Origin of the sequence: Lawsonibacter hominis (genome assembly GCF_014287895.1) — a bacterium.
Lineage (GTDB): Bacteria > Bacillota > Clostridia > Oscillospirales > Oscillospiraceae > Lawsonibacter_A > Lawsonibacter_A hominis.
Genome location: NZ_JACOPP010000012.1, coordinates 1 through 57,066 on the forward strand (window position 1 = coordinate 1; position 57,066 = coordinate 57,066).

48 protein-coding genes, 1 tRNA gene, 3 pseudogenes and 1 riboswitch (1 of these 53 only partly in view) are annotated in these 57,066 nt (G+C 63.1%); of the genes and pseudogenes, 28 read left to right on the top strand and 24 right to left on the bottom strand.

From position 1 onward, the window contains the following. The first annotated feature begins 311 nt into the window (after positions 1-311). Positions 312-1,157, top strand: a complete 846-nt coding sequence (locus tag H8S57_RS09735) for an NYN domain-containing protein (protein ID WP_186907895.1) — start codon at positions 312-314, stop codon at positions 1,155-1,157. A gap of 114 nt (positions 1,158-1,271) precedes the next feature. Here the strand turns inward: H8S57_RS09735 and H8S57_RS09740 are convergent, their stop codons facing one another. Further along, complete coding sequence (locus H8S57_RS09740) at positions 1,272-2,099, bottom strand: C40 family peptidase (protein ID WP_186907896.1); 828 nt, start codon at positions 2,097-2,099, stop codon at positions 1,272-1,274. Between the two features lie 296 nt (positions 2,100-2,395). Here H8S57_RS09740 and H8S57_RS09745 point away from each other — a divergent pair, with 296 nt between their 5' ends. Next, positions 2,396-3,397 (top strand): helix-turn-helix transcriptional regulator, encoded by a 1,002-nt coding sequence (locus H8S57_RS09745; RefSeq protein ID WP_186907897.1) that lies wholly within the window; start codon positions 2,396-2,398, stop codon positions 3,395-3,397. Beyond that, positions 3,394-3,801 carry a GNAT family N-acetyltransferase gene (locus tag H8S57_RS09750; protein WP_186907898.1) on the top strand — a complete coding sequence of 136 codons (408 nt, stop codon included), beginning with the start codon at positions 3,394-3,396 and terminating at the stop codon, positions 3,799-3,801. The genes H8S57_RS09745 and H8S57_RS09750 overlap by 4 nt, the downstream gene beginning before the upstream one ends. Positions 3,802-3,819: 18 nt before the next feature. Here H8S57_RS09750 and H8S57_RS09755 read toward each other — a convergent pair whose 3' ends face one another. The 4 genes from H8S57_RS09755 to H8S57_RS09770 all read right to left on the bottom strand — a co-directional run bounded on the left by H8S57_RS09755 (position 3,820) and on the right by H8S57_RS09770 (position 5,907). Beyond that, positions 3,820-4,677: a GNAT family N-acetyltransferase gene (locus H8S57_RS09755; protein ID WP_186907899.1), complete on the bottom strand. Its 858-nt coding sequence runs from the start codon at positions 4,675-4,677 to the stop codon at positions 3,820-3,822. Positions 4,678-4,689: 12 nt separating this feature from the next. Beyond that, positions 4,690-5,124 carry a GNAT family N-acetyltransferase gene (locus tag H8S57_RS09760; protein WP_186907900.1) on the bottom strand — a complete coding sequence of 145 codons (435 nt, stop codon included), beginning with the start codon at positions 5,122-5,124 and terminating at the stop codon, positions 4,690-4,692. 230 nt (positions 5,125-5,354) lie between these two features. Further along, positions 5,355-5,687 (bottom strand): arsenate reductase family protein, encoded by a 333-nt coding sequence (locus tag H8S57_RS09765; RefSeq protein WP_186907901.1) that lies wholly within the window; start codon positions 5,685-5,687, stop codon positions 5,355-5,357. Positions 5,688-5,691: 4 nt separating this feature from the next. Further along, the gene (locus H8S57_RS09770; protein ID WP_186907902.1) at positions 5,692-5,907 is read right to left on the bottom strand and encodes a DUF1653 domain-containing protein; all 216 of its coding nucleotides are present in this window, start codon (positions 5,905-5,907) and stop codon (positions 5,692-5,694) included. Between the two features lie 133 nt (positions 5,908-6,040). On the opposite strand from H8S57_RS09770, the gene H8S57_RS09775 reads away from it, so the two are divergent. After that, positions 6,041-8,371, top strand: coding sequence for a sugar phosphate nucleotidyltransferase (locus H8S57_RS09775; protein WP_369807611.1), 2,331 nt, complete (start codon positions 6,041-6,043; stop codon positions 8,369-8,371). Positions 8,372-8,629: 258 nt separating this feature from the next. Then, positions 8,630-10,288 (top strand): ribonuclease J, encoded by a 1,659-nt coding sequence (locus H8S57_RS09780; RefSeq protein WP_186907904.1) that lies wholly within the window; start codon positions 8,630-8,632, stop codon positions 10,286-10,288. Between the two features lie 75 nt (positions 10,289-10,363). Here the strand turns inward: H8S57_RS09780 and H8S57_RS09785 are convergent, their stop codons facing one another. After that, on the bottom strand, positions 10,364-10,525 hold the full coding sequence (locus H8S57_RS09785; protein ID WP_186907905.1) for an N-acetyltransferase: 162 nt from the start codon (positions 10,523-10,525) through the stop codon (positions 10,364-10,366). Between the two features lie 76 nt (positions 10,526-10,601). On the opposite strand from H8S57_RS09785, the gene H8S57_RS09790 reads away from it, so the two are divergent. Together H8S57_RS09790 and H8S57_RS09795 are read left to right on the top strand one after the other, a co-directional pair. Beyond that, positions 10,602-11,726 (top strand): cysteine desulfurase family protein, encoded by a 1,125-nt coding sequence (locus tag H8S57_RS09790; protein WP_186907906.1) that lies wholly within the window; start codon positions 10,602-10,604, stop codon positions 11,724-11,726. A gap of 4 nt (positions 11,727-11,730) precedes the next feature. After that, positions 11,731-13,131, top strand: coding sequence for an MATE family efflux transporter (locus tag H8S57_RS09795; RefSeq protein ID WP_186907907.1), 1,401 nt, complete (start codon positions 11,731-11,733; stop codon positions 13,129-13,131). Positions 13,132-13,246: 115 nt separating this feature from the next. Here the strand turns inward: H8S57_RS09795 and H8S57_RS09800 are convergent, their stop codons facing one another. Then, positions 13,247-14,287, bottom strand: a complete 1,041-nt coding sequence (locus H8S57_RS09800) for a S66 family peptidase (protein WP_207723759.1) — start codon at positions 14,285-14,287, stop codon at positions 13,247-13,249. Further along, on the bottom strand, positions 14,284-14,742 hold the full coding sequence (locus H8S57_RS17360; RefSeq protein WP_287879013.1) for a GNAT family N-acetyltransferase: 459 nt from the start codon (positions 14,740-14,742) through the stop codon (positions 14,284-14,286). Before H8S57_RS17360 ends, H8S57_RS09800 begins: the two co-directional genes overlap by 4 nt. Before the next feature lie 225 nt (positions 14,743-14,967). Here H8S57_RS17360 and hrcA point away from each other — a divergent pair, with 225 nt between their 5' ends. The 9 genes from hrcA to H8S57_RS09850 all read left to right on the top strand — a co-directional run bounded on the left by hrcA (position 14,968) and on the right by H8S57_RS09850 (position 23,857). Continuing rightward, the gene (hrcA, locus tag H8S57_RS09810; protein ID WP_186907908.1) at positions 14,968-16,020 is read left to right on the top strand and encodes a heat-inducible transcriptional repressor HrcA; all 1,053 of its coding nucleotides are present in this window, start codon (positions 14,968-14,970) and stop codon (positions 16,018-16,020) included. A gap of 13 nt (positions 16,021-16,033) precedes the next feature. Beyond that, positions 16,034-16,585 carry a nucleotide exchange factor GrpE gene (grpE, locus tag H8S57_RS09815; protein ID WP_186907909.1) on the top strand — a complete coding sequence of 184 codons (552 nt, stop codon included), beginning with the start codon at positions 16,034-16,036 and terminating at the stop codon, positions 16,583-16,585. Positions 16,586-16,707: 122 nt separating this feature from the next. Further along, positions 16,708-18,570: a molecular chaperone DnaK gene (dnaK, locus tag H8S57_RS09820; protein ID WP_186907910.1), complete on the top strand. Its 1,863-nt coding sequence runs from the start codon at positions 16,708-16,710 to the stop codon at positions 18,568-18,570. A gap of 96 nt (positions 18,571-18,666) precedes the next feature. Beyond that, on the top strand, positions 18,667-19,833 hold the full coding sequence (gene dnaJ, locus H8S57_RS09825; RefSeq protein WP_186907911.1) for a molecular chaperone DnaJ: 1,167 nt from the start codon (positions 18,667-18,669) through the stop codon (positions 19,831-19,833). A gap of 56 nt (positions 19,834-19,889) precedes the next feature. Further along, a complete protein-coding gene (locus H8S57_RS09830) occupies positions 19,890-21,815 on the top strand; it encodes a glycosyltransferase family 39 protein (protein WP_186907912.1) in 1,926 nt (641 codons plus the stop codon). A gap of 42 nt (positions 21,816-21,857) precedes the next feature. Then, positions 21,858-22,649, top strand: coding sequence for a histidinol-phosphatase HisJ family protein (locus tag H8S57_RS09835; protein WP_186907913.1), 792 nt, complete (start codon positions 21,858-21,860; stop codon positions 22,647-22,649). Between the two features lie 14 nt (positions 22,650-22,663). Continuing rightward, positions 22,664-23,101 carry a ribose 5-phosphate isomerase B gene (rpiB, locus tag H8S57_RS09840; protein WP_186907914.1) on the top strand — a complete coding sequence of 146 codons (438 nt, stop codon included), beginning with the start codon at positions 22,664-22,666 and terminating at the stop codon, positions 23,099-23,101. A 67-nt stretch (positions 23,102-23,168) separates the two neighbouring features. Beyond that, the gene (locus H8S57_RS09845) at positions 23,169-23,684 is read left to right on the top strand and encodes a DUF6512 family protein (RefSeq protein WP_186907915.1); all 516 of its coding nucleotides are present in this window, start codon (positions 23,169-23,171) and stop codon (positions 23,682-23,684) included. 96 nt (positions 23,685-23,780) lie between these two features. Then, positions 23,781-23,857 (top strand) — tRNA-Arg (locus tag H8S57_RS09850). Positions 23,858-24,159: 302 nt separating this feature from the next. Here the strand turns inward: H8S57_RS09850 and H8S57_RS09855 are convergent. Both H8S57_RS09855 and H8S57_RS09860 read right to left on the bottom strand, forming a co-directional pair. Continuing rightward, positions 24,160-25,044, bottom strand: coding sequence for an IS1595 family transposase (locus H8S57_RS09855; protein WP_186907916.1), 885 nt, complete (start codon positions 25,042-25,044; stop codon positions 24,160-24,162). Positions 25,045-25,204: 160 nt separating this feature from the next. Next, positions 25,205-25,504 (bottom strand): annotated as a pseudogene (locus H8S57_RS09860) (transposase); the annotation flags it as partial. Between the two features lie 26 nt (positions 25,505-25,530). Between H8S57_RS09860 and H8S57_RS17365 the strand changes: the two are divergent. After that, positions 25,531-25,698 (top strand): annotated as a pseudogene (locus H8S57_RS17365) (relaxase/mobilization nuclease domain-containing protein); the annotation flags it as partial. Positions 25,699-25,893: 195 nt separating this feature from the next. On the opposite strand, the gene feoB reads toward H8S57_RS17365, so the two are convergent. Both feoB and H8S57_RS09870 read right to left on the bottom strand, forming a co-directional pair. After that, the gene (gene feoB / locus H8S57_RS09865) at positions 25,894-28,044 is read right to left on the bottom strand and encodes a ferrous iron transport protein B (RefSeq protein WP_186907917.1); all 2,151 of its coding nucleotides are present in this window, start codon (positions 28,042-28,044) and stop codon (positions 25,894-25,896) included. Between the two features lie 26 nt (positions 28,045-28,070). Further along, a complete protein-coding gene (locus H8S57_RS09870) occupies positions 28,071-28,343 on the bottom strand; it encodes a FeoA family protein (RefSeq protein WP_186907918.1) in 273 nt (90 codons plus the stop codon). A gap of 107 nt (positions 28,344-28,450) precedes the next feature. Here H8S57_RS09870 and H8S57_RS09875 point away from each other — a divergent pair, with 107 nt between their 5' ends. Both H8S57_RS09875 and H8S57_RS09880 read left to right on the top strand, forming a co-directional pair. Continuing rightward, entirely contained in the window at positions 28,451-28,894 is a 444-nt protein-coding gene (locus H8S57_RS09875) for a metal-dependent transcriptional regulator (RefSeq protein ID WP_186907919.1), read from the top strand. A 172-nt stretch (positions 28,895-29,066) separates the two neighbouring features. Next, positions 29,067-30,434 carry an MATE family efflux transporter gene (locus tag H8S57_RS09880; protein WP_186907920.1) on the top strand — a complete coding sequence of 456 codons (1,368 nt, stop codon included), beginning with the start codon at positions 29,067-29,069 and terminating at the stop codon, positions 30,432-30,434. Positions 30,435-30,488: 54 nt separating this feature from the next. On the opposite strand, the gene H8S57_RS09885 is transcribed toward H8S57_RS09880, so the two are convergent. From H8S57_RS09885 to H8S57_RS09905, 5 genes are all read right to left on the bottom strand, one after another. After that, entirely contained in the window at positions 30,489-32,030 is a 1,542-nt protein-coding gene (locus H8S57_RS09885) for an O-antigen ligase family protein (RefSeq protein WP_186907921.1), read from the bottom strand. Positions 32,031-32,036: 6 nt separating this feature from the next. Next, the gene (locus H8S57_RS09890; protein ID WP_186907922.1) at positions 32,037-33,158 is read right to left on the bottom strand and encodes a glycosyltransferase family 4 protein; all 1,122 of its coding nucleotides are present in this window, start codon (positions 33,156-33,158) and stop codon (positions 32,037-32,039) included. A gap of 486 nt (positions 33,159-33,644) precedes the next feature. Next, complete coding sequence (gene metK, locus H8S57_RS09895; RefSeq protein ID WP_186907923.1) at positions 33,645-34,826, bottom strand: methionine adenosyltransferase; 1,182 nt, start codon at positions 34,824-34,826, stop codon at positions 33,645-33,647. Positions 34,827-34,916: 90 nt separating this feature from the next. After that, positions 34,917-35,013: riboswitch (SAM riboswitch) on the bottom strand. Positions 35,014-35,114: 101 nt separating this feature from the next. Next, positions 35,115-36,362: an adenosylhomocysteinase gene (locus H8S57_RS09900; protein WP_186907924.1), complete on the bottom strand. Its 1,248-nt coding sequence runs from the start codon at positions 36,360-36,362 to the stop codon at positions 35,115-35,117. After that, on the bottom strand, positions 36,359-37,336 hold the full coding sequence (locus H8S57_RS09905; RefSeq protein WP_186907925.1) for a radical SAM protein: 978 nt from the start codon (positions 37,334-37,336) through the stop codon (positions 36,359-36,361). The genes H8S57_RS09900 and H8S57_RS09905 overlap by 4 nt, the downstream gene beginning before the upstream one ends. Before the next feature lie 353 nt (positions 37,337-37,689). Between H8S57_RS09905 and H8S57_RS09910 the strand changes: the two genes are divergently transcribed. Together H8S57_RS09910 and H8S57_RS09915 are read left to right on the top strand one after the other, a co-directional pair. After that, positions 37,690-40,014 carry a polysaccharide pyruvyl transferase family protein gene (locus tag H8S57_RS09910; protein ID WP_186907926.1) on the top strand — a complete coding sequence of 775 codons (2,325 nt, stop codon included), beginning with the start codon at positions 37,690-37,692 and terminating at the stop codon, positions 40,012-40,014. A 90-nt stretch (positions 40,015-40,104) separates the two neighbouring features. Further along, positions 40,105-40,953 (top strand): rhomboid family intramembrane serine protease, encoded by an 849-nt coding sequence (locus H8S57_RS09915; RefSeq protein ID WP_243204772.1) that lies wholly within the window; start codon positions 40,105-40,107, stop codon positions 40,951-40,953. Between the two features lie 296 nt (positions 40,954-41,249). On the opposite strand, the gene H8S57_RS09920 is transcribed toward H8S57_RS09915, so the two are convergent. Continuing rightward, on the bottom strand, positions 41,250-42,497 hold the full coding sequence (locus tag H8S57_RS09920; RefSeq protein ID WP_186907927.1) for a tRNA(Met) cytidine acetate ligase: 1,248 nt from the start codon (positions 42,495-42,497) through the stop codon (positions 41,250-41,252). A 171-nt stretch (positions 42,498-42,668) separates the two neighbouring features. Here H8S57_RS09920 and H8S57_RS09925 point away from each other — a divergent pair, with 171 nt between their 5' ends. Further along, positions 42,669-43,865 carry an acetate/propionate family kinase gene (locus tag H8S57_RS09925; RefSeq protein WP_186907928.1) on the top strand — a complete coding sequence of 399 codons (1,197 nt, stop codon included), beginning with the start codon at positions 42,669-42,671 and terminating at the stop codon, positions 43,863-43,865. A 201-nt stretch (positions 43,866-44,066) separates the two neighbouring features. Here H8S57_RS09925 and H8S57_RS17370 read toward each other — a convergent pair. Both H8S57_RS17370 and H8S57_RS09930 read right to left on the bottom strand, forming a co-directional pair. Continuing rightward, positions 44,067-44,807: pseudogene (locus tag H8S57_RS17370) on the bottom strand (anti sigma factor C-terminal domain-containing protein); the annotation flags it as partial. Between the two features lie 386 nt (positions 44,808-45,193). Continuing rightward, a complete protein-coding gene (locus H8S57_RS09930; protein ID WP_186907929.1) occupies positions 45,194-45,676 on the bottom strand; it encodes an RNA polymerase sigma factor in 483 nt (160 codons plus the stop codon). Between the two features lie 292 nt (positions 45,677-45,968). Here H8S57_RS09930 and gdhA point away from each other — a divergent pair, with 292 nt between their 5' ends. The 6 genes from gdhA (at position 45,969) to H8S57_RS09960 (ending at position 53,452) form a co-directional block, all read left to right on the top strand. Next, the gene (gene gdhA / locus H8S57_RS09935; protein ID WP_186907930.1) at positions 45,969-47,324 is read left to right on the top strand and encodes an NADP-specific glutamate dehydrogenase; all 1,356 of its coding nucleotides are present in this window, start codon (positions 45,969-45,971) and stop codon (positions 47,322-47,324) included. Positions 47,325-48,063: 739 nt separating this feature from the next. Continuing rightward, the gene (locus H8S57_RS09940) at positions 48,064-48,291 is read left to right on the top strand and encodes a helix-turn-helix domain-containing protein (protein ID WP_186907931.1); all 228 of its coding nucleotides are present in this window, start codon (positions 48,064-48,066) and stop codon (positions 48,289-48,291) included. A 114-nt stretch (positions 48,292-48,405) separates the two neighbouring features. After that, the gene (locus H8S57_RS09945) at positions 48,406-50,025 is read left to right on the top strand and encodes an NAD(P)/FAD-dependent oxidoreductase (protein WP_186907932.1); all 1,620 of its coding nucleotides are present in this window, start codon (positions 48,406-48,408) and stop codon (positions 50,023-50,025) included. Between the two features lie 105 nt (positions 50,026-50,130). After that, entirely contained in the window at positions 50,131-51,264 is a 1,134-nt protein-coding gene (locus tag H8S57_RS09950) for a tyrosine-type recombinase/integrase (RefSeq protein WP_186907933.1), read from the top strand. Between the two features lie 75 nt (positions 51,265-51,339). Next, complete coding sequence (locus tag H8S57_RS09955; RefSeq protein ID WP_186907934.1) at positions 51,340-51,825, top strand: RNA polymerase sigma factor; 486 nt, start codon at positions 51,340-51,342, stop codon at positions 51,823-51,825. Then, on the top strand, positions 51,818-53,452 hold the full coding sequence (locus H8S57_RS09960) for a hypothetical protein (RefSeq protein WP_186907935.1): 1,635 nt from the start codon (positions 51,818-51,820) through the stop codon (positions 53,450-53,452). Before H8S57_RS09955 ends, H8S57_RS09960 begins: the two co-directional genes overlap by 8 nt. A gap of 77 nt (positions 53,453-53,529) precedes the next feature. On the opposite strand, the gene H8S57_RS09965 is transcribed toward H8S57_RS09960, so the two are convergent. The 4 genes from H8S57_RS09965 to ispE all read right to left on the bottom strand — a co-directional run. Further along, complete coding sequence (locus H8S57_RS09965) at positions 53,530-54,894, bottom strand: citrate/2-methylcitrate synthase (RefSeq protein WP_186907936.1); 1,365 nt, start codon at positions 54,892-54,894, stop codon at positions 53,530-53,532. A 178-nt stretch (positions 54,895-55,072) separates the two neighbouring features. After that, positions 55,073-55,996, bottom strand: coding sequence for a magnesium transporter CorA family protein (locus H8S57_RS09970; RefSeq protein ID WP_243204773.1), 924 nt, complete (start codon positions 55,994-55,996; stop codon positions 55,073-55,075). A gap of 304 nt (positions 55,997-56,300) precedes the next feature. After that, complete coding sequence (spoIIR, locus tag H8S57_RS09975; protein ID WP_186907937.1) at positions 56,301-56,948, bottom strand: stage II sporulation protein R; 648 nt, start codon at positions 56,946-56,948, stop codon at positions 56,301-56,303. 71 nt (positions 56,949-57,019) lie between these two features. Then, positions 57,020-57,066 carry the end of a 4-(cytidine 5'-diphospho)-2-C-methyl-D-erythritol kinase gene (ispE, locus tag H8S57_RS09980; protein ID WP_186907938.1) on the bottom strand. Its footprint extends 826 nt past the window's final position, so 47 of the gene's 873 nt are visible here — the last part of the coding sequence; the start codon falls outside the window, past its right edge; its stop codon occupies positions 57,020-57,022.

The following is a 57,066-nucleotide window of genomic DNA, read 5'->3' on the forward strand; positions in this document are numbered from 1 at the left end:
TCCAGCTCAGTGTGCCGGTCTTAAACTGTCCAAAAAGCGCAAACGGGAGCTTTTGCTCGTTGCGTAGAGATATTGGCTGATTTTTGGGTCCTAACTTTTCATGTTTACTTTACAGTGCCAAAGATAGGGCGGCATGCCGGCTTCTTCTTCGAAGCCTCCCTGCCCCCTTTGGCGACTACATTATAGTTCTCGCCCCGAAAAAGTCAAGTTGCTTTTTAAAGTTTTTTCGCGTTTTACGGCTTTTGACTGGATTTGATTGCCAATTGCAGCTGTTTTGTGCTATACTACTTTTGAAACAAGGAGGGACCGACATGCCCGACAATCCCAACGACCTGCGTCTGGCGGTGCTCATCGACGCGGACAACGCCTCCCGCACCGCCATGCGGGACGTGATGGCGGAGATCGCCGTTTACGGCACCCCTACCATCAAGCGCATTTACGGGGACTGGACCACCCCCAACATGGCCTCCTGGAAACCGATCCTGCTGGAGAACGCCATCACCCCCATCCAGCAGTACGGCTACACCACCGGCAAGAATTCCACCGATTCGGCCATGATCATCGACGCCATGGATATCCTTTACACCGGGGAGGTGGACGGCTTCGTGCTGGTCAGCAGCGATTCCGACTTCACCCGCCTGGCCGTGCGCCTGCGGGAGGCAGGCAAAAAGGTCTACGGCATGGGAGAGCGGAAGACCCCCTCTCCCTTCATCGTGGCCTGCGACAAATTCGTCTATATCGAGGTCATCCGTTCCGCCGCGGACCAGGCGCGGGCGGAGGAACAGGCCCGGACGGAGCCTCCCAGAGAAGAAAAGACCGCAAAAACCAAGAAAAGCTCCAAGAAAAAGCCGGAAGATCCCTCCCCGGCCCCCGAACCGGAGCCGTCCGCTCCCGGGCCCGCCGACGGCGTGCCGCCGGAGATCATTACGCTCATCGCGGACTCCCTGGATATGCTGGCCGACGAGGACGGGTACACCTTTATGGGGGATCTGGGCAATCTGCTGGTGAAAAAGCAGCCCGATTTCGATCCCCGGAACTTCGGCTTTTCCAAGCTCACCAATCTGGTACGCGCGCTGGACCGCTTCGAGGTGGACGTGCGCCAGACCAGTCTGCCCCACGTGAAGCACATCTTTGTCCGGGACAGGCAGCGCAAATAAAAAAGAACGGCGTTTCCCGGCAGGTCTGCCGGGAAACGCCGTTCCGCTTGCCAGAAAGCCCTTCGGAGTCTTTCCATCAGGGAGAGGACGGCCGTAAAGCCGCCGTTTTCCGCCTCATTCTTCCAGCGGAAACACGCTCCCCACCGCCGTGAGGGACTGGGCCAGATCGGACCGGTAATCGGGCGCCAGCGGGTCCAGGCTGTTGATCACCACGCCGCTGCTCCCCGCCCGGGCGGTGGAGTGGAGATACCGCCCCCCGCCCAGATACAGCGCCACATGTCCGGGGAAAAAGAGCAGGTCGGCCACGTCCATCGTTTCCCGGGGAATCTCCCGCACGGGGAAGCCGGGGACGATCTGCGCGTCCCGATACAGGAGCACGCCGTTTGCAAACCAGGCCATAAAGGTCAGGCCCGAGCAGTCCAGCCCCAGAGAGGACTTGCCGCCCCAACGGTACTGGACGCCCAAGTAGGCCAAGGCCGCGTCGGCCACCCGGCGGCGCAGGGCCGCCGGGTCGATTTGAGGCGCCGTTTCGTAGTATTCTTCCAAAAAATCACGTTTTGTATAGCCCGTCCGGCCATCGGGAAGGGCCAGCTCCTGCCAGCCTTCCTCCGCCTCTCCCAGAGGGGCCGCCAGGCTGCCCCGCAGCAGCGTGGTCATGACGCATCCCTGGACGGCGGGGCGGTCCAGCACATCGGCGGCCGCCTTCCAGACGAGCCGCTTTTCCCGCTCCGCCCAGCGCGCCGCTCCCCCCTCCCCCACCGTCAGGGCCCAGGCGGGGGCAAACCCCTCATAGCGGTACCGGGTACGCACCCGGAACCACCCGGGGCAGGGCTGCTCCAGCAGTTCCAGGGGCCAGCCGCACAGCGCCTCGTCGGCCAGGGGCGCATCGGCCTGGGGACGGACATGGAGGGGGCAGATGGGAACGCAGACCACAGCTCTCATACAAAAATCCTCGCTTTCTCAGGCAGCATACGGTATACTATACCTGCCTGCTGAAGAAGCCGCTTTGCGGTTTCTTCGCGCGGCAGCAGCCTTTTTTACACCCTTCAGGCCTTGCTGCAAAGCGGTGCCCGGCGGGGCTCGGACGATCCCGTCCGCTCCCCGTACTCGAACAGGGGCAAAGCGCCTGAAACGCCCCGCCCCTCAAGGGCCGCGGCTTTGTTTCGTGCCCGCCTCGGAAAAGTCCGATCTATCGGACCTCTTCTCCGTTAGGATAAGCATAGGAAGGAGGAATGGATATGGCGAGAAGCCCCAACCAAAAACGCAAACTGCTCTGCCTGTGCCAGCTTCTCTGGGAGCGCACCGACGAGGAGCATCCCCTGACCGTACAGGAGCTCATCGACGCATTGGAGGGCATGGATATCCATGCCGAGCGCAAGAGCATCTACGATGATATGGAGACGCTGCGCACCTTCGGCCTGGACGTGCAGAGCCGCAAGGGGAAGGCTCCGGGCTGGTTTCTGGGCGAGCGTCCCTTTGAGCTGCCCGAACTCAAGCTGCTGGTGGACGCGGTGCAGGCCTGCCGTTTTATCACCCGCAGGAAGAGCGACGCGCTCATCCGCAAGCTGGAGTCCCTCTCCAGCGTCCATCAGGCCCGCCAGCTCCAGCGGCAGGTCTATGTGGCCGGGCGTGTGAAGGCGATGAACGAGAGCGTCTATTACACCATCGACAAGCTCCATACGGCCCTCAACGCCCGCCGGGCGGTGACCTTCAAATACTTCGAGTACAACATGCGCAAGGAGAAGGTCTTCCGCCGGGACGGGAAGCGCTACGCCGTGTCCCCCTACGGACTGATCTGGGACAACGAGAATTATTACCTGGCCGGATTTGACCACGCCAGGCGCGAGATGCGCCACTACCGGGTGGACAAGATGGCGGAACTGGCCGTGACCTGCCTGCCCCTTCAGGGGGACGAGGCGTGCCGGAACTTCGATATTGCATCCTATTCCCAAAAACACTTCGGTATGTTTTCCGGCCGGGAGGGACAGGTGCGCCTGCGCTGCCGCAGCCACCTGGTGGGGGTGGTGCTGGACCGCTTCGGCCAGGAGGCCATTCTCATCCCCGATGGGGAGGATCGGTTCACCGTCACCGTCTCCGCCGTGGTCAGCCCCCAGTTTTTGGGCTGGATCTTCGGCCTGGGCGACGGGGTGGAGGTCTGTTCCCCGGCCTGGGCGGTGGACGAGCTGAACGCACAGCTGCAGGCCGTACAGCGCCTGTACCGGAAGGAGGAATCTCTGTGAACGGCATTCCGATCGACCCCTGCGGCACGGACACGGCAGACTGGGTCCACGACCGCATCCGGGCGTATAACGCCCAATATATCACCGACTGCGGCGAACTGAATTTCTGCGTCCGGGGGCCGGACGCAGCGCCGCTGGGCGGCATTGCCGCCTCCCGGGACCTGGACTGCGTGACGGTGGACTTTTTGTATGTGGAGCCCTCCGCCCGCGGGGACGGCCTGGGCGCCGCCCTGCTCCGCCGGGTGGAGGAAGAGGGACGGCGCCAGGGCGCCCGGCGCGTTCTGCTGAACACCTTTTCGTTTCAGGCGCCGGGCTTTTATGAAAAGCAGGGCTACCGCTGTTTCGGCGCTCTGGAGCCCTGCTTCGGGACACATGGACAATATTTTTTCTGCAAAGAGCTGTAGCGTCCCGCTGCGCCGCCGTCACAGCGCCATGCGCCAGTAATCGCACCGTGCGGTCTCCCGGAAGCCGCAGGCGGTATACAGTCCCAGCGCACGGTCGTTGACCGCGTCCACCTCCAGCCGGATGGGCAGCTCGGTCTCCCGCCGGACGCGCGCCAGGACCAGCGCCAGGATCGACCGGCCGATCCCCCGCCCCTGGAGGGCGGGCTCCACACAAAAGTCGCAGAGGTAGGCCTCCCCGCCCTCGGTGTTGCAGAACAGGTGCCCCGCCACGCGTCCATCCAGCCGCGCGGCATAGCCGCTCACAGCAGGCGCGGTAAAAAAGCGCTCCACCTTCTCTCTGGAATCGGCCGCCGCGTCCCCGAAGGCGGCGGCCGAGAGCTCCGCCAGCCGGGGCAGCAGTTCCCGCGTCGCCGGCTCCAGCTCCAGAGGCAGGACCGGAACGGCCGGCGCAGCCGTCCGGTCATATTCCATCAGATATTCCGTATGGTGGCGCTCCACTGGAAAGCGCTTGAGCACTTCTCCCCCGCTGGCGCACACCGGCTCGTGGAAGAACAGCACCGAAGAGACGCCGAAGCGTTCCAGCTCTGCCCGGGCGGCGGCAAAGAGCGCGGTAAAGCGCCCCTGCCGCCGCAGGTCGGGGCGGACGAAGGCGGTTACCTCCGCCTCCCGCGCATCCGGCTGGAACAGCGTCAGAACGGCCGCCAGCGCCTGCCCCTCATAGCCCAGGAAAAAGCAGTCCATCTCCCCAAAGTGGTTGAGCTCCCCCGAAAGGAACACGCTGTGTCCAAAGGGCTCCGCCCGGCGGCAGGTCTCCTGCAGGGACCGGATCTGCTCCTGCTGCCGCGCCGTCAGGGCGTGGGTCTGGATCCATTTCATAGCGCTTCCTCCTTACCAATCCAGGCGCATGATATGCTCTGCGCCGAATACCTGACCGGTGAAACGAAAGCCGGCGCGCTCATAGAGCGCCACCGCCGCCGCGGCCTGCCGATGCACGCCCAGAAAGACCCGGCTGCGGGTGGCGTCGGCACGCATCCGCTCCAACACAAGCGCAAGCGCCGCCGTACCGCAGCCTCTCCCCTGGAAGCGCGCGTCCACCATCAACCGGTAGATCCACCACTCCCCGTCGTCCCGGTCCACGCAGTACATAAGAAAGCCCACCGGCGTTTCCCCGTCATAGATGGCCAGGGGAATACACTCGCTCTGCACTTTGGACTGGGCGATGGAAACGGCGTTGGAGGTACAAAACTCCGCCTGCTCCGGCCGGACGGACAGGTCGATGACGTCCCAGAATTGTTCCATATGAATTTCCTGTAGTGTGATCATTTGCAGTTCTCCTTTCCAATTTGGGCGCAAAAAGGCCCGGGGCGGATCGCTACCGCTCCGGGCCCTTTTTCACTGCAGCTGCGAAATGCGCAGAACATCACACGGCAGAACGGGCAGGGAGCGGCACGGTTTTGACGGTCTTTTTCATATGCCCACTCCCTTTCATTTCCTTTGTCGGCAGAACCTGCCGCCCGTTCACTATACCACGGCATCGCGCACCCGTCAAGCCCTCATTCCCAGTTTTTCCAGACCTCAGGCCGATAGCCCACGGTGGCCTGCCTGCCGTTGCGGACGATCGGGGTCTTGAGCAGGCGCGGATCGGCCAGCAGCTTCTCCAGCTTGTCCGCGTCGCAGGCTAGATAATTCAGCAGGGCCGCATCCGGGTGCTTGGGGTCAATGAGCGCCTGCAGCCCCACGGCGTTCTTCACGCTGCTGAGCTCCCCGGGGCTGATGCCGTACTTCACCAGGTCGATGGATTGGAACTTGACCCGCCGCTCCTTGAAATACCGCTCAGCCTTCTTGGTATCAAAGCATTTGGATTTGCCGAAGATCTGAAGGTTCATGTCCCTATTCCTCCACAAACACAAAACGGGGGCCGGAATAGCCGTCCCGCTCCACAAGTTCGCCCCACATGGCCGCCGGACGCACCCACACGCCCCCCTCGCCGTAAAGGGCCTGGTAGACCACCATGCGTTCCAGCGTCTCCGAATGGCAGGCGGTCGTGAGCACACGGTATTCCTTTCCCTTGAAATGCCGGTATTTCCCCGGACGAATCTCTTCCATATCGGCCTCCGAACCAACTTTTTGCTCATTTTAGCACAGTCTTTCCAGAAAGACAAGTTTGACGGGCTAAATCCCCTGCAGACGGGCAATACTAGCGGAAAACGCCTGAAAGGATGGTTTCCGTTTGAAAGCCGTGATTTTGGCCGGGGGAGAGGGGACGCGTCTGCGCCCTCTGAGTCTGGGACTGCCCAAGCCCATGACCCCCCTGTTCGACAAGCCCGTGATGGAACACATCATCTCCCTGCTGCGCCGCAGCGGCATTACTGAGATCGCCGTCACGCTCCACTACATGCCCCGGGCGGTCACCGATCATTTTGGGGACGGGGCCGTCCAGGGCGTGCACCTGCGCTACTTTACCGAGACGGAGCCCCTTGGTACCGCGGGCGGCGTAAAAAACTGCATGCCCTTTTTGGGGGACGAGGACTTTCTGGTCATCAGCGGCGACGCGGTGTGCGACCTGGACCTGAAGCAGGCCATGGACTTCCACGCCACCCGCCGCCCGGCGGCCACCCTGGTGCTCCACCGGCACCCCACGCCTCTGGAATACGGCCTGGTGCTCACCGACCCGGAGGGCCGGGTGGAGCGTTTTGTGGAAAAACCGGCCTGGGGACAGGTCGTCACCAATCAGGTCAACACCGGCATCTATCTGCTCACCCGGCGCGCCATGGATCTGGTGCCCGAGGGCAAGCCCTTCGACTTTGCCCGGGACCTGTTTCCAGCGCTGATGGAGCGCGGCGAGGCCCTGTACGGCTGTGTGAGCGAGGGCTACTGGTGCGATATGGGAGACTGCAGGGCCTATCTGGACTGCGTGGCCGACGCGCTTTCAGGCAAGGTGAAGCTGGATCTGGGCGCGGCCCGGGTGGCGCCCGGCATCTGGTCGGCCAGTCCTCTGCCTGCCGACGTGGAACTGGTGCCCCCCTGCTATCTCGGCGCCAACGTGACCGTAGGCCCCGGCTCCCTCATCGGCCCCCACGTAGCGTTGGGCGCGGGAAGCACCGTGGGCAAGCGCGCGCTGATCCAGCGCAGCGTGTTCCACGGCGCATCGGCGGGCGACCGCACCACACTTTACGGCGCCATTCTGTGCAAGGATGCCCGTGTCCATACCGGAGCCGTCCTCAACGAAGGCGCGGTGCTGGGCGAAGGGGCCGCAGCCGGCCGGGACGCGATCCTGCTGGAGGGGGCCAGGGTCTGGCCCCGCCGGGTGGTGGGCGACGGGGTGCGGCTGGGCGCCTGCCTGACCTCCGGTTCCCTTTCGGGGCCCCCCTCCTTTTCCGACGGTGGGATCCTCCGGGGCTCCATTGGGGAAGAGCTGACGGCAGAGGTGCTGCTCCTGCTGGGCGGCGCCCTGGGCGCCGAAGGCACGGTAGGCGTCGGCCACTGCGGCGGCGAGGGCGCCCGGATGCTGGCCCAGGCGGCCTGCTGCGGCGTCTGCGCCGCCGGGGCCAAGGTATTGGAGCACGACGCCGCCGGTCCCTCCGCGGCGGCCTGGCTGGCGGAAAACTGGTCCCTGCCGGTCTCCCTGTTTGTGGAACAGGTGGAGGATATGGCCTACCTGCGCCTCTTCGACCGGCAGGGCCTGCCCCTTGGCCGGGCCAAGGAGCGCAAGCTGGAGGGCGCCCTTCTTCGGGGCGAGCAATCCCGCGTCCCGGCCTGCCGGGTAGGGCGGCGGGAGATCGTCTCCGGCGTGGGGGCGGCCTATTCCGCCGACGCCGCCCGCCGCGCCCGTCTCAGCCGCGCCCCCCTGCGGCACACGGAGGTATCGGTGCTCGGCCGGACGGCGGCTGACCGGTACCTGGCAGAGGCGCTGTCCGCCCTGGGCTGCTGCGTAGGCCGGCAGGCCCGGCCCGGCGTGCCCGCATTTCGCACCCAGCGGGGCGGCCTGCGGCTGCTGGCCTGGGACGAGGAGGGCGAACCGCTCTCTCCCGAGGTTCTGCTGACCATCGTGGCGCTTATCGAGTACGAGGCGGGCGAAGGGAACGTGGCCGTCCCCCCCGACGCCCCCGCCGCCATCGACGCCGTGGCCGAAGCCTTCCACGGCAGCGCTTTGCGCCTGAACCGGGACGGCGAGCGCGCCCGGGCGCGCTATGCCCAGCTGCCCTGGCTGCGGGACGCCCTGTTCGCCGCCTGCCGTATCTGCGCCCATATGGGCGTGACGGGCGAGCGGCTGCACGCGCTGGCCGGAAGGGTCCCCCATTTTTCCCTCTGCCGCCGGGAGGTGGCGCTCCGGGGCGACCGGGGCGCGGTGATGCAGGCCCTGGCGGAGGGCCTGCCCGGACTGGAGGATACCGGAGCGGGACTGCGCCTGCGGCAGGGGGAGAGCTGGGTGTATCTGGCCCCGCTCACCCGGCGCGCGGCCCTGCGGGTGGTCGGCGAGGCCGTCAGCGCGGAGCTGGCCCGGGAGCTGTGCGATTTTTACGCCGGAACGGTCCGGGCGCTGGACCCTGATCCGTCCGGCCAAAAATAAAGGTATACTTTTCCTGCAAATTGTGGTATACTGATATTGATTGATTTGGCTTTATGCGCGGCAATCGCGCTTTGATAAGGCAGGACACAGCGGGCATACCTTGCGCCAGGCGGTCTGGTGCAGCCCTTTTTCCCGGCGAGGCAGGGCCGGGAAGAACGGGTCGGCGACCGCCTTTCTTTTGGTGCGCCCAAAGCCGCCGCTGTGTCCTTACATACCGTTTGATAACGTTCAATTTGAAAAGGAGTGTTCCATACTTTTATGGCAGAAAAACTGAAAATTATTTCCCTAGGCGGCCTCAACGAGATTGGCAAGAACCTGACCGTATACGAATACGGCGGGGATATGATCCTCGTAGACGTGGGCATGGGATTTCCGGACGACGACATGTACGGCATCGATGTGGTCATCCCGGACTTTACCTATCTCATCAAAAACCGCGAGCGCATTCGGGGTATCTTCCTGACCCACGGACACGAGGACCACATCGGCTCCATCCCCTACTTGCTGCGGGACGTGAACGCCCCCATCTACGCCACCCGCATGACGGCGGGCCTGGTAAAGCTGAAGCTGGAGGAGCACCGCCTGCTGGACAAGACCAAGCTCATTACCTGCGAGGCGGGCGAGGTCGTCCGCGCGGGCAAATTCTCCGTGGAATTCATCCACGCCAACCACTCCATCGCCGACGCGGTGAGCTTCGCCATCAAGACCCCCGTGGGCACGGTGGTCCATACCGGCGACTTCAAGATCGACCCCACACCCATCCAGGGCGGCATGATGGACCTGGGCCGCCTGGGACAGCTGGGCAAGGAGGGCGTGTTGGCCCTGCTGGCCGACTCCACCAACGTGGAGCGCCCCGGCTTCACCAAAAGCGAACGCAGCGTGGGCGCGTCCTTTGACGCACTGTTCCGGGGCTGTGAGCAGCGGATCATTGTCACCACCTTCGCCTCCAATGTGGACCGCATCCAGCAGATCATCGACGTGGCCGCGCGGTACGGACGGAAGGTGGCCGTCACCGGCCGCAGCATGGAGAACGCCATGCGGGTGTCCACTGAGTTGGGCTATATGAAAATACCGGACGGCGTGCTGGTGGACCTCAACCACATCAAGAGCCTGCCCAAACACAAGATCTGCATCATCACCACCGGCAGCCAGGGCGAGACCATGTCCGCCCTGACCCGCATGGCCTTCAACACCCACCGTCAGGTGGATATTCAGGCCGGCGACCGGGTCGTCATCTCCGCCTCCGCCATCCCCGGCAACGAAAACTCCATTGGAAGCGTCATCAATGAGCTCTACCGCAAGGACGCCGAGGTGGTCAATGAGCGGCTGGGCGCGCTCCACGTTTCCGGCCATGCCTGCCAGGAGGAGCTGAAGATCATCCATGCGCTGGTCAAGCCCAAGTTCTTCATCCCCCTCCACGGCGAGCAGCGGCATCTGAAGACCCACGCCAAACTGGCCCAGGAGATGGGGATGGACCCCCGGCACATCATCATCAGCGACATCGGCAAGGTCATCGAGCTGACGCCCAACTCCGCCAAGATCAACGGCACCGTGCCCGCCGGCCGGGTATTCGTGGACGGCTACGGCGTGGGCGATGTAGGCAGCGTGGTGCTGCGGGACCGCAAGCATCTGGCCGAGGACGGCATGATCGTGGTGGTGGTCTCCATGTCCGGCGAGGACGGAAGCGTCATCTCCGGCCCCGATATCATCACCCGCGGCTTTGTCTACGTGAAGGAGTCCGAGGGACTGATGGAGGAGCTGCGCCGGGTGGCTGTCAACTCCTTGGAAAACTGCCGGCGGGATTCCCGCTCCGACTGGGCCGCCATCAAGACCGAGGTCAAAAACGCCCTGTCCAATTTCCTCTACAAGAAGACCAAACGCAATCCCATGATCCTGCCTGTTATCATGGAGGTATAAGCGTTCCAGGAATCGGAAAGCGGGGTCCGGCCTTTGGCCGGACCTCCGCTTTCCGATTCTTCTGCCGGGGGAACATCACAGGACCAGCTCGTAGAGCAGATAGTCCGTGGTACCAGTATCCTCATAGAACAGTTTCAGGGTGGTCCTGTACTGAAAGCCCATCGCGGTATACAGCTTCTGCGCGGGCAGGTTGGTGCCCAATACGTCCAGCCGCAGCGCCTGGCAACCGGCGGCCAAGCTTGACTTTCCTCCTCCCGGGCGATACAATAAGCGAACGCTGTATCGTACGAACTCTGCTGAGAGGTGACTGTTTATGCCCGCCTATCTGGACAACGCCGCGACCACCCGTGTCTGCCCCGAGGCCGCCCGGGCCGCGCTGGAAGTGATGACCGAGGGGTTTGGAAACCCCTCCTCCGGTCATGCTGCGGGCCGCGCGGCCGCCGCGCGGCTGGCGGAAGACCGGGCCGTTGTGGCCCAGCGGCTGGGCTGCGCGGCGGAGGAGCTGTATTTCACCTCCTGCGGCACGGAGGGGGACAACTGGTCCATTCATGCCGCCATGGAGTTCAACAAACGCCGGGGCAGGCATATCGTGGTATCCGCCATCGAGCACTCCGCCGTGCTGGAGCCGGTCCGCGCCCTGGCCGCCCAGGGCTGCGAGGTCACGTACCTCAAGCCGGACAAGAGCGGGCGCATCCGCTGCGAAGATCTGCAGGCCGCTCTGCGGCCCGACACGGCGCTGGTATCCCTGATGCTGGTCAACAACGAGCTGGGCACCCTGCAGCCCGTGCGGCAGGCCGCCGAGGCCATCCGCCGCTCCGGCTGCCCCGCTCTGCTCCACACCGATGCCGTGCAGGCTTTTTTGAAGGTCCCCTTTACTCCGGCGGAGCTTGGAGCGGACCTGCTCACCGTCAGCGGCCATAAGATCCGCGCCCCCAAGGGGATCGGCGTTCAGTACGTCCGCCGGGGGCTGGAGCCGTCCCCCCTGCTGCTGGGGGGCGGTCAGGAGCAGGGCCGGCGCCCGGGGACCGAGCCCACCGCTCAGATCGCGGCCCTTGCCGCCGCCTGCCGCGCCTGGGACGATTCCTTCCCGGCTCACCTGTCCGCGCTGAAACAGTATGCGCTGGAAACCCTCGCGGCCGTCCCCGGCCTGGAGGTGGTCTCCGCCGGAGACGCCCCCCATATCTGTGCCGTCAGCCTGCCCGGCTACCCCAGCGAGATGCTGGTACGGGACCTGAGCGACCAGGGTGTATCCGTCTCCTCCGGCTCCGCCTGCCACAAGGGTAAGCCAAGCCATGTGTTTGCCGCGCTGGGCCTGCCCAAGCGCACCCTGATGGGGGTGCTGCGCATTTCCTTTTCTCCGGAAAATACCCGTGCCGATGTGGACGCCCTGCGGGATGGGTTGATCCAAATCACTAAAACCAGGATCGCAATGAGGTGACCGTTTGTTTTCTTACCTGAAACGCGGCCGCGGCTTTTACCGAAACGTGGTACTGCTGGGCCTGCCCATTCTGCTGCAAAATCTGACCACCACCTTTCTGGGCCTCATCGACACCTTCATGGTGGGTACCCTGGGCGAGGCCCCTCTGGCCGCCGTACTGGTGGCCAACACGCCGGTGTTTGTCATCCAGCTGGTCATCTTCGGCCTGCAAAGCGGCTCCTCGGTGCTCATCAGCCAGTTCTGGGGCAAGGGAGACACCGACTCCATCAACCGCGTCATCGGTCTGGGCTGTTATGCGGCGGGCGCCATCTCCGCGCTCTTCGCGGCGGTGATGTTTTTCCTGCCGGAGCAGCTGATGGCCGTCCTCACCGACAATGCCGAGCTGATCCCCCTGGCCGCCGACTACGCCCGCATCGTGGGCTTTTCCTATCTGTTCAACAGCATCACCGGCGTATATGTGGGGGCCCACCGCTCCATGGAAAACCCCAAGCTGGGGCTGATCGTCTTCTCCATCTCCATGTGTGCCAACACGGTTTTGAACTGGGTCTTCATTTTCGGCAACCTGGGCGCCCCGGCTCTAGGGGTCACCGGGGCCGCCGCGGCCACTCTGACTTCCCGTATCCTGGAGTTCGCCATCATGGCGGTCTACGCCCTGACCAACCGCCGCTTCCGCCTGCGCCCCGCCGCCATGCTCCGCCCCGGCCTGCCGCTGCTGCAAAAATTCATCCGCTACTCCAGCCCGGTAGTCCTCAACGAGACGCTGTGGGGCCTGGGCACCTCGGTCTACAAGGTCATCTTGGGCCACATGGAGGGCTCCACCGAGATCCTGGCCGCCCGCGCTCTGGCGGGCAACATCGAAGACATTTGCTCGGTGGCTGTGTTCGCCGTGGCGGGCACCGCCTCCATTATCATCGGCCGGGAGATCGGCGCGGGCCGGCGGGACACCGTCTATGAGGTGGGGGCCGCGCTGAATACGCTGGCCATGCTGTGCGCCCTGGCCATCGGGATCCCTATGGTCCTGTGCGCCTGGTTCGTCTTCCCCGGCCTGCTCTATCCCATCTTTCACCTCTCCGGCGCCGCCGGCTCCATCACCACTATGATGCTCACGTTCACCGGCATATTCCTGGCCCTGCGTTCCTTCAACTCCGTCAATATCGTAGGCGTGCTCCGGGGCGGCGGCGACGTGCGTGCCGCTACCGCCATCGATCTGATCCCGCTCTGGTGCGCGGCGATCCCGGCGGCGGCTTTCCTCGGGCTGGCGCTCCGCCTGAGCGTCTTTTGGGTCTTTGCGGGGATCGAGCTGGAGCAGGTCGTGAAGTTCGGTTTCGGCGTGCGGCGCTTCCGCTCCCGGGAATGGATCAACGACGTAACGCAATTTGCCAAATCAGAACCGGGGACGGCGTAACGCCGTCCCCGGCAAGAATCGAGCCCTGTCCGTCATGCATCCCTCTGTCGAAAAAGGCCAAAGGCCTTTTTCGACAAACTGCGGGGACGGCGTTACGCCGTCCCCGCAGACTGTCTTATTCTGATTTTGTGGCGCTCTCCAGCAGGGTGAGCGTCTTTTTTTCGCAGTCCAGCTCCGCGGGAACCCCGATGGGCAGCACACCGATGGGGGCGGCGTGGCCGAAATTCAAATTATAGAGGATGGGAAGCTCGCTTCGCCCGGCCTCTTCCGCCACCACCTGACGCAGGGCCTGCTTATACTCTTCATAGTAGGCCTCGTCCTGGGGCTTGCCGAACAGAATTCCGCTGACCGCGTCCAGGACCCCCTGGGCCGCCAGATTGCGCAGGGCCCAGGTAACGAAGGTGGGCGAGGGCTTATCCTCGCTGGTCTCCAGAAACAAAAGCGCGCCCCTCCATCGTTCCGGCGCGGGCCAGACCGGCGTACCGGCCGCCATCATGAACACGTCGATACAGCCGCCCAACAGAGGACCGCGCACCGTACCGCGCCCCTGAAGCAGCTCGTAGCCGTGCACGTCCGGCCGCAGGATCTTCCGCCGGTCCATATTCTCCTCCGCCCAGGGCACAAAGGTATCGCTCCAGAGGGGGCTGGGCTTGATCTGGTAACCCGCCGTATCCCCAAAAAGCACATCCCGCACCGCTTGGGCGGTATAATCGAACATGGCCCCGTACTCCCCGAATTCGCACAGGACGGAAGGACCGTAAAAGGAGGTCACGCCTGCCTTAAGCATCATAAAATGGTTGATGGTGGTATCGGAATAGCCCATAAAAATCTTGGGATGGGCGGAAATCACCGCATAGTCGATATAAGGCAGCAGCCGGATGGTATCGTCCCCGCCGATGGCGGAGAAAATAGCGGCGATGGAGTCATCCCGAAAGGCGTCCATCAGGTCCCGGGCCCGCAGCTCCGGATGCGCGTGGACAAAGGCCGCACCCTTCAGCGCGTGGGGCATGGGACGCACGCGCAGGCCGAAGTCCTCTTCCAGCCGCCGCTTTGCAATCAAATACCGGTGGAGCAGCTCCGCCTCCCCCAGGCCGCCCCAGGACAGGCTGACCACCGCCACCGTATCCCCGGCCTTCAGCCGCACGGGCCGCTTCATAATTCCAGCTCCATCCGGACGTCGGAGAGCTGGAACCACTTGTCCGAATACTCCACGTATTGAAAGCCGAAGTCCTCATAGAGCCTGAGCGCGTCCTTGAGCTTATGGTTGGAGGTGAGCACCATCCGGCGCTGCCCCGCGTCCCGGGCGGCCTGGATGACCGCTTCCATCAGCGCGCGGCCGACGCCTTTTCCGCGGAATTCCTCCCGCACCCCAAGCTTGAGGGCCTCGCACACGCCCTCCCCCTGGAGTTCCAGCATCACCATACCCACAATCTGCTCCCCCCACCGGGCCAGCAGCACCCGTCCGCCGTCCGCCAGGAAGCGCTCCGGCGCGGCCAGCATCTCCAGGTCCACCGGCTCCAGCAGGTCGTGCTCCAGCAGCCAGGGCAGGGAGATCTCTTCCAGCTCGTGTTGATAGCGGGGATCATAGTCGATGATCGCAAAGGCATCCACGTCGGTCAGCCCTCCTTTATTCTTCGTTTAGCATACCATAGGTTCCCCCGTGCCGTCAATCTCTCCTGCTTTCGCATTCCCGCGACTCAGGTGCGTTTTCCCGGCCCGCCCGCCCCGTTCATATTTAATTTACATCCGGCCTATTGACTTTTCGGGGGGACGGTGGTACATTATCTTTAGCACTCAGAGATGTTGAGTGCTAAAATCATACGGGAGGCGGCGCAAATGGATTTGACGGAACGAAAAAAGCGGATCCTGCGCGCCATCATCGAAAGCTACATCGAGACGGCGGAACCGGTGGGTTCCAAGGCCGTCGCCGCAAATATCGGCATAGAGGTCTCCTCTGCCACCATCCGCAACGAGATGGCCGACCTGGAGTCCATGGGGCTTTTGGAAAAACCCCATACCTCCGCCGGGCGTGTGCCCTCTCCCCTGGGGTACCGGCTGTACGTCAACGAGCTGATGGAAGAACATAAGCTCTCCATCCAGGAGACGCAGCGCATCAACCAGGCCCTGCGCATGAAGATGCGGGAGCTGGACCGGGTGCTCACCGAGGCGGGCCGCGTGGTGTCCCAGTTGACCAATTATCCCGCTTTCGCCCTCTCCTCCGGCTCCGGCCGGGTGACCATCCGCCGCTTTGACCTGCTGATGGTGGAGCGCAATGCCTTTATCATCGTGGTGATGACCGATACGAATATCGTGCGCAACCGGCTCATGCGCCTGCCCTCGGACTTGACCGAGGCCCAATTGCAGATGCTCAATACTCTTTTGAATACGACCTTCACGGGCCTGTCCCTGGAGGAGATCACCCCGGAGCTGATGCGGGTGGCCCAGCATGCCGCCGGCGAGGCTTACGGCCTGATCAGTCTGGTGGTCTCCTTTGCCATTGAGGTGCTGGAGGCGCTGGAACAGCGCACCGTACACACCTCGGGCATCACCCATCTGCTGGAGCTGCCGGAGTACCGCAGTCTGGACCGGGCCCAGCCGCTGATGAGCTACCTGTCCGACGAAAACGACCCCGCCCACTTCCCCATTCCCAAGGACAACCCCATGGATATCCTGATCGGCCCGGAAAACGTAGCCGACGCGCTGAAGGATTCCAGCGTGGTGGTGGCCAGCTATGACATTGGGGACGGCATGCGGGGCGTTATCGGCGTGGTGGGCCCCACCCGTATGGATTACGCCAAGATCACCGCCCGGCTTTCCTATCTGGCGGAAGGGCTCTCCCGGCTGTTCGGCCGGGGGGAGCTGCCCGGCGGCACAGACGATAAGAAATAGGAGATGACCTCTTATGCGCGAGAAGAACGAAATGCCCAAGGACGAATTGGAGCAGGAGCCGCCTGCGCCGGAAACGCCCGGAGCCGCCGCGCCGGATGCCGGAACGGACGTCCCCGATCCCCTGCTGGAGGAGCTGGAGACCCTGAAAAACAGTCTGGCCGATCAGGAGGATAAATTTCTCCGCCTGGCCGCCGAGTACGATAATTACCGCCGCCGCAGCCAGAAGGAAAAGGAATCCGCCTGGGCGGACTCCAAGGCGGAGACGGCCGCGGCTTTTCTGCCGGTATACGATAATCTGGAGCGGGCGCTCAAGCAGGAGACCAGCGACGAGGCCTACAAGAAGGGCGTGGAGATGACCATGGCCCAGCTGCGGGAAGTCCTCTCCAAGCTGGGTATCGAGGAGATCCCCGCCCTGGGCGAGGCCTTCGACCCCAATCTTCACAACGCCGTGATGCATGTGGAGGACGAGGCAGCCGGAGAAAATACCATCGTGGACGTGTTCCAGGCGGGCTTCCGCTCCGGCGACAAGGTCATCCGCTTTGCCATGGTGAAGGTCGCCAACTAGCCCGAAGCGCGGAGCAGCCGCCCGTCGCGGAGGGCGCGCAGCAGGACGCCCAAGCGCCCCGTCCGCGCCCCGGATTTCTTTTGTTAAAACAAAACCCTGATAAATATTGGAGGAACGGAATTATGTCTAAAATCATCGGTATCGATCTCGGTACGACCAACTCCTGCGTCGCCGTCATGGAGGGCGGCGAGGCCGTTGTCATCCCCAACGCGGAGGGCAACCGCACCACCCCGTCCGTGGTGGCCTTCTCCAAGGACGGCGAGCGTATGGTGGGTCAGGTGGCAAAGCGCCAGGCCATCACCAACCCCGACCGGACCATCTCTTCCATCAAGCGTGAGATGGGCTCCAACTACAAGGTGACCATCGACGGCAAGAATTATACGCCCCAGGAGATCTCCGCCATGGTGCTGGGCAAGCTCAAGGCGGACGCCGAGGCCTATCTGGGCCAGAGCGTCACGGAAGCCGTCATCACCGTGCCCGCCTACTTTACCGACGCCCAGCGCCAGGCCACCAAGGACGCCGGACGCATCGCGGGCCTGGATGTCAAGCGTATCATCAACGAGCCCACCGCCGCAGCCCTGGCTTACGGCGTGGACAAGGACTCCGACCAGAAGATCATGGTCTACGACCTGGGCGGCGGCACCTTCGACGTGTCTGTGCTGGAGGTCGGCGACGGCGTGATCGAGGTGCTGGCCACCGCGGGCAACAACCGCCTGGGCGGCGACGACTTTGACAAGTGCGTCATGGATTGGATGGCCGCCGAGTTTAAGAAGGACACCGGCATCGACCTGAGCGGCGACAAGGTGGCCATGCAGCGCCTGAAGGAGGCTGCCGAGAAGGCCAAGATCGAGCTTTCCGGCGTCACCTCCACCAATATCAATCTGCCTTATATCACCGCCGACGCCACCGGGCCCAAGCACCTGGACCTGACCCTGACCCGGGCCAAGTTCGACCAGCTGACCGCCCATCTGGTGGAGGCGACCGCCGGCCCCGTCAAGCAGGCGATGAGCGACGCCGGCCTCTCCTCGGGCGAGCTGGCCAAGGTCCTGCTGGTGGGCGGCTCCAGCCGTATCCCCGCGGTTCAGGACATGGTCAAGAAGCTCACCGGCAAAGAGGGCTTCAAGGGCATCAACCCCGACGAGTGCGTGGCCATCGGCGCGGCCCTGCAGGGCGGCGTTCTGGTGGGCGACGTGAAGGGCCTGCTGCTGCTGGACGTTACCCCCCTGTCCCTGGGCATCGAGACCATGGGCGGCGTGATGACCAAGCTCATCGAGCGCAACACCACCATCCCGGCCAAAAAGAGCCAGGTGTTCACGACCGCCGCCGACAACCAGACCTCCGTTGAGGTCCACGTGCTCCAGGGCGAGCGTGAGATGGCCCAGTATAACAAGACCCTGGGCCGCTTCAACCTGGACGGCATCGCCCCCGCCCGCCGCGGCGTGCCTCAGATCGAGGTCACCTTCGACATCGACGCCAACGGCATCGTCAACGTATCCGCCAAGGATCTGGGCACCGGCAAGGAGCAGCACATCACCATCACCTCCTCCACCAACATGTCCAAGGAGGACATTGACAAGGCCGTCAAGGAGGCCGAGCAGTTTGCCGCCGAGGACGCCAAGAAGAAGGAAGAGATCGACGTCCGCAATCAGGCCGACCAGGTGATCTACCAGACCGAAAAGGCTCTGGAGGACGCCAAGGACAAGATCGACGCCGGCGACAAGGCCACGGTGGAGGCTGCGCTGACCAAGCTGAAGGACGCCATGAAGGGCACCGACGTGGAGGCGATCAAGGCCGCCACTGAGGAGGCCAGCAAGGCTTTCTATCCCATCGCGGAAAAGATGTACCAGCAGGCCAATCCTCAGGGCGGCCAGGCAGGCCCTGACATGGGCGGCGCCAATTTTGCCGGCGGCGCTCCGGGCGGCAGCAATACCGACCCCAATGTGGTGGACGCCGACTACGAGGTCGTGGACGACGACAATAAGTAACGAATCCGAAAAGCGGCGGGGCGGAGATCGCCCCCCTACCAAAACGTAGGGCGGGGGCTTGCCCCCGCCGCTTTCCGCGTAAAGAGGTGAACACCAATGCCTGAACAAAAAAGAGACTATTACGAGGTCCTCGGCGTGTCCAAGGGCGCCACGGACGACGAGATCAAGAAGGCCTACCGGAAGCTGGCCAAACAGTACCACCCGGACCTGAACCCCGGCGATAAGGCCGCCGAGGCCAAGTTCAAAGAGGTCAACGAGGCCTACGAGATCCTCTCCGACAAGGAGAAACGCGCCAAGTACGACCAGTTCGGCCATGCGGGGGTGGACCCCAACTTCGGCGCGGGCGGCGGCTTCGGCGGCGGCTTTACCGGCGCGGATTTCGGGGACTTCGACCTGGGCGATCTGTTCGGCTCCTTCTTCGGCGGCGGCTTCGGCGGCGGCAGCGGCTCGGGCCGCGCCCGCAGCGGCCCCATGAAGGGCGACAACCTGCGCTCCTCGGTGACGATTTCCTTTGAGGAGGCCGCGTTCGGCTGCGAGAAGGAGATCGTCCTGAACCGCACCGAGTCCTGCGACGCCTGCAGGGGCAGCGGCTGTGAGCCGGGTACCACCGCAGAGATCTGCCCCGACTGCCGCGGCGCCGGCACCGTGCGCATTCAACGGGGCGGGGGGGCCTTTACCTTCGCCACCACCGCCACCTGCCCCAAGTGCGGCGGCACGGGCAAGCTCATCCACTCTCCCTGCAAATCCTGCGGCGGCAGCGGGAGTGTGCGGCGGCAGCGGAAGATCACCGTCAACATCCCCGCGGGCATCGATAACGGCCAGGCGGTCTCCCTGCGCGGCCAGGGCGGCGCGGGCAAAAACGGCGGTCCGGCGGGCGACCTGCTCATCGGCGTCACCGTGCGTCCCCATCCCCTGTTCAAGCGGGACGGCACCTCAGTCTATCTGGACCAGCCGGTCTCCTTCCTCCAGGCCACCTTGGGCGCAGAGCTGGAGCTGCCCACCATCGACGGCAAGGTCAAGTGGAGCCTGCCCGCGGGCACGCAGCCCGGCGCTACCTTCCGTCTGCGGGGCAAGGGGATCCCCAGCGTCAACGGCCGGGGCCGGGGCGACCAGTACGTCACTGTGAACGTTACGGTTCCCACCGGTCTGACCCATGAGCAGAAGGAGGCGCTGCAGGCCTATGGCCAGGCCATGGGCGAGATTCCCGCCGCTGCCGAGGACGGTCTGAAAGGTTTTTTTGACAAGAAGAAGAAAAAGAAATAAAATAGGGGACGGATGCTGATCCGTCCCCTATTTCAGCTGTTTCGGAGGTGTCGGCCATGGGCCCCATCCGCTTTATCGTATATCTGTTCCCGGTCCTGACCATCGCGGCGCTGTTCTATTTCTTCGTCTGGTACTGGCAGGCCACCCGCACGCCGCTGGCCGCTCCTGGTTCCAGCGGGTCCGTACCCAGGCGCCGCTTCACCTTTGCAGGCAAATGCCACCCTATGGCGCGCCGGGATGCGCTGCCCCTGCTTGTGATCACGACGCTTTATGCATTGACCGCTTTCGCTCAGCTGGGCTCCATGAAAGCGCCTCAGTCCGCCCTGGATCTGGGCGGCACGGAAAGCCATACCATCGTTCTGCCTCAGGAGGTCTATGTAGCGAACCTCTGGTATTTTCCAAATCTGGGCACTGGAGAATACAATCTGGAGATCTCCGCCGATGGAGCGCATTGGTCCACCCTCTGGTCCCGAACCGATGAAAGCGGCAGCGTCACCTCCTACTACTGGGCCGATGCCGCCGGATATGAACCCAGCTACGCCATGTCCCAGAACTACAATCAGCTCTTTAAATGGATTGAACTGGCCCCGGAAAATCCCCAGTACGTCCGGTATCTGCGCCTCACGGGGCGCTCCGACAAGGGTCTGCTGGAGCTGGGGGAGCTGGCCCTCTTCGACCACAACGGAACACGGGTCTCCACAAACGACTCCGCCGAGCCGCTTCTGGATGAGCAGGACACGGTCCCAGACGCGATCTCCTGGTTCAATTCAGCCTATTTCGACGAGATCTACCACCCCCGCACTGCGTTGGAGCACATCGAAGGGGTGTCCCCCTACGAGATCTCTCACCCGCCGCTGGGGAAGCTGATCCTCGGTCTTGGCATCCGCCTGTTTGGGATGACGCCCTTCGGCTGGCGCTTCATGGGCACCCTGTTCGGCGTGGCCATGCTGCCGCTGCTGTATGTGTTTCTGAAAAACCTGTTCGGCAGGACGGCGGTGGCCGCCTGCGGCACCGTGCTGCTGGCTGCCGACTTTATGCACCTGACCCAGACCCGCATCGGCACCATCGACACTTACGGGGTGTTCTTCATCCTGCTGATGTACTATTTTCTATACCGCTATCTCACCCTGCCCGCCGGCGCCCCCTTTCGGAAGTGTGCTCTGCCGCTGTTCCTCTCCAGCTTGTTCTGGGGGATCGGCGCAGCCTCCAAGTGGACGGTGATCTACGGCTGTGTGGGACTGGCGCTGCTGTACTTCATCGGACTGTACCAGAAGCTGCGGGATTGGCCCCGGGAAGAGCGTCACGCCCGTACCGCCTGGACGTTCCGGCTTCTGGCCTTTTCGGTGCTGTGCTTTGCCCTGATCCCGGCCGTCATCTATGTGCTCTCCTATTACCCCTACGCCCAAGCCAAGGGGGACACCAGTCTGAGCGGCTGGCTGGGCGTGATGTGGGAGAATCAGAAGTATATGTTCTCTTACCATAAGGGCGTGGTGGACACACACCCCTATTCCTCCCGCTGGTATCAGTGGATCTTGGACATCCGTCCCATCCTCTACTATCTGGACTCCTCCCTGCCCGGCTACACCACCCGGTCCGGGGCCTTCCTCAACCCGGTGGTCTGCTGGGGCGGCCTGCTGGCCATGCTCGCCGTCGCCGTGCGCATGGTCCAGCGCCGCTGCGGCAAGGCCCTCTTCATCCTGGTGGGCTATCTGTCCCAGCTGGCCCCCTGGTTCCTGATCGGGCGCATCACCTTCGCTTATCATTATTTCCCCTCTGTGATCTTCCTGATCCTGGCATTGTGTTATGTGTTCCGCGACCTGGCGGAACGGGAGGACGCCGTCCGCTGGAAACCTGCCGTCTATGCCCTGACCGGCGGCGCCGCGGTCCTCTATGCCATGTTTTATCCCGTACTGGTGGGCATTACGGTACCCACATGGTATACCACCTGCTTCCTGCGCTGGTTCCCTTCCTGGCCCTTCTGAGGCTTTGGGCCTCGCTCACTTTTTTCTGGAGGTTTCTCACCCATGCTTCTTACGGATTATCATACGCACAGCGTCCTCTCTCCGGACGGAAACGTGCCCCTGGCCCGGATGGCGGATGCCGCCGTGGCGGCGGGTCTGGGAGAGCTTTGCATCACCGATCACTGCGACCTGATGGACCAGGACGGCGGGCGCGTGTACGGCTACAACTGGCCTGCCGCAGTATCCCAGTTCCGCGAGACCGTCCCCATGTTCCAGGGCCGGTTGAACCTCAGGCTTGGTCTGGAATTTGGCGTTCCCCATGTGGACCGTACGGCCGCAGAGCAGATCCTTTCCCTGCCGGAGCTGGACTTTGTCATCGGTTCCGTCCACAACCTAAGCCCCGCGCGCGGCGGGCGCGATTTCTATTTTGTTGATTATCCGGACGCGGACGCCTGCTATGCCGCCCTGGACGACTATTTTGCCTCCATGTCCGTTCTGGCCTGCACCGATCTGTACGATGTGCTGGGGCATATCATCTACCCGCTGCGGTACATGCACACCCCAGTCTCTCTGGAGCGTTACCGGGAGACGATCCGCACGATCCTGCGCAAGGTGGTGGAGGGCGGCCGCGGCATTGAGATAAACACCTACCGCGGCCGGACCATTGCCGACTGGCAGCCCATTCTGGAGCTCTACCGGGACTGCGGCGGCGAGATCGTCACCGTAGGCTCGGACGCACACCTGCCGGAGCACGTGGGGCTGGGGATATCGGAGGCCTGCGCGCTGCTGCAGCAGACTGGCTTCCGCTATCTTGCCACCTATGAAAAACGCAAGCCGGAACTGCACCGGCTGTAAGGAGGATATGAAACATGAAAATTGCAATGGGCAGCGACCACGGCGGCTTTGCGCTCAAGCAGCATCTCAAGACCTATCTGGAGAACAAGGGCTGTCTGGTGGAAGACTGCGGGACGGATTCCACACAGAGCTGCGATTACCCCGACTTCGGCCGTTTGGCGGCGGAAGCCGTGGCCTCCGGCCGGTGTGAGCGGGGCATCGTCATCTGCACCACCGGTATCGGCATCTCCATTTCCGCCAACAAGGTCCGCGGCATCCGCTGCGCGCTGTGCTCCGAACCGCTCTCCGCCGAGATGACCCGGCGGCACAACGACGCCAACATGCTGGCCCTGGGCGGCGGCATGATCGGCCCCAATATGGCCGAGCGCATCGTGGATGTGTTCCTCTCCACCGCATTCGAGGGCGGCCGCCATCAGCGCCGCGTGGATAAGGTAATGTCCATCGAGGGATAATTTCCCCGGTCTATTCCCGGGCAGACAGGCATACCCTCCAAATGAGAAGAAATGAGGGGGTATCGTCATGTCCCGTCTGTCCAAATCTGCGCTGCTGCTGTTTGTGGTCGCTACGCTGGCCGGAGCCTGTCTCCACTTTGTCTACGCGCTGTTTCCAAACGCCGTCACCGCCTGCTTTTCTCCCGTGCAGGAGAGCCTGTGGGAACACCTGAAGCTGCTGTATTGGCCCTATCTGGCCGCCAGCCTTCTGCTGGCCCGGAACGAGGGCTGGGATACCCTGCGCGTCCGCGCCCTTACGCTGCTGCTGTGCTGTGCTGCGGCGTTGGCCGCAGGTTGGCTGTATCATATCATTTTGGGCGGTGAAGCGCTGTTTTTTGACGTGGCGCTGTATGTGCTGACCATGGCGGCGGCGTTCCTGCTGCCTGGCCTGCTCCGGCAGTTTCCGCTCGCCCGGCGAGGACTTTGGCTGCTGCTGGCCGTTGCCCTGGGCGCCGCCATTCTGCTGTTTACGTTCCTGCCGCCATCCGGTCCGCTCTTCCTTGACCTCACCGCCGTCAATACCTGGCATACGCTCCCCTGCTGAATCGAAAAAAGGAATGGTTGTCGTTCCGAAAATTTTGCTTTACAAACGCGAAAAAGATTGCTATAATAATCAGGCACGTTGATAAGCGTGCCCTGAGCGCCCGTAGCGCAATTGGATAGAGCGTCAGATTCCGGTTCTGAAGGCTGGGGGTTCGAGTCCCTTCGGGCGTACCAAAGAAAACCTTGTAATCTCAACGGTTACAGGGTTTTCTTTTGTTTTCGTTTAATGTGTTATGTGCTAATATGATACCAATTTTCGAGGTTAAACTTAGCGTTTGAGGTTAAAAATCTGCGAAATTTTACAGCACGGCGCACCAAAAAACATCCCCCGGACACCAGCACAGGGTATCCGGGGGTGGGTGAGAGTGGATGTTGGGGGAGCGAAGAAGGGGTAGAGTGAGGATTGTGAAAGGTTAAATTGACTATTATAAACGACGAACCATAATTTATGCAGACATTGTATTAATGGAATATGGTTATCCCCTTGAGTAAGCCAACGAGGAATTAGAAACAGCAATGACCAAACGGTCAAGCAAATGGGCCCCAAAGTTACGCCGGCTAAACCGGAAGCAATACTCATTGAGATAATCGCCCAGATACTTCTGCGGCAGCCCGTGGTAGGTACCCAGAATAAAAGCCTTGGCGTTGCCGATCATGATGTGCAGCCAGCGGAGCATCCCGCTGTCAGGAGCATAGGCTTTGGGTCGGTGGTCATACCCCGCCAGAGCTGGACTATAGCTGCGGTAGCCATCACTGAGAATGGTGCTGCCCTTTTCGATGCTGGTCTGGGCAAACCGTTTCACAGAGGCTTGCTTAATATTGTCCGTAGGCTTCATCTTGAGATACTGGGGATGGCCCTTGTCAGTCAAAGACAGCGCCACGAAAACCTTTGCTTTTTCAGTTCCCCGGCCGCGCTTCTTGCCCTTGGTCGGGCCACCGAAGAAGGCGTCGTCAAACTCAACCGTCCCACCGAGGATATGGGTATCGTCCCGCTGTCCCATGGCCCTTCTGAGCCGAGCCAAGAGATACCATGCCGCCTTGTAAGTGACGCCGATGACCTGGCTGAGCCGGACGGCGGAGATCCCGCGCTTGTCCTGGGACATGAAATACATGGCCAGGAACCATTTCGTCAGAGGAAGATGGCTGCGGTGCATGACCGTGCCGACGGTAACGGAAGTCTGGTGGCGGCAGGTGCCGCACTGGATCATCCCGTTAGAGAGTCGATAATGCTTATTGCCACCGCACTTCGGACACTGAAAGCCGTTCGGCCACCGCTTCTGTTCCAAGTAATCCCGGCACTGCTCTTCTGTGGCAAATCTCTTCTGAAGCTCGTACAACGACAATCCCTTTTGCCTCGGCATGACTCTTTTCCCCGCTTTCCCGTCATCATGCCTTCATTTTATCAGCTCAACTGTCCTATTTTCAGGTCTTGGCCCTGGCTGACTAAAAGGGATAACCATTTAATGGAATATAGGTAGTGCGTAAAATTCTGTGTAAAGACCGAAGGCAGGTGAAATGCAATTAGAGGGTGATTGGCACCCTGTGGCCGAAATAAATCATGAGATGGTCGAGAATCGTGCCCCAATTACGGATGGGCATCGTCCATTTTTCAGTGATGTTGATCGTCGCCAAATACAGAATTTTCATCAGAGCGTCATCGGAAACAAAGGCGCTCTTCGTCTTTGTCACCTTGCGCAGCTGGCGATTGAAATTCTCAATGGCATTGGTCGTGTAAATGAGCGTGCGAATTTCAGGAGGATACTTGAACATAGTCGAAAGCTCAGGCCAGTTTACCCGCCAGCTCTTGACTCCGAGAGCATAAGCGCACCGGGCAGAACCGCCGCACGGTTAGTCTGGCTATCGACATTCAATCAAAGCTTCAACGAAAAGGGCCGGGATATGAACGGTGGGCTAAGGTATTCAATCTAAAACAGATGGCCGCAGCCCTTGCCTATTTGCAGGATAACAACCTTCTGGAATATGAGCAGTTGGAGAAAAAAGCGGCTTCGGCAACAGAGTGTTTTCATTGATATAGCGGTACACCTCCAGCCTGCTGGCACATTTTTCAAAATCGGATCTGCAGAAACAGTGGGAAAAGGCTTTTGGCGGATTGTCAAATCAGGTGCGGCGAAAGATCAAAGAAACCTTTAGGCGCAAAACGCCCCGGCCCCAGCCGCAAAAGCGGTCGGGACCGGGGCGCTCTTCGTTTTTCAGGCCAGGCCCAGCAGACGGGCCGTGGTGGCAACCGAAAAGCAGACCAGCATCCCGATGCCGGTGGGCAGCAGGATGGAGACCAGGGTCCATTTGGCGCTGCCCGTCTCCTTCCCAATGGTCAGGCAGGTCGTGGAGCAGGGCCAGTGGACCAGGGAAAAGAGCATGGTGCACACCGCCGTCAGCCAGGTCCAGCCGTTGTCCACCAGCAGCGCCCGCAGGGCCTCCAGATCATCCAGCGCCAGCAGGGAGCCGCTGGAGAGATAGGCCATGATAATGATGGGCAGCACGATCTCATTGGCCGGAAAGCCCAGGAGGAAGGCCATCAGGATGACTCCGTCCAGCCCCAGCAGCCGGGCGAAGGGGTCCAGAAATCCGGTGCACCAGTCCAGGATGCTGCCCCCGCCCACCTTAACATTGGCGCACAGCCAGATCAGCAGCCCCGCCGGGGCCGCAACGGACACCGCCCGCCCCAGCACGAACAGGGTCCGATCCAGCACCGAGCGTACGATGACCTGCCCGATGCGCGGCCGCCGGTAGGGCGGAAGCTCCAGCGTAAAGGAGGAGGGCACGCCCTTCAGGATGGTACCGGACAGCAGCCGGGACACCCAGAAGGTGAGAAAGACCCCCAGCAGGATGACCCCGGTCAGCAGCAGCGCCGACAGCACGCCCCGTCCCATACCCGCTCCGGTCCCCACAAAAAACATGGTAATGATTGCAATCAGAGTGGGAAAGCGCCCGTTACAGGGGACAAAATTGTTGGTCAGGATGGCGATAAGCCGTTCGCGGGGCGAATCAATGATGCGGCAGCCCACCACGCCGGCCGCGTTGCAGCCAAAGCCCATGGCCATGGTCAGCGCCTGCTTGCCGCAGGCGCTGGCCTTTTGAAATGCATGGTCCAGCACGAAGGCCACCCGCGGCAGATAACCGAAGTCCTCCAGCAGGGTGAACAGAGGGAAAAAGATGGCCATAGGGGGCAGCATGACCGAGACCACCCAGGCCAGTACCCGGTACACCCCCAATACCAGCGCCCCATGGAGCCATGCCGGGGCGTTCAGCGCGGTAAACAGGTCACTCAACCGGTCCTGGACCCAGAACAGGCCCGCAGAGAGCAGCTGCGACGGGTAATTGGCGCCCTGGATGGTCAGCCAGAACACCCCGGCCAGCAGCAGAAGCATCAGAGGAATCCCGGTGGCGCGGGATGTGAGCAGGCGGTCCAGCTTGCGGTCCCGTTCCAGGCGCTCCTCCCGCTCACAGGAGACCACACCGGCGCACAGCTCCTCCGCCGTCAAAACCAGCCGCGAGACCAGGCAATCCCTGAGTTCCTTTGCGCCGAGCCCGGACCGGGCCAGAACGCCCCGTGCGCCCTCCAGCGCTTTCTGTACCGCCTCGTCCCGCTGCACGTCCCAGCCCAGCGTTTCCGACAGGCGCTCCAGCAGCGCAGCGTCCTGATCCAGCAGCCGCAGGGCCGTCCAGCGTGCGCTCAGCCGTCCGGCCAGCCGTGTTTCCAGCAGCGGACGCAGCTGCTCCACCGCGGCCTCGATGGGCGGCAGATAGCGCACCGGCGGCGGCGCCGGCGCTTCCGGCGCGGCGGTCAGCTCCGCCACCGCGTCCATCAATTCCTCCAGCCCCTCGCCCCGCCCGGCCGCCGTACCCACCACCGGCACCCCCAGCCGCCGGGCGAGGCCCTCCAGATCCACCCGGATCCCTTTTTTTCGGGCCTCATCCAGCAGGTTGACGCACACCACGCACCGCGGTTCCAGCTCCAGCGTCTGCAGGACCAAATTCAGATTGCGCTCCAGACAGGTGGCGTCGCACACCACGACCGCCGCGTCCGCGCCGCCGAAGCAGAGAAAATCCCGCGCCACCTCTTCTTCCGCCGAGTGGGCCATGAGGGAATACGTACCCGGCAGATCCACCAGCACGTAGCCCCGTTCCCGGTGCTCACACTGTCCCTGCGCGTTGGCCACGGTCTTTCCCGGCCAATTTCCCGTATGCTGCCGGAGCCCGGTCAGCGCGTTGAAGACGGTGGACTTGCCCACATTGGGGTTCCCCGCCAGGGCGATCACCCGGTCCTCCGGCCGGTTCTTTTGGAGCACCAGCCCGCCGTCCACCGCGCCCGCGCCGGTGGAGGTATTGGTCAATCCCATCGCCAGCTCCTCCCCCCTTACTGCGTTCAGGCCAGTGCAGTCCGGCCCGCCGGGGCACGCTCCGGGCAGAGCCCCTCCAGCCGGACGCCCCGGGCGTCCCGGCCCCGCAGGGCGATGACCGCGCCCCGGATCAGATACGCCGCCGGGTCCCCGGCGGGACTTTTGGCGGTGCAGGTGACCCGGGTGCCCCGGATCAGGCCCAGATCCAGCAGCCGGCGGCGCATGGCCTCATCGGCCTGGATCTCCGCTACGTAGGCGCTCTGCCCGACCCGCAGGGCGCTGAGAGAATATTCGCTCATATCTCAAATCCCCTTGCCATAAGTTGGTGTAAGGAAACTTTGTTTCCACACCCTATCTTATTGCGCCGTGCGGTAAAAGGTGCCGCCGGAATGGGAGGTGCGCGCGTATGTCCCAGACGGAACAGGCGGATTTTTACACCCAAAAGGGCTATCAGATGCGCAAACAGCAGCAAATGACCGGCGCTATGGAAGATTACCTGGAGATGATCTGCCGCCAGGCCCGGGCGGAGGGGTACGTGCGCATCAACTTTTTGGCCGGGCGGCTCAACGTACGCCCCTCCTCCGCCTCCAAGATGGTCTATCAGCTGCGGGAGCAGGGTCTGGTGACCTTTGAGAAGTACGGTCTCATCCAACCCACTCAGCGAGGCTGGGAGATCGGCCGTTACCTGCTCTACCGGCACGACGTGCTCCACCGGTTCTTTTGTCTGGTCAACGGCTCCACGGATGAGTTGGAACAGGTGGAGCAGGTGGAACACTATCTCAACGAGAGCACCGTGCACAATCTGGATATCCTGCTGTCCCGGCTGGAAAGCGCTGCTCCGGCGGAATAGCATGCGCCAAAAGGCACAGAACGGCCCGGGAGCCTTCCCGGGCCGTTCTGTCTATTTCCGACAAACCGCACGGCAAGCGCATTGACATATCCGTTTCATCTGTTAGAATGATAACAAATCGTTTGAATCGACTGCCGCGGGCCCTGCAAGGCCCGCCTTTGGAGGGAAAAGCATGCCGCAAACTGCACAAGAGAATAAGATGGGCGTGATGCCGGTGCGCCGCCTGCTGATCACCATGGCCCTGCCCATGATGATCTCCATGCTGGTACAGGCCCTGTATAACGTTGTGGACAGCATTTTCGTGGCCCAGATCAGCGAGAGCGCGCTGACGGCCGTATCCCTGGTCTTTCCCTTTCAAAACCTGATGATCTCCATCGGCGTTGGGACCGCCGTGGGCGTCAACGCCCTGCTCTCCCGCAGCCTGGGCGAAAAGAACTTCGCGCTCGCCGACCAGACGGCGGAGAATGGTGTGTTTCTCTCGCTGCTCAGCTATCTGGCCGTTCTGGTCCTCTCTCTGACGTTGGCGCAGCCCTTTATGGCCATCCAGATCGACGATCCCGAGATCATTTCCTACGGCGTGTCCTATCTGCGCCTGGTGGGCGGGCTCTCCGTCGGCATGTTTGCCGCCATCATGCTGGAGCGTCTGCTCCAGTCCACCGGACGCACCTTCTATACCATGATCACCCAGGGGCTGGGCGCGGTCATCAATATCGTACTGGACCCCCTGATGATCTTCGGCATCGGCCCCTTCCCCGAGATGGGTGTGGCCGGGGCCGCCCTTGCCACGGTGATCGGGCAGTGCGTGGGGGCTGTGCTGGCGCTGTATTACAACATCCGCCATAATCCGGAGATCCATCCCAGGCTGCGGGGCTTTCGCCCCAACGGCGCGGTGATCCGCCGGATTTATGCCGTGGGCGTGCCTTCCATCCTCCTCAGCTCCATCGGCTCGGTGATGACCTTCGGCATGAATCAGATCCTTACCTCCTTTACCTCCACTGCCACCGCCGTGTTCGGCATCTACTTCAAGGTGCAGTCCTTTGCCTTTATGCCGATCTTTGGCCTGAACAACGGCATGGTGCCCATCGTCTCCTACAATCTGGGCGCGCAGAAGAAAAAACGGCTGGTCGGCACGGTGAAATTCGCCTTCCTGCTGGCTCTCTGCATTATGATAGCAGGCTTTTTGGTCTTCCAGCTCCTTCCCGCCCCCATCCTCCGCCTGTTCGACGCGTCGGACATCATGCTCTCCATCGGCGTGCCCGCCCTGCGCATCATCAGCATCAGCTTCCTGCTGGCCAGCGGCAGCATCATCAGCATCTCCACCCTCCAGGCGCTGGGGAAGGGCGTGCAGAGCATGATGATCTCCTTCACACGCCAACTGATCGTGCTGCTGCCCGTGGCCTGGCTGCTCTCCCTCCGCGGCACCCTGGAATCCATCTGGTGGGCCTTCCCCATCGCGGAGGTCGTCACGCTGGCGCTGTCCGTCTTCCTGTTGGCGCGCGCCTATCGAACGCTCGTCAAGCCCATGCCGGATGAGGAATAGACGCTCCAAAAGGCCCCCCTGATGCGCTGCATCAGTGGGGCCTTTTCGTTCGCGTCATGCCGTTCTTTTGTCCTTCTGGAGGTGCGCCAGCTTGACGCAGGCCGCGATAACGCCGAAGAGGAACCACCAGGTGAACATATTGCGGGGATAGAACCAGGTGTATTCGGCCAGTCCGATGACCAAAATACCGCAGAAGCCGCCGATCGCCGCCGCCAGCAGCCGCCTGAGGCGCACGTCCGCCGCGGCGCAGAAGGCTTTTACCCCGCTTTTGAGCTGCCAGAGGAGCAGCGCCAGGAAGGCGAGCAGGCCCAGTATCCCGGTCTCGCCCCACATCTGCAGATAGTTGTTGTGGGTGTGGATGGGGTAGGAGCCGTCGAAGTTGGTGGGATAGGTCTGGAAGACCTTCTTCATCACGTCGCTGCCCAGGCCAACGCCCCGGACCCAGTAGTCCTCCATCAGGTTCTTGGTGGTGTCGTAGATGCCGAAGCGGTACTGGACGGAGCTGTCCTCTCCGGCCTTGAAGATGGTGAGGATGCGGTTGTAGATGGTCTCGGGCAGGAAGGGGATCGCGGCCAGGCCCAGGATCAGCATCACGGGCACCCAGCGCCAGTCCATCAGAATCACAAATACCACCACCGCGAATGCCAGTCCGATCCAGCTGGCGCGTCCATAGGTAAAGCCGATGGCCACCACACCCAAACAGAGGGAGAGCAGGGAAAGCAGCTTACCCCGCCAGCGGGAGTTGAGAAAGAGGGCAAGCTCCAGCGGCAGGAGCATCGCCAGCTGTTCGGCAAAGTTGTTGGGGTTGTCGAAGAAGGAATAGACCCGCCCCGGCATATCGGCATTGAGCGTCATATCCTGCTGGGAGGGGACCACCTCCACACCGACGTAGCCCTGATAGCAGCCGTACAGGGCGGCCACCGAGATGCCCAGCACCGCCAGGGCCACCACCAGCTGGAGCTGCTCGTACCGGCGCACGGAACTGACCAGCACCAGCACCAGGAGGAAACCCGTCAGGTGGAAGAAGAAAAACCGCATGGACAGATGGGTGGACAGGGACCCCGCCAGCGCAATGCAGAGGAAGGCCAGATAGAGGGTCATATAGGGCCCCAGCCGGTCCAGCTCCAGGCGGTTCTTCGGCCGGGAGGCGCTGCCGATCACGAACAGGCCCAAAAGGCCTGCCGCGGCGGCAAAGCCGTAGGCATTGTTCCAAAGGGAATGGGGCGCCGCCAGCATCACCAGCAGGAACACGCCCACAAAAAAAGATGTGGCGCCGCCCAGCGCGGCGATGAGGCGGCAGAACAGGCTGCCCGCCCAGATGTCCCGCCCCAGTTGGTAGATCCATTTTACCAGTGCGCAGGGGATGTTCAGGATGGCCGTGAACACACGGCAGGCAATGCTGTCCGGCCAGCGCCGGGAGACCGCGCCCTCCCGCCACAGCGCATTCCAGATCACGCTGTTCTTGGCCTGTAGGCAAAACCATTCTCCCACCCGGTCCAGGGCGCGGCCCAGGACGCTATTGGCTCCCGCCTGTTTCAGCCCCAGCCAGGCGGCCAGAAAAACGCGCAGGAACCAGCTGTTTTCCGTAATTGACATCAGTTTTTATACTCCTTGGAATCCGTCGTGGAGCGCCTTTTCATAGACGCCGAAGGTGGCACGGGCCATTTTATGAACCTCAAATTTCGCCTCGATGGTCCTGCGGGCATTTTCCCGGCATGCATCCGTAAAGGAGGGGTCCTCCAAAAAGCGCTCCATCGCGGCCGCCATGGAATCGGGGTTATCATATTCCACCAGCAGTCCGCAGCCCGCCTCGTCGTTCACAATATCGGAATTGCCCCCCATGTCGGTGGCGATAACGGGCAGGCCCGCCGCCATGGCCTCGATGATAAGGAAGGACAGCGCCTCGTGCCGGGAGGCGTTCACATACAGGTCGGAGCCCTTGTAGAGGTTCTTGATATCCTTGCGGAAGCCGATGAATTTGACGCAATCCTCCAAAGCCAGCTGCTTTACCTGCGCCTTGGTGGGCTCCAGCAGCGGGCCGTCCCCCGCCAGCACCAGCGTAAAGGGCTTGTCCGTCCGCTGGGTCAGGCGCTTCACCGAATCGATGAGGTAGCGGTGCCCCTTGTCGTCGGCAAAGCGGGAGGCGCAGAGCATCACAAAACGTCCCTCGTCCAGCCCCAGTTCGGCGCGGAGGGTGGACTGCGAGCGCTCGCCCGCCCAGGCGTCCAGATCCACGGCGTTGAAGATGACCTGGATGCGCTCCCCGCTCCAGCCGTTGGCGATGAGCTGCTCTTTTCCCTTGTTGCACACGGCGATCATCTGATCCTGGCGCTTATCCAGAATGCGGTTGGTGAAGCGGGTCACCGCATCGTTGGCCAGGACGAAATGATTGGTGTACACCACCCGGATATGCGGATTGTATTTCTTGGCCAGCAGGGCGGTGTAGTGCTCCCGCAGGTAATGGCAGTGGACCAGATCGATCCCCCACTCGGTACACAGGGCCGCCAGGTCGCGGGCCGCCTTGTAGTCGAAGCGGCGGCGCATCTCCACACGCCGGCAGGGTACGCCCATCTCCTCCAGCCGCTCCACCAGCAGGCCGCCCTCATGATAGGCAAAAAAGGGCTGGACCAGTCCGTCGGCCGAGAGATAGTTCACCAGAGTCTCCACATACCGCTCCGTCCCCGCCTTCCCGGCGAAGTTGAGCAGATAGAGCACCTTCGTCATAGAAGGATACCCCCTTTTTCCCATAGTAGGCGCGGACTTCCGATCCGCGTCTCCCATTCTACAGGAAACCGCCGGGGAAATCAACCTGCTTTTCAAACAGCGAAGGCCCGCCGCAGCTGCGGCGGGCCCCTTTGCTTTGACTTCCTCGGGCGGAGTAAATCCGCCCTGCGGCAAGGTTTTGCTTCGCAAAACGCTTGTACGCGCCGCAGGCGCGGGGCGCTTGCGCGCCCGGTCGCACGGGAGGGTTCGGTGGAACTCCGCCCGCCCTTTCTTACCGGTAGCTCTTGAGCTTCTCCACCATGTCCGTGTGCGCTCCCCACGAAAGGAATCCTTTCGTGGGGCCCCTTTGCTTTGACTTCCTCGGGCGGAGGAAATCCGCCCTGCGGCAAGGTTTTGCTTCGCAAAACGCTTGTACGCGCCGCAGGCGCGGGGCGCTTGCGCGCCCGGTCGCACGGGAGGGTCCGGTGGAACTCCGCCCGCCCTTTCTTACCGGTAGCTCTTGAGCTTCTCCACCATGTCCGTGTGCTCCCAGGGCAGGTCGATATCGGTGCGGCCGAAGTGGCCGTAGGCGGCGGTCTGCTCGTAGATGGGACGGCGCAGATCCAGGTGCTCGATGATCTTGGCGGGGCGCAGGTCAAAGCACTCGTTCACGATCGCGGAGAGCTTCTCCTCGCTCAGCACGCCGGTGCCGTAGGTATCCACCAGAACGGAGACGGGATGGGCCACGCCGATGGCGTAAGCCAGCTCGATCTGGCACTTGCGGGCCAGGCCGGCGGCCACGATGTTCTTGGCCACATAGCGGGCCATATACGCGGCGGAGCGGTCCACCTTGGTGGGATCCTTGCCGGAGAAGCAGCCGCCGCCGTGGGCAGCGGAGCCGCCGTAGGTGTCCACGATGATCTTGCGCCCGGTCAGGCCGGTGTCGCCCACGGGGCCGCCCACAACGAAGCGCCCGGTGGGATTGACATAAAACTTGGTCTCCCGGTCGATATACTTGGCGGGGATGACCGGCTTGATGATGGTCTCCACAATGGCCTCCCGCAGATCCTTGAGGGCGATATCCGGGTCGTGCTGGGTGGACACCACGATGGCCGGGCAGCGCAGCACGCGGCCATCGTCGTCATACTCCACGGTGACCTGGCTCTTGCCGTCGGGCCGCAGCCAGGTCAGTTCGCCGGTCTTGCGCGCCTCGGCAAGCTTGCGGGAGAGCTGGTGGGCCATAGAGATGGGGGCGGGCATCAGCTCCTGGGTCTCGTCGCAGGCATACCCGAACATCATGCCCTGGTCGCCGGCGCCGATCCGGTCGGCCGCGTCCACGCCGCCGTTCTGGGCCTCATAGGACTGGTTGACGCCCATGGCGATGTCGGGGGACTGCTCGTCGATGGCGGTCATCACCGCGCAGGAGCGGTAATCAAAGCCGTAGCTGGGGTCGGTATAGCCGATGCGCTCCACCGTGCGGCGGACGATGGCGGGGATGTCGGTATAGTGCTTGGTGGTGATCTCGCCCATCACCGTCACGATGCCGGTGGTGGTAAAGGTCTCGCAGGCCACGTGGGCGGTGGGGTCGGCGGCCAGGATGTCGTCCAGGACGGCGTCGGAGATCTGGTCGCACACCTTATCGGGATGCCCCTCGGTAACGGACTCGGAGGTAAACAGTCGCTTTGCCATAGTTCTTTCTTCCTTTCTTTTTCTGGAGGGAGCCTGCCGGATCGAAAAAGCGCTCCGCCGGACGGCGGAGCGCGGAAAGAGGCTCATCCATCCTCATCTTTCGATACTTCTACCGTCGGATTTGGCACCTTGCAATGCAGGTTGCCGGGCTTCATCGGGCCGATCCCTCCGCCACTCTTGATAAGGCTATTCAATTGACACTGGATATTGTAATCACTCTCGCGTGCAATCGCAATAGACAAAACAGCCTCTTTGTATAATGCCGTCGGAATGCGTGTCCCGCGCGCCCTATTCCGCCTTCCAGCCGTTGAGGTAGGCCTGCTGCTCCGGGGTGAGCGCGTCGATGGCCAGCCCCAGCGCCGCCAGCTTCACCCGGCCGATCTCCTCGTCGATCTCGTCGGGTACCTGGTAGACCTTCCGCTCCAGCCCCTGCCGGTGCCGGACCAGCCACTCCAGCGCCAGGGCCTGCACCGCAAAGGACATGTCCATGATCTCCGCCGGGTGCCCGTTGCCTGCCGCCAGATTCACCAGGCGGCCCTCGCCGAGCACGTTGAGCACCCTTCCATCGGGCAGGGTATAGCCTTCTATATTCTCCCGGCGCACTTCCCGCCCGACCGCCATGGCCGCCAGTCCCGCCACATCCACCTCGCAGTCGAAGTGGCCGGCATTGGTCAGCAGGGCGTTGTGCTTCATCACTGCAAAGTGCCTGGGGGTGATGACGTCCTTGCACCCGGTGACCGTGACGAATACGTCGCCGCAGCGGGCCGCCTCGTCCATGGGCATGACCCGGAAGCCGTTCATGGTGGCGTCCAGCGCCTTGAAGGGGTCCACCTCGCAGACGACGACGTCGGCCCCCATGCCTTTGGCCCGCATGGCCACGCCCTTGCCGCACCAGCCGTATCCGGCCACTACCACGGTCTTGCCCGCTACGACCAGATTGGTGGTGTGCATGATGGCGTCCCACACGCTCTGACCGGTGCCGTATTTATTGTCATAGTAGTGCTTGGCCCTGGCGTCGTTGACCGCCATCATGGGACAGGGCAAAATCCCCTCCCGCTCCCGGGCCCGCAGGCGCAGGATGCCGGTGGTGGTCTCCTCGCAGCCGCCGATCAGGTTCTCCCCCAGCTGCGCGCATTTACCGCCCAGCAGGTGGACCAGGTCTCCCCCATCGTCCACGATCAGGTGGGGCCGAACCTTCAGCGTTTCGATCAGATGGCGCTCATACTCCTGGGCGGACGCGCCGTGGACGCCGAAGGTCTCCACCCCCATGGACGCCAGTCCCGCAGCCACATCGTCCTGGGTGGACAGGGGATTGGATCCGGTGAGCCGGACCTGCGCCCCGCCCTTCTGGAGCACATAGCCCAGATTCGCGGTCTTGGCCTCCAGGTGGACCGACACGGCGATGCGCAGGCCGGCAAAGGGCTGCTCCCGCGCAAAGCGCTCCTCAATGCGCCCCAGCGCGGGCATAAAGTCCCGCACCCACCGGATCTTGCGGCGGCCGGACTCTGCCAGAGATTGATCCTTCAGGATGCTCATAGCGCTTCTCCTTCCTCTCCGGCCTTCTCCCGCTCCATAGCCGCGGGAGAGGGGCCGTCCCAGAAATCCAGCGTCAGCAGGGGCTTGCTGCGCCGGAAGCACTGCACCTGCCGGTGGATCCGCGCCAGCTGTGCGCCGCTGGGCGCCTCCTCCGGACCGAAGGCCGGGCAGGTGAAGAACCAGCAGAATTTGGCGCCGGAGGCGATGATCTGATCAAAAAAGCCCTCTTCCGAAACCCGCCCGGCGTTCTCAGCCGTGCAGCGGCAGGCCACGCCGAAGGGCAGCCGGGCGCGGCGCATCAGCGCCATAGCCCGCTCGGTCTCCGGGGTGGGCTGGTCGGCCTGGATGGCCGGGAACAGGTTGCCCACCCGCAGCATGTCCTCCGCCAGCTCCCCGGTAATGGATTCCGGCGGGGTAAACGCAGCGAACACGCAGCCGCTGTGCTTGTTGCACAGCGCGATGATCTCCTGCTCCCGGGAGAGCGGATCTCCTCCGGGAAAAATATAAAGGTAGGTCCCCCCCGCCTTGCGGGCGTCGATCTCCTCATCCAGGCTGTCGAACTCCATCACCGGGCGCACGCCGTAGATCGCGCTACCGCAGCCCTTGCAGCCCATATCGCAGGGAAAGGTGGGGTCGATCAGGACCGACCAGGGCGCCCCGCCTTCCGGCCAGCCTCCCTCTGCATTTTTCTGCGGCCAATCCAGCAGATTCCCGTTGAGCACAAAATTTTCAAAGAGCTTTTTCAGTACCCGGCTGTCAATGTCGGTGTACATGCTCTTGATCAGGCGGTACCAGTTGTTTTCCGGGTCGCTCATGGCGCTGCGGAACAATTCCCGGTAATGCTGGGGCAGCTTTTCCCCGGTAAACCGATCCACCCACTCCATCAGCCTGGGAAGGTTGGCATCCGGGTCCCGCTCCAGATAATCCAGGACCTTGGAGAACCCAAACGCCTTAATGTGAGCCGATATGCCCATTTCTGCGGCACACTCCTCTCCCAAAGTTTCATCCCATTTCAATCTTTGCTTATCATACCCCATCCGTCCCTGCCGCGCTATAGACAAAATTTCAACCTTGTCACAATTTCCGATTTTTTTGCGGGGGCAGGCGGGGTATTCCAATATACTTTCCCGCAGGGCTGTGGTATAATAGCCGCAATGCGGCTATTATACCACAGAACCGGCATGATTCGCTCCCGCCCTGCGGGCTTCCGGCGCGAACGATGCCGCCTGCCGCGATACGCTTTGCGCGCGGTATCCCAGCTGCAAGCGGCCGTGCCCGTCCCATCCGCCCGACCGGCACGATCCTTTTCGTTCAGGAGTGAGCTTACATGCGCACAGGACTTATTACCTTCCATTTCGCCCACCATTACGGGGCCCAGCTCCAGGCCTACGCCACCATGCGCTCCATCCAGGCCCTGGGAGCGCAGTGCGAGATCATCGACTACCGCCTGCCCCACACCACACGCACCAATCAGCTCTTCAAGCGCTCCGGCGCGCTGCGGGATATGGTCTCCGACGCCCACACCGCGCTCCACTACGCCGCGTTCCGGCGCCGCTTCGACCGGTTCGAGGCCTTTGTGGCCCAGGAGATGACCCTCTCCCCCAAGCGGTATACCACCTTCGACCAACTGGAAGCGGACGCCCCGGAGTACGACGTGTACGTGGCGGGCAGCGATCAGATCTGGAACCCTTATATCTTTCAGGACAAACAGTTCGACCCTGCCTTCCTGCTGGCCTTCGTGCGGGAGGGACGCCGCATCGCCTACGCCCCCAGCCTGGGGGTGTCGGAGCTGCCCGAGGACAAGCTGGCGCAGCTGCGCCGCTGCCTGGCGCCCTACTCCGCCCTGTCCGTTCGGGAAAAGCGGGGGCAGGCCCTGCTGGAGCAGGCTGCCGGACAGCAGGCCCGTGTGGTGCTGGACCCCACCCTTCTGCTGACCGGAGCGGACTGGGGCGCGCTGGCCGCGCCGCCGAAGGAGCCGGGCCAATACATACTCTGCTATTTCGTCTCCGACCCCGGCGAGGCCGCCCCCTACGCCCAGGCGCTGTCCCAGCGCACCGGCTGGCCTATCCTCCAGCTGGCGGGCGCACGGCGGAAGATCGACGGCGCCGCGCGGCTGATCTTTGACGCGGGCCCCAAGGAATTTTTGGGCCTGTTTCAAAACGCCGCCGCCGTAGTCACCAACTCCTTCCATGGGGCGGTCTTCTCCCTCCAGTTCCAGAAGCCTTTCTTCACCTCCATGTCTCCCAGCGAACGGCGGGAGCCCACCTATTCCCGCATTTACAGCCTGCTCTCCCGGCTGGGCTGCACCGGACGCATCATCGGTCTGGACGCCACCGAAGCGGTGGACGCCCCCATGGACTACGCCGCGGTCCATCAGCGGCTCTCCGCCGAGCGCGCCGACTCTTTGGCCTATCTGAAGGCCGCCCTGGAGGGGACGCAGCTTCCGCTCCAGCCCGCGCAGGCAGACACGCCGGGCCGGGAAGCGCCCGCGCTGTGCCGCCGTGAGGACTGCACCGGCTGCACCGCCTGCGCCGCCGTCTGTCCGGTGGGGGCCATCACGCTAACGGCGGATCACGAGGGCTTTCTGCGTCCTGTGATCGGGGATTCCTGCATCCTGTGCCGCAGCTGTGAACGGGTCTGCCCCATGCTCCAGCCCGCCTCCCCCGTCCACATCCCCGCTGCCGCCCACGCGCTCTGGAACAGCGACGAGGCCGAACGCGTCGAAAGCTCTTCCGGCGGCTTTTTCTCCCTGCTGGCCCGGCATACCCTCGCCCAGGGGGGCGCCGTATTCGGCGCGGTGCTGGACGCGCATCAGACCACCCGCCACGTATGTGCCCGCTCCACAGCGGAGCTGGGGCCCATGCGGGGTTCCAAATATGTGCAGAGCGACCTGGGCGACACCTTCCGGCAGGCCCGCGCTCTGCTGGAGGCGGGCACACCGGTGCTCTTTTCCGGCGTGCCCTGCCAGATCGACGGCCTGCTGCGCTTTTTTGGCCGGGATTACGAGCATCTGCTTACCTGCGACCTGGTTTGCCACGGGGTCCCCTCCCCGGCGGTATTCCGTGCCTGGCTGGATACGCTGGAGGCGCGGCAGGGCTCCACGGTCCGCCAGGTCCGCTTTAAGGACAAATCCCACGGCTGGTCCCACCCTTACCTGAGCGTGACCTTTGCCGACGGCGGCGTGTACACGGAGGATTTCAACCGCACCTGCTATGGCCGCGGCTTTGGGATGCAGCTGTTCCTGCGCCCCGCCTGCGCCGTGTGCAAATACACCAGCGTCAGCCGCCCCGCCGACTTTACCCTGGCCGATTACTGGGGGCTGGACCCGGCGCTGGAGCTGCCGGTGGAGCGGGACAAGGGCGTATCCATGGTCCTGGTCAACAGCGCCCGGGGCCGCGCCGTGTTCCAGGAGCTCTCCCCCCGCTTCGGCCAGGTGGAGCGTCCCCTGGAGGAGGCGGTGGCGGGCAACCCCCGCCTGGCCTCTCCTCTCAAGGCCAATCCCCGCCGGGCGGCTTTCTTCTCCGCCTTCCGTACCCTGCCCTTTGAACAGGTGGAGCGCCGTTTTCTGGCGCTTCCTCCCCTGCCCTACCGGGCCGCCGCCAAAGCGCTTACACCGGGGATGAAGGAGAAGCTGCGCAGGCTCATGAAATAACCGGCCGCAAAAAGTTTACAATTTGTTTTAGAAATATCCCCCGTTCCCTGTTAGACTAACGTTACTACCCTGATCTGGGAGGAATTGCCTTTGAAATCCATCGACGCGCTTTTGGACCGTTTCTGCTACCGGCACCCCAAGCTGGGCATCCCCAATCTGATGCTGATCATCTCCGTGGGCAACGTGATCGTGCTGCTGCTGGACCTGTTCAGCCATTATACCTTTTCCTATTGGATCAGCTTTGTCCCGGCGCTGATCTTCCAGGGGCAGATCTGGCGGCTGGTGACCTTTATTTTTGTGCCGCTCAACGAAAACCTCCTCTGGTTTCTCTTCTCGGTGCTGCTGTACTATTCCATCGGCCGCAGCCTGGAGCAATCCTGGGGCGCCACCAAATTCACCGTATACTACTTTCTGGGCGTCATCCTTACCATCGTGTACGGCCTGATCATGGGTCTGGTGGGCTACGGCTGGTATCAGACCGCCAATATGTACTACCTGAACATGTCCCTCTTCCTGGCCTTCGCCACCCTTTATCCGGATACGACCTTTTTGATCTACTTCATCATCCCGGTCAAGGCCAAATGGCTGGCCTGGCTGGACCTGGGCTTTCTGGCCCTGGCCGTGGCGGGCACGCTGATAGGCGGCAATCTCCCCATGGCTCTGGTGCCCTTGGTGGCCATTCTCAACTATGTGCTCTTCTTCTGGTCTGACCTCATGGGCATGTTGGGACGCGCCAGGCACCGCCACTCCCGCCAGACGGTGAACTTCAAGCAGGCCACCCGGCAGGCCCATCAGCAAAAGGGATATCTCCACAAATGCGCCGTCTGCGGCAAGACCGACACCGATGATCCCGACGAGGCGTTCCGCTACTGCTCCAAGTGCAACGGCTACTACTGCTACTGCTCCGAGCATATCAACAACCACGTGCATATCCAGTGATCAAACAAGCCCGTCCCTCCATCCGCCTGCAGGCGGATGGAGGGACGGGCTTGCGTCTGTCGAAACAGGATACGGGACAAGGTTCGATCTCCCGCAAAAAAGTCACCCCGTCCGTCCTGAGAAGGGTCCCTTCCGACGCGCGTTCTCCAGGGGACCCGCTCGTGCCCCGGCAGGGCAATTCCCCTTGTGCCGCCGGAAGGGACGGATTGTGATTGATGCCGTCATCTTCGCGGGACAAAACCCGGCCGGGCGCTTGTGCGGAAGGCGTTTCGACAAGCGGAAGGCCGTGCGGACGGTCAGCACACCACTGGACTGGAGGTCCACTCCAGCGCGCAGGGACGCGGGCGCGCAAAGCACAGGCCGTACAGATCGGTGCACCGCCCTTCCAGCTCGAACAGGGTCCGCCCTTCCGCTTCCAGCGCGCGGGCGTGGGCAGGCTTGGTGATGACCGGCAGAGAGGCCGCCTGCTTCATCCGCCGCAGCAGTCCTCCCCCCCGTTCATTGAGCCCCAGCACCCGCAGGTAGGGCACATGCGCAGGCCGGTCCGCTTTGGTAAGGCCCAGAAACGCCCACAGCAGCAGCCGGCGGACCCGGGCTTCGGTATAGCGCCTGGTGTTGGCCTGCGCATAAAACGCCGGTATGCTCTCCGCCCGGCGCCCCGCCCGGACCAGCCGCTCAGGCAGCCCTTCGGACGCGCCGCTGTCGGGCAGGGCCGCCCAGTCCTCCGCGGTCATGGTCCGCACCCTTGCCAGCATCACCTGCTCCACCCGCTTCAGGGCAGGCAGACCGATGAGCGAATCCTCCAGCCGCTCCCTGGCCCCCGGCAGCAAATAGGGCTCCGCCCTGTCCCACCGCCCCTCCAACAGATTCCAGCGGATCTCCGTGGCCGAGGCAAACTGCATCCGGTCCACGGTGCCGGCCCCGGCGGCGCCGTCCTCCCGGTGGGTGTCCATCCCCCCCATGCTGTTATGGGGCGCGCCCCGGCGGAGTACCGTCATTGGGGTCATCCGGGCGTCCAGGGTGCGGACGGCCCGGATGTACTCCACACCCAGGTTATTGTTGGCCTTGCGGAGCAGCGATGCGCTCTCCGGTCCCGCCAGCGCCTCCACGGCTGCCTGGCGGCAGGCCGCAAACGGTTTGCCCTGCTCCAGCCGGACCCGCAGGGCGGCAGGATACTCCGGGGCGTCCAGACAGGCCGCCGCCCGCTGCAGCGCCTCCACATCGCCGCATTCGCTGCCGAAAGACAGCACGTCCACCACGCCGGTGGCCGCCAGGACCTCCACCCCGCCCCGGGCAAACGTCTCGGCCGAGGCGGCGGCCCAAGGCGTAGGCAGCTCCAGCACCAGGTCCGCCCCTCCCATCAGGGCCAGCCGCGCCCGGGTCCATTTGTCCGCGATGGCGCAGTCGGCCTGCTGAGTCCAGTGTCCGCTCATGACGCATACGATGGCCGTGTTTTCCCCCAGCAGGCGCTTCGTCTGGGCAAGGTGCCAGGCGTGTCCCCGGTGGAAGGGGTTGTATTCACAGATGATGCCCGCCGTCCTCATGGGCTGTTCCTCCAAAAGAACCCTGAATTTTTGTCCGATTTGTGCGAAAATATGGGTTGTCCTTCGGTCAAAAAAGGGCTAAAATATAGTTTGTATATGCTTTCCTATTTTACTACGTGAACTTTGGGTATACAAGCCGTATGCCACGAATTTAAAGGAGAGATCGTAAACATGAAAGTCCTGGTCATCAACGCCGGCAGCTCCTCCCTGAAGTATCAGCTCATGGACCCCGAGACCCGCGAGGTGCTGGCCAAGGGTCTGTGCGAGCGCATCGGCATCGACGGTCGCCTGACCCACAAAATCCCTGCCAGGGATGCCAAACACGAATTTGAAATCCCCATGCCTACCCACGCCGAGGCTATCCAGGCCGTGCTGGACGCCCTGCTCTCTCCCGAGTACGGCGTGATCAAGAGCGCCTCTGAGATCGACGCCGTGGGCCATCGCGTGGTGCACGGCGGCGAGAAGTTTGCCGCCTCCGCCCTCATCACCGGCGAGGTCATGGCCGCCATTGAGGAGTGCATCCCCCTGGCTCCTCTGCACAACCCCGCCAATATCACAGGCATCAAGGCCTGCCAGGCCGTCATGCCCGGCGTGCCCATGGTGGCCGTGTTCGATACCGCCTTCCATCAGACCATGCCCGCCAAGAGCTACATCTATGCGCTGCCTTACGAATACTATGAGAAGGACAAGGTCCGCCGCTACGGCTTCCACGGCACCTCTCACAAGTACGTCTCCGGCCGGGCCGCCGCCATGCTGGGCAAGCCCATCGAGCAGCTGAAGATCATCACCTGCCACCTGGGCAACGGCTCCTCCGTCACCGCCGTGGACGGCGGCAAGAGCGTGGATACCTCCATGGGCTTCACCCCCCTAGCCGGCCTGCCCATGGGCACCCGCTCCGGCGACCTGGACGCCGGTATCCTGGAGTATTTGATGAACCGGTACGGCTACGACATCAAAGAGATGCTCAACATCCTCAACAAGAAGTCCGGCGTGCTGGGCATCTCCGGGGTGTCCTCCGACTTCCGTGACCTGAGCGACGCCGCCGAGCAGGGCAACCAGCGCGCCGAGCTGGCCGTAGACGCCTTCAACTACGGCGTAAAGAAGCTCATCGGCGCCTATGCCGCCGCCATGGGCGGGGTGGACGCCATCGTCTTCACTGCCGGCGTGGGCGAAAACTCCGCCGACCAGCGCCTGGCCATCGCTTCCGGCCTGGAGTTCATGGGCGTGAAGATGGACGCCCAGGCCAACAACGTCCGCGGCAGGGAGACCGTCATCTCCACCGCCGACTCCAGGGTGAAGGTCCTCCTCATCCCCACCGACGAGGAGCTTATGATCGCCATGGATACCGCCAATATCGTCAACCAGTAAGCGCAGCCGGATCGTCTCGCGGCGCGTTTCAACCAAAACACGGACTGCCGGGCAGCTTGCCCGGTAGTCCGTGTTTTCTCCTTTTTTCGGATGCGTCCTGCCCGCTACTGCCGGATGCTCCGGCTGCCGGATGCTCCGGCTGCCGGAGTAGCGGCAGGCCAACACCCGCTCGATGGCAAGCCCGTCCGCATCTCCCCGCTCCGTCAGCGCCAGCAGCGCCTGCGGCTGACCGTAGACCAGCGCGCCATAGATCCGGATGCCGTGCTCCTCTACATAGTCCCGCTGGCCTGCAAAGTCGTACTCCGGGAACTGCGCGCCCGGTCCGACCAGCGCATCCGCCGCTTTCGTCCGCTCCGCCGCATAGGACAGTAGACTTTGGAAATGCTGGGTATACAGCCCCCCATAAGCCTTCGCCATCGCCGCAGCGCTGCCGCTGGGAAACCAATTCCCCAGCCGCTCCGCCAGACTGAGCATCGGGTAGTCCGCCAGCCCGCCCTGCGCGCACGAGCCGTCCACCGTGGAAAAACCCCGCAGGACCGCCGGATCGTCGGAGGTGCGCACGGCACACCAGCGGAAGGAGATTTCCACTCCATACCGCTGTTCATAGCCGTGCGCCAACGCGGCAAACTCCATGGGCGTCAGATCCTGCGGAAAATGGACCCAGACGGAGACGTAGGCGCTTTCGTCCAGCTGGGCCAGATCGGCTTCGTAATCCGGGATTCGGCGGACGCCCTCCTCCACCGCCCCGGACTCCGCCAGCGCATACAGGCCGATGGCCTGCTCGCTCCACAAATATCCGTTTTCCCCGTCCTGGCCGGGTTCCAGCGTACGGCTGACCGCAGTGCGCTCCCCGGTAAGCCAGTCCTCCTCGGTATAAGACAGATCGTACCGGCCGAATCCCCGGTTTCCGGTCTGGATGTCCCGGACCGACCGGCCGGGCATGATCAGCTCGTAGAACGCGCTCAGGTCATACCAGATATCTTCCCGCTCGTCTCCAGCCTGCCCTACGCTTCTGGCGTTGGGCTGGTAGCAGAAGGACGCCGCTAGGGGGGAGACTACGAGACGCACCCCCAGCAGGACGGCCAGCACAACGGCCGCCGACAGGACCGCCACCCGGCCCAGGCGGCGATTTACGATGCGGCGCACCCGCCGGGCCGGCTCTGTCTCCTCCGAAGTTCGGTGCGCCCCCTCTCCGGTCAGCTCGGCCTCCAGCCCCTCGGCCAGATAATCGGAAATGGCCGCGCTCTTCTCCAGCTCGGCCTCCACCAGCGCCCGCTCCGCTTCCGTCGCGGCGCCGGTTCGATACCGTTCCAACAGCTCACGAAAACTCACAATTGTCCCTCCAGTCTGGTTTTGAGCTTTTGCCGGGCCCGGCACAGCAGCGTGCGGGCCGCGCCGGGAGAAAGTCCCATGGCCGCCCCCACCTCGCGCAGCGGCAAGCCGGCGTAGTAGTGGAGCGTTACCGCCTCCCGATCGGCGGGGGACAGCTCCAGCACCGCCCGGTAGACCGCCCGGCGGCGCTCCTCCCGGATGAGATCCTCCAGCAGATCCTCCTCTGCCGCCAGCCGTTCCGGGTCAGGGGGCTCTCCGGTCTGGAACTTTCTCCGGCGCATGCTGTCCACCCACAGGTTGCGGCACACCCGAAAGAGCCAGCCCTTCCACTCCCCCTCCCGCTCCAGCGAGAGCAGGGCGCGGTAAAAGGTCTCTCCCACCAGGTCCTGGGCCTGGTCCGGGTTCTTACAGAGGGAATAGGCGTACAAGTACACCTCTCCCACATGCCGCCGGTAGAGCGCCTCCAGCCCGTCGTACATCCCGTCCTCCCCCCCTCACCCGACAAACGTCTCAGCGGGCAAAATGTTACACGTTTCATTCTATTTGCATGCATCCAGTCAAAGTGGTGCATTTTATTCCGCATACCCCGCATAGTTTCCGTCACTTTTGCAATTTATAAATTTTTTCTTGCAATTTCAATGCGGCAGCAGTATAATATGAGCTAACGTGGCAAAGCGGCTGCTGCACGGGGCGCGTCCCTGTGTGTATCATAGCAAAAATCAGGCCGGTCCGTCCACCGTATGGACCGCCAAGCAAAGGGGTTTGGCAACTATGGCATTTCAGTTCACCGATTCCTATCTTCAGGGCGTTTATGAAACTCTGTGCAGGAAAAACGCCCAAGAGCCCGAGTTCCTCCAGGCTGCCGGCGAGGTCCTGGAGTCCCTCCAGCCCGTGGTGGCCCAGCGGCCGGAGCTGGTGAAGTCCGGCGTCATCGACCGCATCGTGGAGCCCGAGCGCAGCCTGATGTTCCGCATCTCCTGGGTGGACGATCAGGGCAAGGTGCAGGTCAACCGCGGCTATCGCGTACAATTCTCCACCGCCATCGGCCCCTCCAAGGGCGGCCTGCGCTTCCATCCCAGCGTGAACCTGTCCATCATCAAATTTTTGGGCTTCGAGCAGATCTTTAAAAACAGCCTGACCGGCCTGCCCATGGGCGGCGGCAAGGGCGGCGCCGACTTCGATCCCAAGGGCAAGAGCAACAATGAGGTCATGCGCTTCTGCCAGTCCTTCATGACCGAGCTGCAGCGGCACATCGGCCCCGACACCGACGTGCCCGCCGGCGACATCGGCGTGGGCGCCCGGGAGATCGGCTATCTGTTTGGCCAGTATAAGCGCATCCGCAACGAGTTCAACGGCGTGCTCACCGGCAAGGGCCTGAGCTACGGCGGTTCTCTGGCCCGCACCGAGGCCACCGGCTACGGTCTGTGCTACTTTGCCGACGAGATGCTCAAGGCCGCCGGGAAGTCCTTCCAGGGCCAGAGCGTCGTGATCTCCGGCTCCGGCAACGTGGCCATCTACGCCAACCAGAAGGCCACCGAGCTGGGCGGCAGGGTCATTGCCATGAGTGATTCCAACGGCTATATCGTGGACGAGAACGGCATCGATTATAAGATCATGCAGGAGATCAAGGAGGTCAAGCGGGCGCGCATTTCCACCTATCTGGAGTATGTGCCCACCGCCAAATACGTGGAGGGCTGCCGCGGCATCTGGAGCGTCCCCTGCGGCATCGCCCTGCCCTGTGCCACCCAGAACGAGTTGGATCTGGACGGGGCCAAGGCGCTGGTGGAGCACGGCTGCTTTGCCGTGGCCGAAGGCGCCAACATGCCCTCCACCCCCGAAGCCGTCGCCTATTTCCAGGCGCACAAGCTTCTCTTTGCCCCCGCCAAGGCCTCCAACGCCGGCGGCGTGGCCACTTCCGGTCTGGAGATGAGCCAGAACTCCATGCGCCTGTCCTGGACCTTTGAGGAAGTGGACGAGAAGCTCCACGGCATCATGCGCAACATTTACCACAACGCCGCCAATGCCGCCGCCGAGTACGGCATGGAGGGCAATCTGGTGGCCGGAGCCAACATCGCCGGCTTCCTCAAAGTGGCCGACGCCATGATTTGGCAGGGTGTAAGCTACTAAGAGGAACGCATCCGTCTCCTGCCGGACCGTCGGCCACTGGGGCCCCATCTGCGATGGGGCGGCGCGGTAAGCGCCGTTCAAGCGTTTTTGCCGCAGGCAAAAACCTTGGCGCAGGGCGGATTCACTCCGCCCGAGCAGGCCCAACCCGCAGGGTTTCCAAAACGCCCCGCGTTTTGGGACGGCCGACGCCATGATTTGGCAGGGTGTAAGCTACTAAGAGGAACACATCCGTCTCCTGCCGGGCCGTCGGCCACTGGGGCCCCATCTGCGATGGGGCGGCGCGGTAAGCGCCGTTCAAGCGTTTTTGCCGCAGGCAAAAACCTTGGCGCAGGGCGTGCGCTGCTGTGCGGTTCCACCGGCCTTGTGCTCCCATAACGTTAACACAGCAGGCGCGCCCTGGGGCACGCCTGCTGTGTTTTACAGCCGCCCACGGGGGTAATGTCTGTCCGGCTCCATCCATTCCCTGACCCAGCTGCATACCCGTTCATCCGGCTCTCCGGCCCGGGCGCCAAACGCGCAGCAGGATATCTGCCCAAAATCAATCTGATCCGGCACCCCCCTGTTCGTACAGGGGCTCCTCCATCACGCAACCCAGCCGGTATGCAGGATACGCCTGTATCATGGATTTCTTGCGTTCTTCCAATCATTCTTGTATCATAACAGCACCCCGCGCCACTATAGGTCAATTTTACCCTAATCGGAATAGGTCAATTTACCCATAATAAGGCAGGGTGATATTATGTCACGGTTACGTGTGCTCAGAGAAAAGCGTGGTTTTACCCAAGTCAAGATGCAAATACTGACCGGGATCGACCAAAGCGACTATTCTAAAATCGAATGCGGTAAGCGGTACTGCTCTTTCGAACAGTGTCGCAAGATCGCGTTGGCGCTGGATACGAGCATGGACTATTTAGCCGGCCTGACCAACGTCGAAAAACCTTATCCGCGCGCAAAAGACATGGATTAGTGGTTTCCATCTGCCGGGAGCTGTGCCTTTAGCGCCCCCCCTGATTGCCGTACCCCCGCGGAGGAGCGCGGGGACAAGCTCCGTCTCACTCTGCTCCAGGAAAGAGGTAACACCATGATCCGAATTCAAAACATCGTCCTGCCCATCGACGGCGGGCAGGAGCTGCTCCGAGCGCGGGCGGCCGGACTGCTGGGCCTTCCGCCGGGCCAGATCCAGGCCCTCTCTCTGGCCCGGCAGTCGATCGACGCCCGTAAGAAGAACGACGTCCACTATGTGTGCACGGTGCATGTGACCGCCCCGGAGGAGGCAGCTTTGGTACGAAAGGCGGGCAACCCCAACGTGACTCTGTTTCAGCCTCAGCCCTACGCGTTTCCCCCGGTCCGCCGTGCTTCCGCGCTGCCTCCTGTGGTGGTCGGCATGGGGCCGGCGGGGCTGTTCGCCGCGCTGTTCCTGGCCCGGAACGGACTGCCTCCCATCGTATTGGAGCGGGGCCGTCCGGTGGAAGCGCGCACACGGGACGTGGAACGCTTTTGGCAGACCGGGATACTGGACCCTTCCTCCAACGTACAATTCGGGGAAGGGGGCGCGGGCACTTTTTCCGACGGCAAGCTGACCACCGGTACCCACGATCCCCGCATTGCCACCGTCTTCCGGACGCTGGCGGCGGCGGGCGCTCCGGAGGATATCCTCTGGCAGCACAAGCCCCACATCGGCACCGATCTGCTCCGGGACGTGGTGAAGGCCATCCGCCTGGAGCTGCTGGAGCTGGGCTGCGACGTACGCTTTGGACACCGCCTGACCGGTCTGGAGATCCGAAACGGCCAATTGACTGCGCTGAAGGCGCAGGGCCCCCAGGGCGCCTACGACCTGCCCTGCGACGCGCTGATCCTCGCCCCCGGCCACTCCGCCCGGGATACCTTCGAACTGCTGCTGGAGGCGGGCGTTCCGCTTGCCCCCAAGCCCTTTGCCATCGGCGTGCGGATCGAGCACGCACAGGCCGCCCTCTCCCAGGCCCAGTTTGGCCCGGCCTGGCAGCGCCTGCCGGCCGCCGACTACAAACTGGCCTGCCACCTGCCCGACGGGCGCAGCGCCTTCACCTTCTGCGTCTGTCCCGGCGGACAGGTGGTGGCCGCCGCCTCGGAGGAGGGGCGGCTGGTGACCAACGGCATGAGCCGCCGGGCCCGGGACGGGGCAAACATCAACGGCGGCTTCCTGGTCGGGGTGGGCCCCGGCGACTTCGGCTCCAGCCATCCCCTGGCGGGGGTGGCGTTCCAGCGCCGCTGGGAGGAAGCCGCCTTTGCCCTGGGCGGCGGCGGCTTTCGGGCTCCCGCCCAGACGGTGGGGGATTTCCTCTCCGGGCGGGCGTCCGCGGCACTGGGCGGGGTGGCGCCCACCTACCGCCCCGGCGTCACGCCCGCCGACCTGCGGCGCTGTCTGCCCGGTTACGTGGCCGACACGCTCCGCTCCGCCCTGCCCCTGTTCGACCGGAAGCTCCGGGGCTTTGCCTCCCCGGAAGCCCTGCTGACCGGCGTGGAGACCCGTTCCTCCTCCCCGGTGCGCATCCTCCGCGGCGAGGATCTCCAATCCCCCATCCGCGGTCTGTATCCCTGCGGTGAAGGCGCAGGCTACGCAGGCGGGATCACCAGCGCCGCCGTGGACGGCGTCCGCGTGGCGGAGGCCGTGGCTTCCGCCGGGCCCGGCGCGTCCCTTGACTCCCCATCCCGGTCTGTTTGATCGGGATGGGGATTTTTCCTGGCTTTTGCATATCCTATATTTTTCAAGGTGCCGACGTGATATGGTTAAGCTCTAAATCCGTCGAAACGTGAGGAAGGGGAAGCAATGGCTAGGAAAAAAGTGGAAACCAACATTTCTTATGACGATGCAAGGCAGGTCTACTATGTCTGCATGGACCACGGCGCGGATGAAAACGGCAGGCGGGTCAAGTGCTACCGGACGTATCCCACCCTGGCCCAAGCCCGGCGGGGCCTGCGTGAATTTTCGGCGGAGCGGGACGGCCTGCGGCGGGTCTCGCCCCGTTCCATCACACTGGACCAGTGGCTGGAGTACTGGATGGAGCAGGTGATCCGGCCAAACCGCGCACAGACCACCGTCTACGGCTATGGAAAGATCATCCGCAACCATCTCTCGCCCGCCCTGGGGGACGTTCCGCTGCAAAAGCTCACGCCCCAGCACCTCCAGGGCTATTACGCAATGCTGATGGAGCAGAAGGGGCTCTCCGCCAACACCGTGCGCCGCCATCACGATCTGCTCTCCTGCGCGCTGCATCTGGCCGTGCGGCAGGACATGCTGCTGCGCAGCCCCACCGACCGGGTGGAGCCGCCACGGGTGATCCCGCAGGAGGCCCGCTTTTACACGCCGGAAGAGCTGCGGCAGCTGTTCGCTCTGGTGGAGGGACACTGGCTGGAACCCATCGTCAAGCTGGCGGGGGCGCTGGGCCTGCGGCGGGAGGAGATCTGCGGCCTGCGGTGGAGCAGCGTGGACTTCGCCCGCCGCCGGGTGCACATCAAGGAGGCCCGCACGGCTGCCGGAGCTTCCATCGTCCAAAAGGAGACCAAAAACCGCACCTCCAACCGGGTGCTCCATCTGGGGGACGAGCTGTGCCGCCTGCTCCGGCAGGAGCGCTCCGCCCAGGTCCAGCGTTCCCTTGCCAGGGGGGACGGCTGGTCGGAGGACAACTTTGTGGCGGTGGACAAGCTGGGGAAGCCTTACTCCCCCAACGCCGTATCCCTGGCCTTTACCCGTTTCATCCGCTCCCACGGCATGCCCAAGATCACCCTCCACGGTCTGCGCCACACCTTTGCCACCGTGGCCTCCGCCCAGGGCGCGCCCCTGTTCGACATTGGCCGCGCCCTGGGGCACTCCACCCCCGCCACCACCGGCAAGATCTACACCCACCTTTTGGACCAGACCCACGCCGCCACGCTGGACCGGGTGGCCGACGCCTTGAAATAACGGGCAAAAAAAGATAAGATAGATGCAATCATCCGGCCCCCTCCGGTGTGTTAAGGGCAGAAGGGAGAGTGCGCCATGGCCGCCAAGCTCAAAGGGGACGCCTCGTTCTCCTACGCATACGAGCACTATCTGGATACCGTATACCGCGTCGCCGTCCACAACGCGCCCACCCCCGGCGACGCCGAGGATGTGACGCAGGAGGTCTTCGAGGCCCTGCTCCGCTCCGGCAAGGCCTTCGGCGACGGCGAACATCTCAAGGCGTGGCTTATCCGTGTGACCATCAACCGGTGCAAAAACCTCCACCGGGCCAGGCGCCGGAACGAGGTGGCCCTTTCCGACGCGCTGGAAGCGCCCCAGCGCCCGGAGGACTCCGTGCTGGAGGAGGTGCGCGCCCTTCCTGCGCAGTACCGCAACGCCATCTACCTGCACTACTACGAGGGATATACCGCCGCGGAGATCGGCGCGCTGCTGGGGACGGGCCGCAGCACGGTGCTCACCTGGCTCGCCCGGGGGCGTAAGGCGCTGAAGCAGCGTATGATCGGAGGCTTTGAGGATGGATAAGCGCGACTATATCGCTCAGGTGGATGATCTGCGGTGTCCGCAAGCGCTGCGGGAGCGCATTGGGGCCCTGCCCGGACAGGTCCGGCGGCCCCGGCGGCACTGGCTGCCCCTGTGCGCCTGCGCGGCCGTGGTCCTGATCGGCGCGGGCGGGTTCCTCCTGCTCCAAAACGGCGGTTTGGGCGGCTCCAGCGCGGGCGGCGGCCACGAGGAGGGCAGCAGCGTCTTTCTGTCCTACGCCGGGCCGGTGTTCCCCCTGACCGTCCTGGACGGCGCGGAGCTGTCCGCCGGGCGGGAGATCACTTTGGACTTCTCCCTCTGGGATCGAACGTGGATCTCCAACCAGGAGGAGGCCGCCTCCCGCACGGAGCTGACCGAGGCCGGGCGCCGGCAGGTGCTGGACGACTATAACGAGTGGTTTCCGGACGGCGGGCGCTACGAGTCCTCCACCGACCTTCTGGTGCACGACGCTTACGTGCTGACCAATTCCACCCAGCAGGCGCAGACCGTCACGCTGCTCTATCCCTTTGTGGGACAGCTGCAGCACCTGAGCGCTCAAACCCCCACGCTGACGGTGGACGGCGTCCCGGCGGAGGCCACGCTCCGTTCCGGCGGCTATTCCGGCGGCTTCCAGGGCGCCCTGGGAGCCGACCTGATCACCGCCGAAACAGCGGGAAGCCTCAATCTGGACCAGCTGGACAGCTGGGAAGATTACAAGGCCCTGCTCTCCGACGGTTCCTATCTGGCGCAGGCCCTGGGGGACGGGCCGGACCTCAGCGGCATACCGGTCACGGTCTATCGCTTTACCGACCCCTGGGGCCCGGAGGCGAACGAGGACGTTCCCAATCCCTCCATCCGGGCGACCTTTGCGCTGGACTACAAACAGACCACGGTGCTCTCCTACGGCTTCCACTCCGGCCGGTTCGACCGGGAAAACGGCGTCATGGGGCAGGGCTTTTCCATCCGGGAGCCCGGAGAGGCCGGGTACGGCACGCCCTGTTACCTCATCATCCTGGGCGAGGATATCAGCGGCCTGACCACCCAGGGCTATGTCACCGGCGGCTGGGATACGGAGGAGACCGTGGAGGCCGGGGTGACGGTCTCCCGGTACGAAACCGATCTGGACACCGTTCTGCGGGAGACGGCGCAGCTGATGTACCGGGAGCGTCAGGAACGGCTGGAGGGGGTGGATTTCGAGCTCTATTACGGCCTGCTCCGGGACTTTCTCGCCTCTTACGGCGCGCTCTCCGACGCTCCGGCGGAGCGGTACGACGCCGGCTGGCTGGAGGAGCTGGACGTGGAATCGGTGGACCGGGTTTTTTATCTGGAAGTTCCGCTCACGATCCCCCCCGGGGAGACCGTCACGGCAGAAGCCAGCTTCCGCAAGGCGGGCAGCTTCGACTATTACTGCGCCCATACGGAAAACCAGGGCGTCTACGGGTACGACCTGGTGACGCAGCTGGGCTCTGCGCTGACCTTTTCCAGTCAGAGCGCCCGGCTGTGCGGCGCCCGGTCCGTGGAGATCGTCCGGCAGAATTTCGGTTTCGACCTGGAGCACGGCATCGACCAGGTCGTGCTGGACCCGGAGGCGGAGCATTACTATCTGGAGGTACGGCGGGCCCCGTCATAACGGCGCGGCACCTGCCTGCGGCACAGGAAAACGCCCGGCCCCATCCGATCGGATGGGGCCGGGCGTTTGGGTCAAATTCAGCGCTGGGCCATAGGCACATAAGGCTGATGGGTGCCGACGTATTTGTAGCCGGGCCGGATGATCTTGCTCATGTTGATGAGCTCCTCGATGCGGTGAGCGCTCCAGCCCGCGATGCGGGCCATGGCGAACAGCGGGGTATACAGCTCCAGCGGCAGGTCCAGCATATGGTAAACAAACCCGGAGTAAAAGTCCACGTTGGCGGAGACGCCCTTGTACATCTTCCGCTCGCCGGAGATGATCTCCGGCCCCAGCCGCTCCACCAGGGAATAAAGCTCGTACTCCTCATTGCGCCCCTTCTCCCGGGAGAGCTTCTCCACAAAGGAGCGCAGGATATTGGCCCGGGGGTCGGACAGGGAATACACCGCGTGCCCCATGCCGTAAATGAGTCCCGCCTTGTCGAAGGCCTGCTTGTCCAGCAGGGCCTGGAGGTAATGGCGCACTTCGTCCTCGTCCTTCCAGTCCCGGACGGTCTCCTTCATATCCTCAAACATGCGGATGACCTTGATGTTGGCGCCGCCGTGCTTGGGTCCTTTCAAAGAGGCCAGGGCGGCCGCCATGCAGGAATAGGTATCCGTCCCCGAGGAGGTGACCACGTGGGTGGTAAAGGTGGAGTTATTGCCGCCGCCATGCTCGGCGTGGAGGATCATGCAGATATCCAGCACGTGGGCCTCCCAGAAGGAGTAGGAGGAGTCGGCCCGGAGCAGGGAAAGGATGTTTTCCGCGGTGGACAGCTCCGGCCTGGGGGCATGGATGTACAGGGAGCTGCCGCTTTTATAGTTATACGCCTGATAGCCATACACGCTGAGCATGGGGAACAGGGCGGTCAGCTGCACGCATTGGCGCATGACGTTGGGCAGGGAGATGTCGTCGCACCGGTCGTCGTAGGAGGCCAGGTTGAGCACGCTGCGGGCCAGGGAGTTCATGATATCCTGGCTGGGCGCCTTCAGGATCACGTCCCGCACAAAATTGTTGGGCAGAGAGCGATAATAGGACAGCTGGCGCCGGAAATCCTCCAGCTCCGCGGCCTTGGGCAGGCGGCCCAGCAGCAACAGGTAGGCGGTCTCCTCAAACCCGAAGCGCCCCTCCTTCAGGGCCTGTCCCACCAGCTGTTCCACGTCGATTCCCCGGTAATAGAGCTTGCCGTCGCAGGGCAGCTCGTGCCCGTCTACGATCTTTTTGGCCACGATGTCCGAGACCTCGGTCAATCCGGCCAGCACGCCCTTTCCATTCAGGTCCCGCAGCCCGCGCTTGACATCGTAGCGGACGTAATCCTCCGGGTCAATACAGCTGTTCTCCAGAGCCAGAGCGGCCAGCGCCTCGATCTCAGGCGTCACATCACAATAGTTGGGGTTACTTGCCATTCGATGCCTCCATTCTTTTGTGGGCCCGGCGTCTGCCGCCCGGCCGGTTCCCATTGGATCCTGTGCGTATTGCTAAAAGATTAACACACAATTGTTACCAGAGTATGAATACTTCCGTAAAGTTTCGTATAAAAAAGAAAGATGCAGGAGCTCATCCTGCATCTTTCGGCACGCTTCGTCAAAACAGGTCTTTCTTTTTCAGAATGACCGCCACCGCCACAATCACCGCCGCGGCCACCACCAGCGGGAACCACCAGAACTGGTCCAGGGGCAGCCCGGCGACGTTCATCCCGTAGAAGCCGAAAACAATGTTGGGGATGGTCAGCAGGATGGTGATGGACGTGAGCACCTTCATGATCACGTTCAGGTTATTGGAGATGACGGAGGCAAACGCGTCCATCATGCCGGAAATGATGGAGGAATAGATGTTGGCCATCTCGATGGCCTGGCGCACCTCGATCAGCACGTCCTCCAGCAGGTCATGATCCTCCTCATAAAGGGTAACGATGCGGCCCCGGAGGATCTTCTCCAGGGTGACCTCGTTGGCCTTCAGAGAAGTGTTGAAATAGACCAGGGACTTCTCCAGGTCCAGCAGCTGGATCAGCTCCTTATTGCGCTGGGATTTATAGAGCTGGCGCTCCATGTAATTGTAGATCTTGTCGATCTGCTTCAGATATTGCAGGTAGCGCTTGGCCACCTGCAAAAGCATGTGGAGGATAAAGCTGGTGCGCTTTTGGGTCTCGGCGCCCCGCACCAGGCCGTCCTGCATGTCCTTCAGGATGGAGGATTCCTTCAGGCAGACGGTGATGATGTGCTTGTCGGTGACGATGATGCCCAGCGGGAGCGTGGAATACACCACCGCGTCGTCCTTCTCCACGGCGGGCAGGTCGATGATGATCAGGGTCTGCCCCTCCTCGGTATCGATACGGGAGGTCTCCTCTTCGTCCAGGGCCGCCCGCAGGAACGCGGGGTCCACGTTCAGGGTGGCGGCCACGGTGGTCAGCTCGTCTTCGCTGGGATAGGTCAGGTTGACCCAGCATCCGTCCTGGATCCCGTCCAGCCGGGTCATTTTTCCGTTGATCGTCTTGTGGATGGAGAGCAAAAAAATCACGCCTTTCCCGGCGCGCGGGCCCGAAAACGGGCACAAAAATCCCCGCGCGTCTCTAGTCTTTGCCGTCCGGTGGGAAAGTATCCCTCCCCACGCGGACACAGCGGCGACAAGGGCGTGCGGGGCAAAACGGCAAAGCCGCTCAGCCGCAGGGCCAAAGCGCCGCGCTGGGTAACTGACATTCTCGACTCAAAGGGTCGCTGCTCACGGCGCATATCACTCCTTCAGCATGTTTCGTTCGGATTCGCGCTTTTTATATTATAAGCCCGTCCGCTCCAGATTGCAAGTAAAAAGCTTGTCAGGCGGACGAGCGTTCCTCCAGCCAGCCGCGCAGCTGCTCCCAGAGCTCGATGGCCTTGAATTTGACCACGTAACCGCCCTCCTCGCCGGTAAGCAGCGCGATCTCCTCCTGGGAAAAGCCGCCCTCTGCGGCGGCCTGCGCCGCGGTCTCCGTCACAGAGCCCAGGCAGAGGGGCGGAAAGACCACGCACCACCAGTTCTGTCCGCCCCCGTCCCCGATGACCAGGCGCAGGGCGGTATACCGCCCCGCCGGAAGGGCGAAATCGGGATACTGCTTGGTGGGGAACCACACCCCGTCCTCCAGGGAGGCGGTCACCGGATAGGAATAGCCCGCCTCCCCCACCGCCTCGGCTCCGATCCCGGCCAACTCGGCCAGGCTGTCCTGAAGAGCGGCGCGCGCCTGCTCCAGGGTGGCTCCGCCGGACAGCAGCTCCCCGCTCTCCGCCAGGATACGGTCCCGGACCTGGAGCTTGAGGGCCTGATCCTCCGGGGAGTCGGAATGGGCGATCACGTGCAGGCGGATCACTTTGTCCGCCAGGGCGGACTGCTGGCCGTCCAGCCATACTCCGGCCAGAGCGGCGACCGCCACCCCCAGCAGCAGGGCCAGCTCCCACCGGCGCAGCTTTCGATTCTGTTTTTGTTGCATAAAAACACCGTCCATTATGTAGTATTACAGCAGCTACATTGTGGACGGCATTTTTGTTTTTTATACCGCAATCATTCGACCGGTTCCAATCCCTGCGCCAAAAAGGTCTCCCGATAGG

Excerpts from the sequence above, each read along its gene's own strand:
- H8S57_RS09735 (WP_186907895.1), top strand. The coding sequence starts at position 312 with ATGCCCGACAATCCCAACGACCTGCGTCTGGCGGTGCTCATCGACGCG.
- H8S57_RS09740 (WP_186907896.1), bottom strand. The coding sequence starts at position 2,099 with ATGAGAGCTGTGGTCTGCGTTCCCATCTGCCCCCTCCATGTCCGTCCC.
- H8S57_RS09745 (WP_186907897.1), top strand. The coding sequence starts at position 2,396 with ATGGCGAGAAGCCCCAACCAAAAACGCAAACTGCTCTGCCTGTGCCAG.
- H8S57_RS09755 (WP_186907899.1), bottom strand. The coding sequence starts at position 4,677 with ATGAAATGGATCCAGACCCACGCCCTGACGGCGCGGCAGCAGGAGCAG.
- H8S57_RS09760 (WP_186907900.1), bottom strand. The coding sequence starts at position 5,124 with ATGATCACACTACAGGAAATTCATATGGAACAATTCTGGGACGTCATC.
- H8S57_RS09765 (WP_186907901.1), bottom strand. The coding sequence starts at position 5,687 with ATGAACCTTCAGATCTTCGGCAAATCCAAATGCTTTGATACCAAGAAG.
- H8S57_RS09770 (WP_186907902.1), bottom strand. The coding sequence starts at position 5,907 with ATGGAAGAGATTCGTCCGGGGAAATACCGGCATTTCAAGGGAAAGGAA.
- H8S57_RS09780 (WP_186907904.1), top strand. The coding sequence starts at position 8,630 with ATGGCAGAAAAACTGAAAATTATTTCCCTAGGCGGCCTCAACGAGATT.
- H8S57_RS09790 (WP_186907906.1), top strand. The coding sequence starts at position 10,602 with ATGCCCGCCTATCTGGACAACGCCGCGACCACCCGTGTCTGCCCCGAG.
- H8S57_RS09800 (WP_207723759.1), bottom strand. The coding sequence starts at position 14,287 with ATGAAGCGGCCCGTGCGGCTGAAGGCCGGGGATACGGTGGCGGTGGTC.
- hrcA (WP_186907908.1), top strand. The coding sequence starts at position 14,968 with ATGGATTTGACGGAACGAAAAAAGCGGATCCTGCGCGCCATCATCGAA.
- grpE (WP_186907909.1), top strand. The coding sequence starts at position 16,034 with ATGCGCGAGAAGAACGAAATGCCCAAGGACGAATTGGAGCAGGAGCCG.
- dnaK (WP_186907910.1), top strand. The coding sequence starts at position 16,708 with ATGTCTAAAATCATCGGTATCGATCTCGGTACGACCAACTCCTGCGTC.
- dnaJ (WP_186907911.1), top strand. The coding sequence starts at position 18,667 with ATGCCTGAACAAAAAAGAGACTATTACGAGGTCCTCGGCGTGTCCAAG.
- H8S57_RS09830 (WP_186907912.1), top strand. The coding sequence starts at position 19,890 with ATGGGCCCCATCCGCTTTATCGTATATCTGTTCCCGGTCCTGACCATC.
- H8S57_RS09835 (WP_186907913.1), top strand. The coding sequence starts at position 21,858 with ATGCTTCTTACGGATTATCATACGCACAGCGTCCTCTCTCCGGACGGA.
- rpiB (WP_186907914.1), top strand. The coding sequence starts at position 22,664 with ATGAAAATTGCAATGGGCAGCGACCACGGCGGCTTTGCGCTCAAGCAG.
- H8S57_RS09845 (WP_186907915.1), top strand. The coding sequence starts at position 23,169 with ATGTCCCGTCTGTCCAAATCTGCGCTGCTGCTGTTTGTGGTCGCTACG.
- H8S57_RS09855 (WP_186907916.1), bottom strand. The coding sequence starts at position 25,044 with ATGCCGAGGCAAAAGGGATTGTCGTTGTACGAGCTTCAGAAGAGATTT.
- feoB (WP_186907917.1), bottom strand. The coding sequence starts at position 28,044 with ATGGGATTGACCAATACCTCCACCGGCGCGGGCGCGGTGGACGGCGGG.
- H8S57_RS09870 (WP_186907918.1), bottom strand. The coding sequence starts at position 28,343 with ATGAGCGAATATTCTCTCAGCGCCCTGCGGGTCGGGCAGAGCGCCTAC.
- H8S57_RS09875 (WP_186907919.1), top strand. The coding sequence starts at position 28,451 with ATGTCCCAGACGGAACAGGCGGATTTTTACACCCAAAAGGGCTATCAG.
- H8S57_RS09880 (WP_186907920.1), top strand. The coding sequence starts at position 29,067 with ATGCCGCAAACTGCACAAGAGAATAAGATGGGCGTGATGCCGGTGCGC.
- H8S57_RS09885 (WP_186907921.1), bottom strand. The coding sequence starts at position 32,030 with ATGTCAATTACGGAAAACAGCTGGTTCCTGCGCGTTTTTCTGGCCGCC.
- H8S57_RS09890 (WP_186907922.1), bottom strand. The coding sequence starts at position 33,158 with ATGACGAAGGTGCTCTATCTGCTCAACTTCGCCGGGAAGGCGGGGACG.
- metK (WP_186907923.1), bottom strand. The coding sequence starts at position 34,826 with ATGGCAAAGCGACTGTTTACCTCCGAGTCCGTTACCGAGGGGCATCCC.
- H8S57_RS09900 (WP_186907924.1), bottom strand. The coding sequence starts at position 36,362 with ATGAGCATCCTGAAGGATCAATCTCTGGCAGAGTCCGGCCGCCGCAAG.
- H8S57_RS09905 (WP_186907925.1), bottom strand. The coding sequence starts at position 37,336 with ATGGGCATATCGGCTCACATTAAGGCGTTTGGGTTCTCCAAGGTCCTG.
- H8S57_RS09910 (WP_186907926.1), top strand. The coding sequence starts at position 37,690 with ATGCGCACAGGACTTATTACCTTCCATTTCGCCCACCATTACGGGGCC.
- H8S57_RS09920 (WP_186907927.1), bottom strand. The coding sequence starts at position 42,497 with ATGAGGACGGCGGGCATCATCTGTGAATACAACCCCTTCCACCGGGGA.
- H8S57_RS09925 (WP_186907928.1), top strand. The coding sequence starts at position 42,669 with ATGAAAGTCCTGGTCATCAACGCCGGCAGCTCCTCCCTGAAGTATCAG.
- H8S57_RS09930 (WP_186907929.1), bottom strand. The coding sequence starts at position 45,676 with ATGTACGACGGGCTGGAGGCGCTCTACCGGCGGCATGTGGGAGAGGTG.
- gdhA (WP_186907930.1), top strand. The coding sequence starts at position 45,969 with ATGGCATTTCAGTTCACCGATTCCTATCTTCAGGGCGTTTATGAAACT.
- H8S57_RS09940 (WP_186907931.1), top strand. The coding sequence starts at position 48,064 with ATGTCACGGTTACGTGTGCTCAGAGAAAAGCGTGGTTTTACCCAAGTC.
- H8S57_RS09945 (WP_186907932.1), top strand. The coding sequence starts at position 48,406 with ATGATCCGAATTCAAAACATCGTCCTGCCCATCGACGGCGGGCAGGAG.
- H8S57_RS09950 (WP_186907933.1), top strand. The coding sequence starts at position 50,131 with ATGGCTAGGAAAAAAGTGGAAACCAACATTTCTTATGACGATGCAAGG.
- H8S57_RS09955 (WP_186907934.1), top strand. The coding sequence starts at position 51,340 with ATGGCCGCCAAGCTCAAAGGGGACGCCTCGTTCTCCTACGCATACGAG.
- H8S57_RS09960 (WP_186907935.1), top strand. The coding sequence starts at position 51,818 with ATGGATAAGCGCGACTATATCGCTCAGGTGGATGATCTGCGGTGTCCG.
- H8S57_RS09965 (WP_186907936.1), bottom strand. The coding sequence starts at position 54,894 with ATGGCAAGTAACCCCAACTATTGTGATGTGACGCCTGAGATCGAGGCG.
- spoIIR (WP_186907937.1), bottom strand. The coding sequence starts at position 56,948 with ATGCAACAAAAACAGAATCGAAAGCTGCGCCGGTGGGAGCTGGCCCTG.